Origin of the sequence: Streptomyces sp. YGL11-2, assembly GCF_050054615.1 — a bacterium.
GTDB lineage: Bacteria > Actinomycetota > Actinomycetes > Streptomycetales > Streptomycetaceae > Streptomyces.
On record NZ_JBNHIN010000014.1, the window covers coordinates 46,130 to 95,174 of the forward strand.

The 49,045-nt window shown below is 74.5% G+C and carries 51 protein-coding genes and 1 pseudogene; 27 read left to right on the top strand and 25 right to left on the bottom strand.

All coding sequences use genetic code 11. The features are described 5' to 3' along the window. Window positions 1-10 precede the first annotated feature (10 nt). The 9 genes from ACO1BR_RS17915 to ACO1BR_RS17955 all read right to left on the bottom strand — a co-directional run bounded on the left by ACO1BR_RS17915 (window position 11) and on the right by ACO1BR_RS17955 (window position 8,437). Entirely contained in the window at window positions 11-1,306 is a 1,296-nt protein-coding gene (locus ACO1BR_RS17915; RefSeq protein ID WP_426796061.1) for an MFS transporter, read from the bottom strand. Continuing rightward, window positions 1,303-2,454 (bottom strand): PLP-dependent cysteine synthase family protein, encoded by a 1,152-nt coding sequence (locus ACO1BR_RS17920; protein WP_426796062.1) that lies wholly within the window; start codon window positions 2,452-2,454, stop codon window positions 1,303-1,305. The genes ACO1BR_RS17915 and ACO1BR_RS17920 overlap by 4 nt, the downstream gene beginning before the upstream one ends. Before the next feature lie 87 nt (window positions 2,455-2,541). After that, window positions 2,542-2,973, bottom strand: coding sequence for a hypothetical protein (locus tag ACO1BR_RS17925; RefSeq protein WP_426796063.1), 432 nt, complete (start codon window positions 2,971-2,973; stop codon window positions 2,542-2,544). A gap of 78 nt (window positions 2,974-3,051) precedes the next feature. Continuing rightward, entirely contained in the window at window positions 3,052-3,543 is a 492-nt protein-coding gene (locus tag ACO1BR_RS17930; protein WP_426796064.1) for a hypothetical protein, read from the bottom strand. Between the two features lie 76 nt (window positions 3,544-3,619). Further along, window positions 3,620-4,177 carry an ATP-binding protein gene (locus ACO1BR_RS17935; RefSeq protein WP_426796065.1) on the bottom strand — a complete coding sequence of 186 codons (558 nt, stop codon included), beginning with the start codon at window positions 4,175-4,177 and terminating at the stop codon, window positions 3,620-3,622. A gap of 160 nt (window positions 4,178-4,337) precedes the next feature. Then, window positions 4,338-6,455: a xanthine dehydrogenase family protein molybdopterin-binding subunit gene (locus ACO1BR_RS17940; protein ID WP_426796066.1), complete on the bottom strand. Its 2,118-nt coding sequence runs from the start codon at window positions 6,453-6,455 to the stop codon at window positions 4,338-4,340. Window positions 6,456-6,498: 43 nt separating this feature from the next. Continuing rightward, window positions 6,499-7,485 carry an FAD binding domain-containing protein gene (locus ACO1BR_RS17945; protein WP_426796067.1) on the bottom strand — a complete coding sequence of 329 codons (987 nt, stop codon included), beginning with the start codon at window positions 7,483-7,485 and terminating at the stop codon, window positions 6,499-6,501. Then, window positions 7,482-8,030 (bottom strand): 2Fe-2S iron-sulfur cluster-binding protein, encoded by a 549-nt coding sequence (locus tag ACO1BR_RS17950; RefSeq protein ID WP_426796068.1) that lies wholly within the window; start codon window positions 8,028-8,030, stop codon window positions 7,482-7,484. Before ACO1BR_RS17950 ends, ACO1BR_RS17945 begins: the two co-directional genes overlap by 4 nt. A gap of 44 nt (window positions 8,031-8,074) precedes the next feature. Then, window positions 8,075-8,437: a hypothetical protein gene (locus ACO1BR_RS17955; protein WP_426796069.1), complete on the bottom strand. Its 363-nt coding sequence runs from the start codon at window positions 8,435-8,437 to the stop codon at window positions 8,075-8,077. A gap of 256 nt (window positions 8,438-8,693) precedes the next feature. Between ACO1BR_RS17955 and ACO1BR_RS17960 the strand changes: the two genes are divergently transcribed. Then, window positions 8,694-9,512, top strand: a complete 819-nt coding sequence (locus ACO1BR_RS17960) for a lipase family protein (RefSeq protein ID WP_426796070.1) — start codon at window positions 8,694-8,696, stop codon at window positions 9,510-9,512. A 125-nt stretch (window positions 9,513-9,637) separates the two neighbouring features. Here ACO1BR_RS17960 and ACO1BR_RS17965 read toward each other — a convergent pair whose 3' ends face one another. Then, window positions 9,638-10,252 (bottom strand): isochorismatase family protein, encoded by a 615-nt coding sequence (locus ACO1BR_RS17965; RefSeq protein ID WP_426796071.1) that lies wholly within the window; start codon window positions 10,250-10,252, stop codon window positions 9,638-9,640. 266 nt (window positions 10,253-10,518) lie between these two features. On the opposite strand from ACO1BR_RS17965, the gene ACO1BR_RS17970 reads away from it, so the two are divergent. Beyond that, window positions 10,519-11,715 carry a serine hydrolase domain-containing protein gene (locus ACO1BR_RS17970; protein WP_426796072.1) on the top strand — a complete coding sequence of 399 codons (1,197 nt, stop codon included), beginning with the start codon at window positions 10,519-10,521 and terminating at the stop codon, window positions 11,713-11,715. A gap of 124 nt (window positions 11,716-11,839) precedes the next feature. After that, on the top strand, window positions 11,840-12,091 hold the full coding sequence (locus ACO1BR_RS17975; protein WP_236574033.1) for a hypothetical protein: 252 nt from the start codon (window positions 11,840-11,842) through the stop codon (window positions 12,089-12,091). Between the two features lie 36 nt (window positions 12,092-12,127). On the opposite strand, the gene ACO1BR_RS17980 is transcribed toward ACO1BR_RS17975, so the two are convergent. Beyond that, a complete protein-coding gene (locus tag ACO1BR_RS17980; RefSeq protein WP_426796073.1) occupies window positions 12,128-13,564 on the bottom strand; it encodes a hypothetical protein in 1,437 nt (478 codons plus the stop codon). Window positions 13,565-13,725: 161 nt separating this feature from the next. On the opposite strand from ACO1BR_RS17980, the gene ACO1BR_RS17985 reads away from it, so the two are divergent. Beyond that, window positions 13,726-15,021 (top strand): molybdopterin-dependent oxidoreductase, encoded by a 1,296-nt coding sequence (locus ACO1BR_RS17985; RefSeq protein WP_426796074.1) that lies wholly within the window; start codon window positions 13,726-13,728, stop codon window positions 15,019-15,021. 11 nt (window positions 15,022-15,032) lie between these two features. Next, a complete protein-coding gene (locus ACO1BR_RS17990; RefSeq protein WP_426796167.1) occupies window positions 15,033-15,608 on the top strand; it encodes a hypothetical protein in 576 nt (191 codons plus the stop codon). Here the strand turns inward: ACO1BR_RS17990 and ACO1BR_RS17995 are convergent. From ACO1BR_RS17995 to ACO1BR_RS18010, 4 genes are read right to left on the bottom strand one after another with little or no spacing between them, the layout of a single operon-like run. Further along, window positions 15,533-16,261: a class I SAM-dependent methyltransferase gene (locus ACO1BR_RS17995; RefSeq protein ID WP_426796075.1), complete on the bottom strand. Its 729-nt coding sequence runs from the start codon at window positions 16,259-16,261 to the stop codon at window positions 15,533-15,535. The genes ACO1BR_RS17990 and ACO1BR_RS17995 overlap by 76 nt on opposite strands. Then, on the bottom strand, window positions 16,258-16,920 hold the full coding sequence (locus tag ACO1BR_RS18000) for a TIGR04282 family arsenosugar biosynthesis glycosyltransferase (RefSeq protein ID WP_426796076.1): 663 nt from the start codon (window positions 16,918-16,920) through the stop codon (window positions 16,258-16,260). Before ACO1BR_RS18000 ends, ACO1BR_RS17995 begins: the two co-directional genes overlap by 4 nt. Then, window positions 16,917-17,621, bottom strand: coding sequence for a glycosyltransferase family 2 protein (locus tag ACO1BR_RS18005; RefSeq protein WP_426796077.1), 705 nt, complete (start codon window positions 17,619-17,621; stop codon window positions 16,917-16,919). Before ACO1BR_RS18005 ends, ACO1BR_RS18000 begins: the two co-directional genes overlap by 4 nt. Further along, a complete protein-coding gene (locus tag ACO1BR_RS18010; RefSeq protein ID WP_426796078.1) occupies window positions 17,618-18,676 on the bottom strand; it encodes an NAD-dependent epimerase/dehydratase family protein in 1,059 nt (352 codons plus the stop codon). Before ACO1BR_RS18010 ends, ACO1BR_RS18005 begins: the two co-directional genes overlap by 4 nt. A gap of 348 nt (window positions 18,677-19,024) precedes the next feature. Between ACO1BR_RS18010 and ACO1BR_RS18015 the strand changes: the two genes are divergently transcribed. Continuing rightward, on the top strand, window positions 19,025-20,047 hold the full coding sequence (locus ACO1BR_RS18015; RefSeq protein WP_426796168.1) for a PP2C family protein-serine/threonine phosphatase: 1,023 nt from the start codon (window positions 19,025-19,027) through the stop codon (window positions 20,045-20,047). A gap of 25 nt (window positions 20,048-20,072) precedes the next feature. Here ACO1BR_RS18015 and ACO1BR_RS18020 read toward each other — a convergent pair whose 3' ends face one another. From ACO1BR_RS18020 to ACO1BR_RS18050, 7 genes and pseudogenes are all read right to left on the bottom strand, one after another. Then, on the bottom strand, window positions 20,073-21,284 hold the full coding sequence (locus ACO1BR_RS18020) for a 4-hydroxybenzoate 3-monooxygenase (protein ID WP_426796079.1): 1,212 nt from the start codon (window positions 21,282-21,284) through the stop codon (window positions 20,073-20,075). Then, on the bottom strand, window positions 21,284-22,108 hold the full coding sequence (locus ACO1BR_RS18025) for an alpha/beta fold hydrolase (RefSeq protein WP_426796080.1): 825 nt from the start codon (window positions 22,106-22,108) through the stop codon (window positions 21,284-21,286). The genes ACO1BR_RS18020 and ACO1BR_RS18025 overlap by 1 nt, the downstream gene beginning before the upstream one ends. Then, window positions 22,105-23,541 (bottom strand): 3-carboxy-cis,cis-muconate cycloisomerase, encoded by a 1,437-nt coding sequence (pcaB, locus tag ACO1BR_RS18030; protein WP_426796169.1) that lies wholly within the window; start codon window positions 23,539-23,541, stop codon window positions 22,105-22,107. The genes ACO1BR_RS18025 and pcaB overlap by 4 nt, the downstream gene beginning before the upstream one ends. A gap of 58 nt (window positions 23,542-23,599) precedes the next feature. Then, window positions 23,600-24,247, bottom strand: coding sequence for a protocatechuate 3,4-dioxygenase subunit alpha (pcaG, locus tag ACO1BR_RS18035; RefSeq protein ID WP_426796081.1), 648 nt, complete (start codon window positions 24,245-24,247; stop codon window positions 23,600-23,602). Further along, window positions 24,247-25,080 (bottom strand): protocatechuate 3,4-dioxygenase subunit beta, encoded by an 834-nt coding sequence (pcaH, locus tag ACO1BR_RS18040; RefSeq protein ID WP_426796082.1) that lies wholly within the window; start codon window positions 25,078-25,080, stop codon window positions 24,247-24,249. Before pcaH ends, pcaG begins: the two co-directional genes overlap by 1 nt. A 93-nt stretch (window positions 25,081-25,173) precedes the next feature. Beyond that, window positions 25,174-25,956 carry a CoA-transferase subunit beta gene (locus tag ACO1BR_RS18045; RefSeq protein WP_426796170.1) on the bottom strand — a complete coding sequence of 261 codons (783 nt, stop codon included), beginning with the start codon at window positions 25,954-25,956 and terminating at the stop codon, window positions 25,174-25,176. Window positions 25,957-26,097: 141 nt separating this feature from the next. Beyond that, window positions 26,098-26,898 (bottom strand): annotated as a pseudogene (locus ACO1BR_RS18050) (CoA transferase subunit A); the annotation flags it as partial. 176 nt (window positions 26,899-27,074) lie between these two features. Here ACO1BR_RS18050 and ACO1BR_RS18055 point away from each other — a divergent pair. After that, window positions 27,075-28,754 carry an IclR family transcriptional regulator domain-containing protein gene (locus tag ACO1BR_RS18055; protein WP_426796083.1) on the top strand — a complete coding sequence of 560 codons (1,680 nt, stop codon included), beginning with the start codon at window positions 27,075-27,077 and terminating at the stop codon, window positions 28,752-28,754. Window positions 28,755-28,761: 7 nt separating this feature from the next. Here ACO1BR_RS18055 and ACO1BR_RS18060 read toward each other — a convergent pair whose 3' ends face one another. After that, window positions 28,762-29,751 (bottom strand): YihY/virulence factor BrkB family protein, encoded by a 990-nt coding sequence (locus tag ACO1BR_RS18060; protein ID WP_426796084.1) that lies wholly within the window; start codon window positions 29,749-29,751, stop codon window positions 28,762-28,764. 18 nt (window positions 29,752-29,769) lie between these two features. Here ACO1BR_RS18060 and ACO1BR_RS18065 point away from each other — a divergent pair, with 18 nt between their 5' ends. After that, window positions 29,770-31,413 (top strand): acyl-CoA dehydrogenase family protein, encoded by a 1,644-nt coding sequence (locus tag ACO1BR_RS18065; protein ID WP_426796085.1) that lies wholly within the window; start codon window positions 29,770-29,772, stop codon window positions 31,411-31,413. Between the two features lie 217 nt (window positions 31,414-31,630). On the opposite strand, the gene ACO1BR_RS18070 is transcribed toward ACO1BR_RS18065, so the two are convergent. After that, window positions 31,631-32,047, bottom strand: a complete 417-nt coding sequence (locus tag ACO1BR_RS18070; protein ID WP_159507496.1) for a hypothetical protein — start codon at window positions 32,045-32,047, stop codon at window positions 31,631-31,633. Window positions 32,048-32,338: 291 nt separating this feature from the next. Between ACO1BR_RS18070 and ACO1BR_RS18075 the strand changes: the two genes are divergently transcribed. From ACO1BR_RS18075 to ACO1BR_RS18140, 14 genes are all read left to right on the top strand, one after another. Beyond that, window positions 32,339-33,730, top strand: coding sequence for a GAF domain-containing protein (locus ACO1BR_RS18075; RefSeq protein WP_426796086.1), 1,392 nt, complete (start codon window positions 32,339-32,341; stop codon window positions 33,728-33,730). 106 nt (window positions 33,731-33,836) lie between these two features. Beyond that, on the top strand, window positions 33,837-34,427 hold the full coding sequence (locus tag ACO1BR_RS18080) for a GNAT family N-acetyltransferase (protein ID WP_426796087.1): 591 nt from the start codon (window positions 33,837-33,839) through the stop codon (window positions 34,425-34,427). A 92-nt stretch (window positions 34,428-34,519) separates the two neighbouring features. After that, on the top strand, window positions 34,520-34,603 hold the full coding sequence (locus ACO1BR_RS18085) for a putative leader peptide (RefSeq protein WP_350257049.1): 84 nt from the start codon (window positions 34,520-34,522) through the stop codon (window positions 34,601-34,603). Between the two features lie 219 nt (window positions 34,604-34,822). Then, a complete protein-coding gene (locus ACO1BR_RS18090) occupies window positions 34,823-36,517 on the top strand; it encodes a nitrite/sulfite reductase (protein ID WP_426796088.1) in 1,695 nt (564 codons plus the stop codon). Window positions 36,518-36,548: 31 nt separating this feature from the next. Beyond that, window positions 36,549-36,755 carry a hypothetical protein gene (locus ACO1BR_RS18095; protein WP_426796089.1) on the top strand — a complete coding sequence of 69 codons (207 nt, stop codon included), beginning with the start codon at window positions 36,549-36,551 and terminating at the stop codon, window positions 36,753-36,755. Then, the gene (locus ACO1BR_RS18100; RefSeq protein WP_426796090.1) at window positions 36,752-37,441 is read left to right on the top strand and encodes a phosphoadenylyl-sulfate reductase; all 690 of its coding nucleotides are present in this window, start codon (window positions 36,752-36,754) and stop codon (window positions 37,439-37,441) included. The genes ACO1BR_RS18095 and ACO1BR_RS18100 overlap by 4 nt, the downstream gene beginning before the upstream one ends. Before the next feature lie 23 nt (window positions 37,442-37,464). Further along, complete coding sequence (cysC, locus tag ACO1BR_RS18105; protein ID WP_426796091.1) at window positions 37,465-37,998, top strand: adenylyl-sulfate kinase; 534 nt, start codon at window positions 37,465-37,467, stop codon at window positions 37,996-37,998. Then, window positions 37,995-38,939 (top strand): sulfate adenylyltransferase subunit CysD, encoded by a 945-nt coding sequence (gene cysD, locus ACO1BR_RS18110; protein ID WP_426796092.1) that lies wholly within the window; start codon window positions 37,995-37,997, stop codon window positions 38,937-38,939. The genes cysC and cysD overlap by 4 nt, the downstream gene beginning before the upstream one ends. Then, window positions 38,939-40,300, top strand: coding sequence for a sulfate adenylyltransferase subunit 1 (locus tag ACO1BR_RS18115; RefSeq protein ID WP_426796093.1), 1,362 nt, complete (start codon window positions 38,939-38,941; stop codon window positions 40,298-40,300). The genes cysD and ACO1BR_RS18115 overlap by 1 nt, the downstream gene beginning before the upstream one ends. Before the next feature lie 214 nt (window positions 40,301-40,514). Beyond that, window positions 40,515-41,624: an aliphatic sulfonate ABC transporter substrate-binding protein gene (locus tag ACO1BR_RS18120; protein WP_426796094.1), complete on the top strand. Its 1,110-nt coding sequence runs from the start codon at window positions 40,515-40,517 to the stop codon at window positions 41,622-41,624. A 40-nt stretch (window positions 41,625-41,664) separates the two neighbouring features. Further along, window positions 41,665-42,465 (top strand): ABC transporter ATP-binding protein, encoded by an 801-nt coding sequence (locus ACO1BR_RS18125; protein WP_426796095.1) that lies wholly within the window; start codon window positions 41,665-41,667, stop codon window positions 42,463-42,465. Then, a complete protein-coding gene (locus ACO1BR_RS18130) occupies window positions 42,452-43,546 on the top strand; it encodes an ABC transporter permease (protein ID WP_426796096.1) in 1,095 nt (364 codons plus the stop codon). The genes ACO1BR_RS18125 and ACO1BR_RS18130 overlap by 14 nt, the downstream gene beginning before the upstream one ends. Before the next feature lie 4 nt (window positions 43,547-43,550). Beyond that, window positions 43,551-44,321, top strand: coding sequence for a sirohydrochlorin chelatase (locus ACO1BR_RS18135; RefSeq protein ID WP_426796097.1), 771 nt, complete (start codon window positions 43,551-43,553; stop codon window positions 44,319-44,321). Window positions 44,322-44,493: 172 nt separating this feature from the next. Beyond that, entirely contained in the window at window positions 44,494-44,628 is a 135-nt protein-coding gene (locus ACO1BR_RS18140; RefSeq protein ID WP_426796180.1) for a hypothetical protein, read from the top strand. 206 nt (window positions 44,629-44,834) lie between these two features. Here the strand turns inward: ACO1BR_RS18140 and ACO1BR_RS18145 are convergent, their stop codons facing one another. Continuing rightward, the gene (locus ACO1BR_RS18145; RefSeq protein ID WP_426796098.1) at window positions 44,835-45,218 is read right to left on the bottom strand and encodes a signal peptidase I; all 384 of its coding nucleotides are present in this window, start codon (window positions 45,216-45,218) and stop codon (window positions 44,835-44,837) included. 169 nt (window positions 45,219-45,387) lie between these two features. Between ACO1BR_RS18145 and ACO1BR_RS18150 the strand changes: the two genes are divergently transcribed. The 5 genes from ACO1BR_RS18150 to ACO1BR_RS18170 all read left to right on the top strand — a co-directional run. Then, a complete protein-coding gene (locus ACO1BR_RS18150) occupies window positions 45,388-46,080 on the top strand; it encodes a response regulator (protein ID WP_426796099.1) in 693 nt (230 codons plus the stop codon). Next, complete coding sequence (locus ACO1BR_RS18155; RefSeq protein ID WP_426796100.1) at window positions 46,080-47,261, top strand: sensor histidine kinase; 1,182 nt, start codon at window positions 46,080-46,082, stop codon at window positions 47,259-47,261. The genes ACO1BR_RS18150 and ACO1BR_RS18155 overlap by 1 nt, the downstream gene beginning before the upstream one ends. Window positions 47,262-47,446: 185 nt before the next feature. Beyond that, window positions 47,447-47,716 (top strand): hypothetical protein, encoded by a 270-nt coding sequence (locus ACO1BR_RS18160; RefSeq protein ID WP_426796101.1) that lies wholly within the window; start codon window positions 47,447-47,449, stop codon window positions 47,714-47,716. 71 nt (window positions 47,717-47,787) lie between these two features. Then, window positions 47,788-48,396: a stage II sporulation protein M gene (locus tag ACO1BR_RS18165; RefSeq protein ID WP_426796102.1), complete on the top strand. Its 609-nt coding sequence runs from the start codon at window positions 47,788-47,790 to the stop codon at window positions 48,394-48,396. Between the two features lie 209 nt (window positions 48,397-48,605). Continuing rightward, window positions 48,606-49,045: hypothetical protein (locus ACO1BR_RS18170; protein WP_426796103.1), on the top strand; the 440-nt coding region annotated here is incomplete at its 3' end.

Below are 49,045 nucleotides of genomic sequence, written 5' to 3' on the forward strand. Positions count from 1 at the left end.
CGCGGCTCCCTCAGCCCAACGCCACCTCCGGTCCGCCGGCCGGGGCGAGCCGGCCGGTGCGGTGCAGCGCCCGGAGCGCGGCGGCGCAGACCAGGCCCAGCAGCAGGAGGGCCGCCCAGGGCAGGGCGGGCAGTCCGGCGGCGCGGGCTGTGTCCAGCGCGGCGCCGGTGAGCAGGTTGCCGAGGGTGATGCCGATACCGCAGACGGTGTTGTAGAGCCCGTAGTGGGTGGCGACCAGGCGGTCGCCACAGAGCCGGACGATAGTGTCCATCTCGAAGGGGTAGGCGGTCATCGTGCCGACGGCGAGCAGCAGCGCGGTCAGTGCCGGCGGCAGCGCGGCGAGGAGCCAGCGGGCCGGGCCGCCGGCCGGCACCGGCAGCGCGGTGGCCGCCAGCAGCGGGAGGAACGCCAGGCCCATGATCACCAGGCCGGTGGCGAGCGCGTGCCCGGGCGCCATCCGATCCTTGCACCAGGCGGTCACCCGGGTCTGGCCGAGGATCGTGCTCAGCCCCGAGACGGCGAACAGCAGCGCCACCGCCGCCGTTCCGGAACGCCCCTCGCCGCCCAGGCGCTTCACCTCCAGCGGCAGCGCCAGGTAGACCTGGAAGGACAGCACGTACGACCCGATCATGGCGCCGGAGAACAGCAGGAACGGCCGGTTGGCGAGCACCGCGCGCCACTGGGCGAGCAGCCCCGACCGGTCCGCCGCGGCGCCGGACCGGCCGGCGGTGCCGCCGCGGGCCGGCAGGGCGCGCAGCTGGACGAGGCTGAGCAGCGCGAAGATCCCGGCCGCCACGAGGCAGGTGAGTCGGAAGCCGACCCCGGTCAGCACCATCCCGACGACGGGGCCGAGCAGGATGCCGGCCTGGTAGAAGACGTTGAACAGTGCGAACGCCTCCAGCCGGCGCTCTCCCGCCTCGGCCGCGAGATACGCCCGGACCGCCGGGTTGAACAGCGCCCCGGCCAGGCCGGTGGCCGCGGACGCCGCCAGCAGGGCGGGCAGCGCGTCCACCAGCCCGAGCGCGGCGAAGCCCGCCGTGCGCAGCAGACAGCCGGCCACGATCAGCGGTTTGCAGCCGAACCGGTCGGCGAGCGCGCCGCCGACCAGGAACATCCCCTGCTGGCTGAAGTTGCGGACGCCGAGCACCAGCCCGACCAGCCAGCCGGCCAGGCCCAACGTCCCGGACAGATGCGCGGCCAGGTACGGCATCAGCATGTAGAAGCCGAGGTTGATGGTGAACTGATTGACCATCAGCAACTGCACGCTGCGCTCGTAGGAGCGGACCTGTGCGAGGGTGCCTTTCACCGGGACGCCACCTCCGCCGGGCCCAGCGGGTCGGCGACCCGCTCGCAGCGGCTCCAGCGGGTGACCTCCCGCTCCGCCGTGTGGCGCAGGGTTTCCGGGGCGTCGGGCGGCGGGGCGCCGAGCAGACCGTGGGCGGCGCAGTACGCGTCGTCGTACACGGTGCTCAGATAGCGCTGCGGTCCGTCCGGGAAGACCGCCGCGATACGGGCGCCGGGCGAAAGGGTGCGGCTGAGCCAGCCGGCGACCAGCGCGACCGCGCCGACGCTCCAGCCGCCGGTGGCGTAGTGCGAGGCCGCCAACTGCCGGCAGGTCCAGACCGCTTCGGCGGGGGCGACCCAGTGCACCTCGCTGAACTGCTCGTAGGCGACGTTGCGCGGGTAGATGCTCGACCCCAGTCCGCGCATCAGGCGGGGGCGGGCGGGCTGGCCGAAGATGGTCGAGCCGACGGTGTCGACGCCGACCAGCCGCAGCTCCGGGTAGAGCTGGCGCAGCACCCGGGACACGCCGGCGGAGTGGCCGCCGGTGCCGACGCTGCACACCAGGACGTCGATGTGCACCAGCTGGGCGGCGAGTTCGAGGGCCAGCGGCAGGTAGGCGGTGGTGTTGTCGGGGTTGTGGTACTGGTCCGGGCACCACGATCCCGGGTGCCGGCCGAGGAGTTCGGCGACCCGGTCGCGGCGGGCCTGCTGCCAGCCGCCGTCGGGATGGGGCTCGGGGACCGGGTCGACGTCGGCGCCGTAGGCGGTCAGCAGCCGGGTCATGGCCGGTTCCAGCCCGGGGTCGGTGACCAGGGTGACGGGGTGCCCGTACACCATCCCGGCGAGCGCCAGGCCCAGGCCCAGGGTGCCGCTGGTGGACTCCACGATCCGGGCGCCGGGCCGCACATCGCCCCGGGCGCGGGCGCGTTCGACCATGTGGAGCGCGGGGCGGTCCTTGATGCCGCCCGGGTTGCTGCCCTCCAGCTTCGCCCAGAAGCCGCGGTCCGGCGGGGTGAGCGGCGCGGAGATGTGCAGTACGGGCGTGTTGCCGACGAGCCCGGACACCGCGGACGCCGGGGGCGGGGCGAGCGGAGCCGCAGGGCCGGGGGTGCCGGGTCCGGCCGCGGGGACGGGGAGGGGACGGGTGGGAAGTGCGGGTGGAGACTGCATGATTCGCTCTCGTTCGGTGTTCCGGGTACGGACGGTGGGGCGCGTCCGGCGGCCGCCCGGCGGTGGCACGGCGCGCCGCGGCGGCTCCTATATCCGGCACCGGCAGAGGGCGGCGAGGGTCGGCCGGCCGCCGCGGGGCGGCCCGTGGCGCGCGGCGCGGCCGGACGCGGCCGGACGGCGGGCGGCGGCGGAGCGCACGGCGGTCCCGAGGACGCCGGGCGCGGCGCCCGGCGCGGCGGCGGCGGTCCGCCCGGCCGCGGCGGAGCGGGCCGGGGGGATGCGTCCGGCCGCGTCGGGCGGGCAGTCGGTGTCGTCGGAGCGCCCGCCCTCCACCGCGGCGCCGGCGAGGGCCGCCGCGGTCACCGGACCCGCGGTGCGGTGGTGGTGCGGGGTGTGGGCCGCGCAGGGCACGGCGGCCAGCAGCAGCCCGCCGAGCAGCAGGGGCAGGGCCAGCCGCCGGAGGACGGTGCGGGCGGCGGTGGCACGAAACGGGAAGCGGAGGGGGGTGCGTCGGGGCACAGGGTCTCCGTACACAGGGCGTGCGGAAGCAGCAGGAGGTCGTGCGGAACCGGAAGTTGGCCGGAACCGGCCGGGAATCTAGACCTGCTGAACGACGGAGCCCGTGGTGCCGGACGGCGGTGGCAGGGCGAACGCGTCGGCGGGTGTGCCGTACCGGGCCGGGACGGGGGCGCGGCAGGGCGGACCGGCGATCGACGCGGCGCGCGGCGGCGCCAGCTCGGCGCCCTGCTGCACCTGGCCCGCCAGGCACACCGGGTGCGCGGGATGCCCGGCGGGAGCCGGGTGGTCCGTGTGGTGGGCGGGGCCCGCGGGCGCGGCGTGCGCGGGATGCACCGTGTCCGCGGCGCGCCGCACATGCGCGCCGTACACGGCCTCAACGGGCTGCTGCGCTACGGCGGTTGTCCGGGCGGCGGCCGGTACGGCGCTGTCGAGGTGCCCCTCGGCGCCCTCCGCCCGCGCGCCGTGCGCGAGCAGCACCGCGAGCAGCAGCACGGCCGCCCACAGGGCCCGGAACGACACCGCGCGATCGCGGTGCCGTACGGCGCTCAGGGGCGGCGGGGCCGTTGCCATGCCGCGATCGTAGCGGCGGCGCCCGCGCGGCCGGCGGGACACGGCGGGAACACGCCGCGATCCCACCGGCCGCGCGTCAGACCAGCGACGCCTCGGACGCGGCGGGTTCGGACGGCGGCGCGACGGGGTGCACGGGGGCGGGCTCCGCGGCGGGGCCGGGTGCCGCGACCGGCGCGGGCTCCGGGGCGGGGGCGGGCTCCACCACGTCCGGGACGCTGCGCAGCGGCACCTGCGGGGTCACCGGCGCGGTGCGGGCGGCCTCGACCCGGCGGGTGAACCAGATGACCTTGCCGGTCGGTGTGCCGCAGGTGCCCCAGCTGTCGCTCAGCGCGGCCACTTTGGCGAGTCCGCCGCCGGCGGCGCTGCTCAGTCTCGGCAGCCGGGGGCCGTCGTCGGCGACCGAGGCGGTCAGGTGGCGGCCGGTCCAGCGGAGTTCGACCACGCACCGGGTGTCCGCGCCGATATGGCGGTGGACGTTGGTGAGGAGTTCCGCCACTCCCCTGCACACGGGCGGGATGTGCAGTTCGAGATTCCAGTACCGCAGATGCGCGGCGATGATCCGTCGGATCTGCGGTACGCGCTCCGCCGCGGCGTGCAGTTCGACCGTGTAGTGCCGGCCGCCGGGAAGTGTCATGTTGTGGCTCCTCACCGCGAGGCTCACCACCTTCACCTCGTTGGACCAAACGAACCCCGAACAAGAAGAGTGAGCATTCGTCACGTATGGGTCATACGCCATCGTGGCCCCGGGGTTTCGGGCCCGCAACAGGTGGTGGTCCGTTCGGGTCCCGGCCCGTTCAGGGCAGGTGGGGCAGGAGTCGGTCGGGGGTCAGCGGCAGGTCGCGCAGCCGGGCGCCGGTGGCGTGCCACACGGCGTTCCCGATGGCTGCCGCGGTGCCGACGATGCCGATCTCGCCGATGCCCTTGCTGCCCATGGGGTTGAGGTGCGGGTCCTCCTCGTCGAGCCAGTACGCCTCGACGGCCGGGACGTCGGCGTGCGCCGGGACGTGGTACGAGGCCAGGTCGCAGGCGGTGAAGTCGCCGAAGGCCGGGTCCAGGGAGCTGCCTTCCGTCAGGGCCATGCCCAGGCCCATGGTCATGCCGCCGATGAACTGGGAGCGCGCCGTGAGGGGGTTGAGGATACGGCCCGCCGCGTACTGGCCGAGCAGCCGGCGCACCCGGATCTCGCCGGTGCGGAGGTCGGCCCCGACCTCGGCGAAGACGGCGCCGAAGGCGTGCCGGGAGTACTCGGACCGCTCGGCGGTCTCCAGGTGGGTGTCCTCGGTGACCGTGATCCCCTCGGCGGGCAGCGGCCCTTCCTGGTCGCGCAGCCGGGCCAGCAGCGCCGTGCACGCCTTGTGGACCGCCCACCCCCAGGAGGCGGTGCCCGCGGAGCCGCCGGCGAGCATGGCGGGCGGCAGGTCGCTGCTGCCGATGTCGACCCGGACGCGGTCCTCGGGGGCGCCGAGCGCGGCGGCGGCGATCTGGGCGAGGACGGTGCGGGCGCCGGTGCCGATGTCGGTGGCGTTGACCCGGACGCGGTAGCCGCCGTCGGCGGCGGCGTGCGCCTCGGCCTGGGTGGCGCCGATGTAGACGGGGTAGGTGGCCGCGGCGACGCCGGTGCCCAGCAGGAGGTCGCCGTGGCGGCGGACGGCGGGGCGCGGGTCGCGGGGGTGCCAGCCGAAGCGCTCCGCGCCCTCGCGGAGGCAGTCGGCGAGATGGCGGCTGCTGAAGGGGCGACCGGTGTCCGGCTCGGTGCCGGGTTCGTTGCGCAGGCGCAGTTCGACGGGGTCGGTCTCCAGGAGGACGGCGAGTTCGTCGACGGCGGACTCCAGGGCGTACATCCCCGGGGCTTCGCCGGGGGCGCGCATCCAGGAGGGGGTGGGGACGTCGAGGGCGGCCACGCGGTGTGCGGTGCGGCTGTTCGGCGAGGTGTACATGATGCGCGCCGGGACCGCGGCCTGTTCCACGAACTCGGCGACCGTGGAGGTGTGGGTGACGCTCTCGTGGGCGAGGGCGGTGATCACGCCGTCGCGGCCGGCGCCGATGCGCACCCGCTGGATGGTGGGCGCGCGGTGGCCGACGACGGCGGGCAACTGGCGGCGCGGCAGAGCCAGTTTGACCGGGCGGCCGGTGTGCCGGGCGGCCATCGCGGCGAGCACGACCGGGGGGCGGGGTGTCCCCTTGGAGCCGAAGCCGCCGCCGACGTGCTCCGAGATCACGGTGATCTCGTCGGTCCCGAGCTTGAACAGGGCGGCCAGGTCCTCGCGCACCCTGGTGGCGCCCTGGCTGGAGTCGTGGACGGTGAGGTGGCCGTTGCTCCACCGGGCGGTGGCGGCGTGCGGTTCCATGGGGTGGTTGTGCAGCGGCGGCACGGTGTAGGTCGCGTCGACGGTCACCGGCGCGGCGGCGAACGCCGCGTCGAAGTCGCCGTGTTCCCGGACCGCCGGGAAGTCGCCGTTGACCCGCTCCGGGACGTACAGCCCCGGGTGGTCCGCGGTCAGCCGCACGTCGTGCCCGTCCGTGGCGTACGTGACGTGGACGGCGTCGGCGGCGGCCCGGGCGGCTTCCAGGGTGTCGGCGACGGCGAGCGCGATGTACCAGCCGCGGTGCGGGACCCGGTCCTCCTGGAGGAGCGCCAGGGTGGGGTCACCGGTGGACGCCAGGCGGGGCGCGTTCTCGTGGGTCAGCACGGCGATCACCCCGGGCAGCGCCAGCGCCCCGCCGATGTCCAGCTCGGTGATCCGGCCGCGGGCGACGGTGGCCGGAACGGGCCAGGCGTAGGCGCAGGCGGGCGGGGTGTGCTCGGCGGCGTACCGGGCGGTGCCGGTGACCTTGTCCCGGCCTTCGCGGCGGACGAGCGGTGCACCCAGCGGGTACGCGGGTGGGCCCGGGGGGAACACGTCGTGGGTCATGGCGCGCGTCCTTGCGGTCGGGGGACGGGGTCCGGGGGCGGGGTCAGCCGCGGGCGGCGAGGTCGGCCAGCACCCCGACGGCCAGGGCGCGGGCGAGGGGGACCTTGAAGCCGTTGTCGCGGAGCGGTTCGGCGGCGGCGAGTTCGGCGTCCGCGGCCCGGGCGAAGGTCCGCTCGGTGGCGGGTGCGCCGTGCAGCACCTCCTCGGCGGCGCGGGCGCGCCAGGGCCGGTGCGCCAGCCCGCCGAAGGCGAGCGCGGCGTGCTCGACGACGCCGTCGCGGACGGCGAGTACGGCCCCGACGGAGGCCAGCGCGAAGGCGAACGAGGCGCGGTCGCGGGCCTTGCGGTAGCGCGAGTGGGCGCCGGGGCGGTGCGGCGGCAGCTCGACGGCGGTGACCAGTTCGCCGAGCCGGATCACCGTGTCGCGTTCGGGGCTGTCGCCGGGCAGCCGGTGGAAGTCGGTGGCCGGGACGGTGCGTTCGCCCTCGGGGCCGTGCAGCCGGACGGTGGCGTCCAGAGCGGCCAGTGCGACGGCCATGTCGGACGGCTGGGTGGCGACGCAGTGCGCGGAGTGGCCGAGTACGGCGAGGTCGCGGTGGGCGCCGTCGCGGGCCGGGCAGCCGCTCCCGGGCTCCCGTTTGTTGCAGGGCTTCGAGGTGTCCTGGAAGTACGGGCAGCGGGTGCGCTGGAGCAGGTTGCCGCCGGTGGTCGCGGTGTTCCGCAGTTGCCCCGAGGCCCCGGCCAGCACCGCCTGCGACAGCACGGGATAGCGCTCGCGTACGGGGCGGGCGGCGGCGAGGTCGGCGTTGCGGACCATCGCGCCGATCCGCAGTCCGCCGTCCGGCAGTTCCTCGATCCGGTCCAGCGGCAGCCGGCTGACGTCGATGAGCACCCGCGGGGCCTCCACCCCCAGCTTCATCAGGTCGACGAGATTGGTGCCGCCCCCGAGGAACTGGGCGCCGGGCTGCCCGGCGGCGGCCCGTACCGCCTCGTCGACGCTGTCCACGCGCAGGTATCCGAACGGCTTCATGCCCGGGCCGCCCCCGCTCCGGCGACCCCGGCCACCGCCCCGACGGCGTCGACGATGCGGGGATAGGCGCCGCACCGGCAGAGGTTGCCGCTCATCCGCTCGCGGATCTCGTCGGCGGTGAGCGCGACCGGCGCCCCGGACGCGGCGGTGTCCGGGGTGACATGGGAGGGGAAGCCGTCCGCGGCCTCGGTGAGCACGCCGACGGCCGAGCAGATCTGACCGGGGGTGCAGTAGCCGCACTGGAGGGCGTCGTACGCGACGAACGCTTCCTGGAGGGGGTGCAGCCGCTCCCCCTCCGCCAGTCCCTCGATGGTGGTCAGCCGCCGCCCGTCGTGCGCCACGGCCAGCAGCAGGCAGCTGTTGGCGCGCCGTCCGTCGACCAGCACCGTGCAGGCGCCGCACTGCCCGTGGTCGCAGCCCTTCTTGGCGCCGGTGAGCCCGAGGTGCTCGCGGAGCACGTCCAGGACGGTGGTGCGGTGGTCCAGGGTCAGGGTGTGCGGGGTCCCGTTGACGGTGAGGGTCAGTTCGGAGCGCCGGCCGTTCACGGGGTGCGGTCCGCCGGCGTCCTGCGGGCGAGAGCCGCCCGCCACTAGTTCGCCCCTCTTCCCACGGTCTGCGGCAGGGTCTCCAGCCGCAGCTCGACCTCCTTCTCCTGGTCGCCGGCGGCCGTGCCCAGAACGCGTACCACGAACGCGGTCCTGAGGGCGTTGCACAGCTGGTCGACGGCCCAGTAGCCGCCCTGGAGGCTGACGACGACGGGGCCCTTCAGCCGCCGGGGCCCGGCCTCGGCCCGGCGCTCGCTCACGTCGAAGGTCGAGGTCCACACCGTCGCGCCCGGCCCGGCCAGCTCCGCGGGCACGTCGTCCGCGGCCCGGTCGCAGGCGAAGGAGGTGCGCAGCGCGCTGAAGACGGCGTGCGCGTCCTCCGCGGTGCAGCCTTCGAGCTCCACCACGACCTCGGCCGATACATGTTCCGCGTGTGACGCCTGTTCCGCGCTGTTCACTGTGGGACCTTCCTGTGGGAGCCGGGGGCTTCCAGGCTCGCCCCGCACCGCGGCGTGTGCGACCCGAGGCTCGAACGAGTGGTTTAAACGGGCGCATCCACTCGCCGCGACACGACAACGTTACGGTGTGTAGTCAGAGCGAGCTGTGTGTAGTCGCCCTGCTGTCCCTGCCGTCGTCCGTCGTCGCATCCACTGGGAGCCTCCGTTGACCAGCACCCTCGTCGACCAGCACGCCACCGGCTACAGCATCCGCCAGGCGCTCTGCATGGCGCGCGCCGCCGACCTCGCGTACCAGGACGAGGCAGCCGTCGCGGCCACCGCCGCCCAGTGGGGCCTCGACCGGGTGCGCCACCACCACGCCGCGTTCCGCCCGCCGTTCCCGCTGCCGGACGTCCAGGCGTACACCCTCACCGGGCAGCACATGATCATCACGACCTTCCGGGGCGCCGAGCCCGCCGCGCTGCGGGACTGGCTGGCCGGCTCCGGGACCCCTCCGTGGCCCGGCCCCGGCGGCCGGGGCACCGCCCACCCCGGCTTCGCCGAGGCGCTGGACGCGGTCTGGCCGCAGATCCTCACCGCGCTCAAGGAGTTCCGCGACAACGACCAGACGCTGTGGTTCACCGGCCACGGCCTGGGCGGCGCCCTGGCGATGCTGGCCGCCGCCCGGCTGCACTTCGAGGACCCCCGGCTGCCCGCCGACGGCGTCTACACCTTCGGCCAGCCCCGCGCCTGCGACCCGGTGCTGGCCCAGGAGGTCAACTCCGCCTTCGCGCACCGGATGTACCGTTTCGCCAACCACGACGACATCGTGCCGCAGCTGCCGCCGGAGCCGGTTTTCCGCCATGTCTCCGCGCTGCGCTACATCGACGCCCGGGGCGGCGTGCACAACACCATGCCGCTGACCGGCGGCCTGCTCGGCCACACCCAGCGCCTCACCGCCGAGCTGCTCGCCCCGGCGTCGCCCGGCATCCGGGACCACGCCATGGCCGCGTACATCGACGCCCTGGAGAAAAACCTGCCGTAAGGGAGGGCACGGGGGGGGGGGCGGGGTGGGGGTGGGGCGGGAGGGGGAGGGGGAGGCCCCCGGAGGAGAGCGGCGGAAGTTCCCGGCGAGGCGGGACCGGAGCAGCCGCGGCGGTCACGCGGCGGTCACCTCACCCGAGCGCCCGCGGCTTCCCGCTCCGCCGTCAACTCCCCGGCCACGAAGGGCACATCGGCCGCGCGGGCCACGATCTCGACCTCGTCCCCGAGGGCCCATTCGGCGGCCCGGGAGGACATCGCCGCCGGGACCGCCTCGCTGATGCCGGGGGCGGCGGGGATGTCGTAGGTGGCGTGCGCGTCGTGCGGCAGGACGACGCGGTAGCCGCGCCGCAGCGCCGTCCGGGCGGTGGCGCTGACGCACATCTCGGAGAGCACACCACAGAGCGCCAGCTCCCGGACCCCGGCGCCGGTGAGGAGTTCGCCGAGCCGGGTGTCCTCGAAGCCGTCGTCGTCCGTCTTGCGGACCACCGCCTCGCGGGGGCCGGGCTCGACGGGCAGGTGGAGTTCCCAACCGGGGGTGTGCGGCTCGTCGGCGGTGCCGGGTGTGCCGTCGTTCTGCAGGTGCACCACGAGCGCGCCGGCCGCGCGGGCCCGGGCCAGCAGATCGCGGGTGCGGTCGAGTACCCGGGCCGCGTCCGGCACCGCCTCGCCGCCGGAGACGAAGGCGGACTGGACGTCGACGACGAGAAGGGCCTGGACGGGGCGGATCGGGGCTGTGGTCATGGGGGCCATCCTGCCGGGTGCCCGCGGTCCGAACGTACCGGTTTCGGCGGTCCGCGGCGCTGCGCCGGCCGGGCCGGCCTTCCGCCCTCCGGGTGGCCACGGTTGCCAGAGGCATCGATCCGGGCGGATCATCCGTAGGTACGCGCCTACGTACGCGCGGACCGCGGCGGCGCACGGACGGACCCCGCGGGGCGCGCCACCGGCCGGCGCCCGCACCCCCCGCCCTACGACCTCCACCGCACCGCGACGACGTGAGGAGAGCGACCGTGGAAGCAGCCACCGTCAGCGGCCACTGCGCAGCCGGCTTCGAGGGCGTACGCACCGCGTTCGATCGGAACTTCCGCGAGCACGGCGAGATCGGGGCGGCGGTCGCGGTGACGCTGGACGGCGAGGCGGTGGTGGACCTCTGGGGCGGCCACACCAGCGGGGACCGGAGTCGAGCCTGGGAGCGGGACACCCTCGTCAACGTCTATTCGACGTCGAAGGGGATGACCGCGCTGTGCGCCCATCTCCTCGCGGACCGGGGCGAGTTGGACTTGGACGCACCGGTCGTCCGCTACTGGCCGGAGTTCGGGCAGGCCGGGAAGGAGGACATACCCGTGCGCTGGCTGCTCAGCCACCGCGCCGGGCTGATCGCGCCCCGGGAGCCACTGTCCCCGGGGCGCGCCTACGACTGGGAGTACGTGTGCGACGCGCTGGCGGCGACGGCGCCCTGGTGGGAGCCGGGGACCGCGCAGGGCTATCACGCGGTGACGTTCGGGTATCTGGTGGGCGAGGTCGTGCGGCGGATCACCGGGCAGTCGCTGGGCGCGTTCCTGCGCAGTGAGATCACCGGGCCGCTCGGTGCACGGGTGTTCATCGGCACTCCCGCCGAGGAGCACGCGACGTGCGCGGACATGGTCGGGCGGCTGGACGCGGCGCTGCTCACCGAGCTGTTCCCGGACCTGCCGAAGCCGCCGCTCGGCGGGCTGGGCGACCATCCGCTGGCGCCGCTGGCACTGGCGCTGCTGTCCATCCCCACCGGCGACGTCAACAGCGCCGCCTACCGCGCCGCCGAGATCCCGTCCGGCAACGGCCATGCCGCGGCCCACGGCCTGGCCGCGGTCTACGGTGCGCTGGCGGGCGGCGGGCTGGTCTCCCCCGCCACCCTGGAGGAGATGCGCCGGCCGCAGAGCCGGCCGGGCGAGCCGGATCTGACGCTGGGCGCGCTGGTCCCGGAGGGCACCCCGGGGGTCAGCTGGGGGCTGGGCTACATGGTCAACAGCGAGGGCCGGGTGGGCCCGAGCCGGCGGGCGTTCGGGCACGGCGGCGCGGGCGGGTCGTACGCCTTCGCGGACCCGGAGAACGGGCTGTCGTACGGGTACGCCATGAACCGGTACGGGGGCGGCACGGCGGGCGGTGACCCGCGCAACCGGGGGCTGGTCACGGCGGTGTACGAGGCGCTGGCGCGGGTGCGCGGCTGAGGGGCCGCGGGCGCGGACGGCCGGCCGCGATCGCCGCGGTGCGGCGCAATAATGGAAGGTGCGGCAAGGATCCGGTCCGGCCCCGCCGCGGGTGCGTCGGGCCCGGAGAGAGGGCGTGGTGACCATGGAAAGGGACACCGAGACCGTTCACGAGGCGTATGCCTTCGTCTGCCTGCACTGCGGGCACGGCTGGGAAGAGGAGTACGAGATCCGGCACACCACCGATCTCGCCGGCCGGCGGCGCGCCGACTACTTCACGCACGGCAGGCGGGTGCCCTCCCCGCTGACCCGCGCCGACTGCCCGGACTGCAATCGCGGCCCGATCCGGATCCTGCGCCCCGGCCGGGTCAACTCGGCCCGGACCTACCTCGCGTAGCGCCGCGGCGGCGCCGGCAGCGTCGCCGATGCCCTCTCACCATCCGGTGAAGAGAAGGTGGTTGATCAGGAGGGCGAGGACGGCCTGGGCGGCCAGCCAGGGGCGCTGCCGGGGCGCCGGGAGCAGTGCGCCGGCCGCCAGCAGCCAGGGGGCGAAGGGCAGCCAGATGCGTTCGGTCTCCGCCTTGCTCATACCGGAGAGGTCGGCGACGAGCAGGGCCAGCAGGACCGCCGCGACGAGCAGGACGAGCCGGTCGGCGGGGCCGGCGGCGCGGCCGGGTGCCCGGAGGCGGTGGACCGCGGCGGGTGCGGCCGCGAGGGTGCGGCGAAGCGCGGCCACCGTCGCCAGGCCGGTCATCAGCACGGTGCAGGCGAGGTTGCCCCAGACCCAGTAGGCGTACGGGCGGACCGCCGCGGCGCCTTGGTAGTAGCGCTCGACCACCAGCCGGTAGCCCTCCCACCAGTTGAATCCGGCGAGGGTGAAGCCGGCCGCGACGACGGCCGCCCCGGCCAGGGCGTAGGGCAGCGGGCGAGCGGTGGGGCGGGGGGTGGTGAGCAGCAGGACCGCGGCCAGGGGCAGTGCGAAGAGGGTGAGGCCGTAGGAGAGGTAACAGGTGAGGCCGAAGAGGAGGCCGGCGCCCAGGGCCGCCGCGCGGGGGGCGCGGGTGCGGCGGGTGGCGGCGAGCGCGAGCAGGGCGAGGGACCAGGCGGCGACGGCGGCGAAGTAGCCGTCCGCGGAGACGCCGACCCAGATGGCGGCGGGCGCCAGGACGAGGAACGGGGCGGCGCGGCGGGCGGTGGCCTCGTCGGTCAGGGCGCGCAGCGCGACCAGGACCGCGGCGACGGTGGAGGTGCCGACGGTGATGCACCAAGCGCCGGCCCAGCCGCCGCCGCCCAGGCCGATGCGGTCCAGGCCGACGAACGTGAGGATGGCGGCGGGCGGGTGGCCGGCGATGTGCGCGGGCCAGGAGTCCGGTCCGTGGTGGAGGAGGATGTGGCTGGTGAAGCCGCGCAGTGCCGGGCCGAGGTCGTCGAAGCGGTGAATCACCGTCAGGTACTCGTACTCGGTGGTGAGGCGGCCCGCGACGCCGGCCTGCCAGCCGTCGATCAGGGCCAGTGACCAGGTCCAGGCCATCGAGGCGGCCCAGGCGGCGGGCAGCAGCAGCCGCCAGCGGAGCAGGGCCGCCAGCGGCGGCCCGTAGGCGATCACGGCGGCGGCGACGGCGAGAGCGGCCGGGGTGCCGGGGCCGAGGTGCGGGGACCAGTCGGCGTACAGCGGGGGCCAGTCGACGCGCAGGTCGCCGGTGGCGTGCTGGATGGCGGAGCCGAGGGCGACGGCGGCGCCGACGAGGAGGGCGCCGGCCGCGGCGGCGAGCAGGTCGGCGCGGCGGCCGGCGCGTTCGCCGGGGGCCGGGTCGGGGGTGCTCGCGGGCGGCGGACCGGGGGCCGGGGCGGGGGTGGCGTCGGAGGTCACACCGGCACGCTAGGCCGTGGGCGGGCGGTAGGGCCGTTCGGCGGGAGCGGTGTCACCGATCCGTCAGATTTCGCCGGACGTCAGGGTTTCGTCATGCGTCGCGGCGGCTTCGGGGGGTGCGGACCGGCTTACCGTCGGACCGACTCACCTGGAGGACGCCCATGGGTGCCGACCGTTCCCGCCCCTTCTCTCGCCTTGCCCGGTTCTCTCGCTCCACTCCCCCGCCGCTCCCGACGTCCCCGTCGTTCTGGCGCAGTCCGCTGCGCGGCCCCCGGCTGACGGCGCTGCTCGGTGTGGTGCTGCTGGCCGGCATCACGCTGATGTTCGTGACCGGGCTGCTGTCGTACGCCGCGTACAACCCGGATCTGGCCGGCGGTGTCAACGACAAGACGCCGGACAAGGGGCTGCTGGGCTTCTATCTCTTCAGCTGGCCGACGGGGCCGCACTGGCTGTACCGGCTCACCCAGGGCGTGCACGTCACCCTCGGCGTGGTGCTGGTGCCGGTGCTGCTGGCGAAGCTGTGGTCGGTGATCCCGAAGCTGTTCACGATGCCGCCGGCCCGGTCGGTGGGCCATGCGCTGGAGCGGGTCTCGCTGCTGCTCCTGGTGGGCGGGGCGCTGTTCGAGTTCGTGACCGGGCTCCTCAACGTCCAGCTGGACTATGTGTTTCCGGGGTCGTTCTATCCGCTGCACTTCTACGGGGCGTGGGTGTTCATCGGGGCGTTCGCGGTCCATGTGGCGCTGCGGATGCCGCGGACCGTGCGGGCGCTGCGGGAGCGTACGGATCCTTCGGCGGCGGACGACGACACCGGGCTGGTGGCGCTCCGCCCGGCACCGCCGACGGTGTCGCGGCGCGGTGCGCTGGGGCTGGTGGGCGCCGGGTCGCTGCTGCTGTTCCTGACGACGGCCGGGCAGAGCCTGGGCGGCCGGTGGCGGCGTACCGCGCTGCTGGCGCCGCACGGTGGCGCCGATCCGGGGAGCGGCCCGAGCGGCTTCCAGATCAACAAGTCGGCGGCGGGGGTGGGCATCCGAGCCCGGGACATCGGCGACGGCTGGCGGCTGACGGTCGAGGGCGGCGGGCGGCAGGTGCGGTTGAGCCGGGACGAGCTGCTGCGGATGCCGCAGTACGAGGCGGCGCTGCCGATCGCCTGTGTGGAGGGCTGGTCGACGGAGGACCTGCGGTGGAGCGGGGTGCGGCTGCGGGATCTGGCCGCGCTGGTGGGAGGGGACGGGCCGCCGCCGGGGGTGCTGGTGGAGTCGCTTCAGTTGTCCGGCGCGTTCCGGCGGGCGGCGCTGCGGGACAACCAGGTGCGCGATCCGCGGTCGCTGCTGGCGCTGCGGGTGGGCGGGGCGGATCTGTCGCCGGACCACGGGTATCCGGCGCGGATCATCGTGCCGGCGGCGCCGGGGGTGCTGAACACCAAGTGGGTGTCGCGGCTGACGTTCGGGGAGGTCTGACGGTGCGGCGGATCGATGGTGCGGTGGAGCGGGTGCGGGCGGTTGCGGGGGTGTGGCGGCGCCGGGCGGGCCGCTGGTACGGCGAGGGGGCGCTGCAACTGCTGTTGCTGCTCGCCTCGTTCGCGCTGACCGGCTACGCGGGGGTGCGGCTGCTGTCCGATGCGCGGTGGCCGCTGGTGGTGGTGTGGTTCGCGGGGGCGGCGCTGCTGCACGATCTCGTGCTGGTGCCGCTGTACTCGGTGGCCGACCGGGCGGTGGCGCGGCTGACCGCGGGCGGTGCGCGGGACCGGGCGTGGACCGGGTTCGTCCGGGTCCCGGCGGCGCTGTCCGGGCTGCTGCTCCTGGTGTGGTGGCCGCTGATCTCCACCGCGCCCGGCAGCCCCGCCGCGGTGCACTACACGCTGACGACGGGGCTGCCGGCCGAGGTGTTCCTGGCCCGCTGGCTGCTGATCAGCGCGGGGCTGTTCGCGCTGGCCGCGCTGTGGCTGCTGGTCCGTACGCTGCGGACGGCTCAGCCGCGGCTGCGGGGGCGGGTCGCGCGGCTGCGGCGCAGGGCGACGAAGCAGCGTTCGACGCCGGGGAGTTGAGCCCCGCCGGGCACGGTCCACTGCCCGGCGGGGGCCCACAGCTCCGGTGCCGCGTGCCGCTGCAGGGCGCGGGTGCCGACCCGGGCCCAGGGGAAGGGCTCGTCGGTGTGCGCGGGGTGTGCGGTGTGGCCGCCGGCGACCTGGACCCGGACGCGTTCGTCGATGTCCGCGGGGCTGGTCTCGACGATCAGCAGGCCGTGCGGGGCGAGCAGTTCGGCGGTGCGGGTGAGCAGGGCGCGCACATCGCCGCCGATGCCGATGTTGCCGTCGAGGAGCAGCGCGGTGCCCCATCTCCCCTCGTCGGGCAGGGAGTCGAAGACGGAGCGGCGCAGTGCGGTGCCGCCGGCCGCGGTGGTGCGGGCGACGGCCGCGGCGCTGACGTCGATGCCGAGGGCCCGGTGCCCGCGGTCGGCGAGCGCGGCCACCAGGCGTCCGGGGCCGCAGCCGATGTCCAGGACGGAGCCTTCGCAGCGGCGCAGCGCGGAGAGGTCGGCGGTGTCCGCGCCGGCGCACCAGCGTTCCACCTCCAGCGGCAGCAGCCAGCCGTCGGCGCGGCGGAGGTAGAGCGGACCGCGGCCGGTGCGCAGCGCGTCGGCGTAGGGGCCGGCGCCCCAGTCGGGGCCGGTGTCGCGGGCAGCGGTGGGGGTGCTCATCGGCCGACTGCCGTGGTCAGCCGGGCGAGGGTGGCGGCGAACCGGCCGCCGGGCGCGGCGGCGGCGACCGCCGCCGCGTCGGCCGCGGTGTCGACGTCGCGCAGCACGGGCAGGTCGCGGACCCGGAGTCCGGCGGCGGTGAGCCGGGCGCGCTGGACGGCGCCGGTGGTGGCGGTGGACATCGGGACGCCGCGCAGCAGCCGGGGGTCGGGGGCGGCCAGTCCGAGCGCCCAGAACCCGCCGTCCGCGGCGGCGCCGAACCAGGCGTCGCAGTGCCGCCAGGCGTCGGGCGCGAGGGCGGGGGCGAGCAGCGCGGGGGTGACCTGGGGGGTGTCCATGCCTAGGAGCAGGGCCGGTCCGGTGGTGGCGGCGAAGGCCGCGGCCAGCCGTTCGTCGAGGCCGCCGGCGCATTGCGGGCGGACGTCGAAACCGGCCGGCAGCCAGCTGCCGGGGCGTCCGTCGAGGACGAGGACGCGGCGGCGGGCGGGCATGGCGCGGACGGCCCGGAGGGTGTCGCGGAGCGCCGCTTCGGCCAGTTCGGCGGCCTGGTCGGGGGTGTAGGGCGGGGTGAGGCGGGTCTTGACGCGGCCGGGGCGGGGTTCCTTGGCGATGACGAGGATCGTCGTCGGAGCCGGGGCGGGCGCGGGAGCGGCGGTCATCGGGGGCTCCCTGCCCCGGGCGCGGCCGGCGGCTGCCGCAGCACGGTGCGCATGTCGCGGACCGCGTGCCAGGTGCCGCGCCAGGTTCCGGTCACCTTGGAGCGGCCGGTGCGCGGCCGGTAGGGGACGTCGCGTTCGGTGACGCGCCAGCCGGCGTCGGCGGCCCGGACGACCATCTGGAGGGGGTAGCCGCTGCGGCGGTCGGTGAGGCCGAGGTCGAGCAGCGGGGTGCGCCGGGCGGCGCGCAGCGGGCCGAGGTCGTGCAGCCGCAGTCCGGTGCGGCGGTGCAGCATGCGGGCCAGCGCGAGGTTGCCGAACCGGGCGTGCGCGGGCCAGGCGCCGCGGCCTTCGGGGCGTCGCCGGCCCAGCACCAGGTCGCTGTCGCCGTCGTGTACGGCGCGCACGAACGGGACGAGCAGCCGGGGGTCGAGGGAGCCGTCGCAGTCGCAGAAGCAGACGATGTCGGCGTCGGCGGCCAGCAGTCCGGCGTGGCAGGCGGCGCCGAAGCCGCGGCGCGGTTCGCGTACGACGGTGGCGCCGAGGCGGCGGGCGAGCGCGGCCGAGCCGTCGGTGGAGCCGTTGTCGACGACGATGGCCCGCCAGCCGTCGGGGATGCGGGCCAGGACCCAGGGCAGCGCGGCGGCCTCGTCGAGACAGGGCAGTACGACATCGACGGGGGCGGGCGCGGGGTGCGCGGTCATCGCATCTCCTCACGGGCGAACTCGGCCATGCCGTCGGCGAATCCGGTCGCGGCGCGCCAGCCGAGGTCGGCGGCGATCCGCCCGGAGGAGGCGGTGATGTGCCGGACGTCGCCGAGCCGGTACTCCCCGGTGACCACCGGCGGCTTGCCACCGTGGGCGGTGGCCAGGGTGCGGGCCATCTCGCCGACGGTGTGCGGCTCCCCGCTGCCGGTGTTGTACGCGGTCAGGGTGCCCGCCGGCCGGTCCGGCAGGGCGGCCAGCGCCACCGCGTTGGCGGCGGCGACGTCCCGGACGTGGACGAAGTCGCGCCGCTGACCGCCGTCTTCGTAGACGGTGGGGGCCTCGCCGCGGGCCAGTGCCGAGCGGAAGAACGAGGCGACGCCGGCGTAGGGGGTGTCGCGCGGCATGCCGGGCCCGTAGACGTTGTGGTAGCGCAGGGCGACCGCCCGGCCGCCGGTGGCGCGGGCCCAGGAGGCGGCCAGGTGCTCCTGGGCGAGTTTGGTCGCGGCGTAGACGTTGCGCGGGTCGGTGGGCGCGTCCTCGTCGACGAGTCCGGGCCGCAGTTCCGCGCCGCAGCGCGGGCAGCACGGCTCGAAGCGGCCGGCGGCCAGTGCGGCCTCGGCGCGCGGTCCGGGGCGCACCGTCCCGTGGGCGAGGCAGTCGTAGCGGCCCTCCCCGTAGACGACCATCGAGCCGGCGAGCACCAGGCCGGGTACGCCGGCGGCGGCCATCGCGGCGAGCAGGACGGCGGTGCCGAGGTCGTTGCAGCCGACGTAGTCGGGGGCGTCCGCGAAGTCCTTGCCGAGGCCGACCATCGCGGCCTGGTGGCAGACCGCGTGCACTCCGCGCAGCGCTGCGTCGACGGCGGCGCGGTCGCGGACGTCGGCGACGATGCGGGGCACCGCGGCCCGGGTCGCGGGCGGTTTGCGGGGCGGCCCGGGGTGGGCGGTGGGCAGCAGTGCGTCGAACACGACGGGCTCGTGGCCGCCGGCCACCAGCGTTTCGACGATCTGCGATCCGATGAATCCGGCGCCGCCGGTGACCAGTACACGCATGCCGGTCACGGTAGGCGCGGCGGGGCCGTCGGGCCCGCTCCGCGGCGGCCGTGTCACCGGTCCGTAAGATCCGCCGGCCGGTCGGGGCCGGCGCCCGGCCGCTGCGATTCGGTAACGGCGGTACAGGCCCCGTGATCCGGTCCGGCAAATGTTGCATATGCTCAGGTCGGGGGCCCGGGGGTTGGTTTCGGACAGTCGAACGGACCGGCTGCCGGCTGCCCCGCGACCGATCGCCTCTCGCGTGCCGTCCCCACCGGTGTGTGAGCCGTCAGAACGCCGGAGTGGACCTTGGCCGTGGAGAAGGGGGAGCAGCGCACCGGCTCCCGTGCGCTGTCCGCGCTCCCGTACATGGTCATGGCCGCGGTCAGCGCCGTGGATCTCATCGCCGGGCCGGGCGTCGGCTTCCTGCCGCTGGTGTCGCTGGGGCCCGCGTTCGCGGGGCTGGTCGGCGGCTGGCGGCGGACCGCGCTGGTCGGGCTGACCGCGTCCGTGCTCTGCGTCGGACTGGGCGTGCACAGCGGGCTGTTCGAGAGCCGGCGCGGGCTGACCGCGCTGCTGTCGGTGGCCGGGGTGACCGCCGCCGGGGTGGTAGCCGCGGTCATGCGGCAGCGCCGGGAGGCGGAGCTGGCCAGCGTGCGGTCGATCGCCGAGGTCGCCCAGCGGGTGCTGCTGCGGCCGGTGCCGCGCGGTGCGGGCCCGCTGCGGATCGCGGTCTCGTACACCTCGGCGGTGGCCGAGGCCCGGATCGGCGGCGATCTGTACGAGGTGGTGACCTCGCCGGCCGGTGTGCGGATCATCGTCGGGGACGTCCAGGGCAAGGGCCTGGAGGCGGTGGAGTCCGCGGCGGTGGTGCTCGGCGCGTTCCGGGAGGCGGCGCACGACGAGCCGGATCTGCCGGCGGTCGGCGCCCGGGTCGAGCGCGCGCTGAACCGCCATCTGTCCGGTGAGCGCTTCGTCACCGCGGTCCTCGCGGAGATCGGCGACGGCCCGGACGCGACCCTGCTGAACTTCGGCCACCCCTCGCCCCTGGTGGTCCGCCCCGACGGCGAGGTCGGCTACGCGGCCCCGCCGGAACGCGCGCTGCCGCTCGGCCTGATGGACCACGGCCCGGACGCGCCGCTGCCGTACCGGGTCCCGTTCGCCCCCGGCGACCAGCTGCTCTTCTACACCGACGGGGTCAGCGAGGCCCGGGACGGCGCCGGCTGGTTCTACCCCCTCGTCGAGCGCGCCGCACTGCTGAAGGACCCCGACCCGGAGGCCGCGCTGCGGGCGGTCCGCGAGGATGTCGTCGACCACGCGGAGGGGCCGCTCCACGACGACGCGGCGATGCTCCTGGTGCGGTACCGCAGGGGCCACCTGGAGGCGCCGTAGCCACCGTCGTACCTGCCGCTCACGGTCAGGGCAGCGGCAGTCCCGTGTAGTTCTCGGCGAGTTCCGCGGCGGCGTGCCGGGAGCCGGCGATGCGGTCGAGCTGGGCGAGCTGGAGCCGGGTGTCGAACGGGCTCTGGCCGGGGCCGGTGTGCAGGGTCGTCGTCATGAAGTACGAGAAGTGCTCGGCGCGCCAGACGCGGCGCAGACAGGTGTCGGAGTAGGCGTCCAGGAGGTCCGTCGCGCCGGTGCCGTAGAACCGGGTGAGGGCGCGCGCCAGGACGGTGACGTCGGCGACGGCGAGGTTGAGGCCCTTGGCTCCGGTGGGCGGCACGATGTGCGCCGCGTCGCCCGCGAGCAGGACCCGGCCCCAGCGCATCGGTTCGGTGACCGAGCTGCGCATCGGCAGGACGGCCTTGGCGGTGAGCGGGCCGCGGGCCGGCTTCCAGGCGGTGTCGTCGACGGCGGCGCGGGCCTCCAGTTCGTCCCAGACGCGGGCGTCGGGCCAGTGGGCGGGGTCGGTGCCGTTGGGGACCTGGAGGTAGAGCCGGCTGACGGTCGGGGTGCGCATGCTGAACAGCGCGAAGCCGCGGGGCGAGTGGGCGTAGATCAGCTCGTCGGAGGACGGCGGGGCGTCGGCGAGCACGCCCAGCCAGGAGTACGGGTAGCCGCGCTCGTAGGTACGGCACTCGGTGTCCGGGATCGCCTGCCGGGCCACGCCGTGGAAGCCGTCGCAGCCGACGACGTAGTCGCAGCCGAGGGTGTGCTCGCGGCCGTCGTGGCGGTAGCGGATCTCCGGCCGTGCGGTGTCGGCGCCGGTGACGGCGAGCGCCCGCGCGCCGAACAGCAGTGGTGCGCCGTCGGCGAGTTGAAGCTCTATCAGGTCCTTGACGATCTCCGTCTGGGCGTAGACGGTCACCCGCCGTCCGCCGGTCAGCGCCGGGAAGTCGAGCCGGTGCGACCGCCGGTCGTAGCGCAGCTCGATGCCGTCGTGGGCCATCCCCTCGCGGTCCAGCCGCTCCCCCGCGCCGCAGCCGCGCAGTACGTCGACGGTGCCCTGTTCGAGGATGCCGGCGCGCTGCCGCGCCTCGACGTATCCGCGGTCGCGGCTCTCCAGGACGACGCAGCCGATCCGGGCCCGGTGCAGCAGCCGGGCGAGCAGCAGTCCGGCCGGGCCGCCGCCGATGATGCCGACCGCGGTGCGGGACGGCGGCGGGGTGGGCTGGTGGGTGCGGGGCATCAGTGGTCCGTTCCGGGGGCGGGGTGGGCGCAGCCGAGGTGGCCGAGGAGCGCTGTGAGGACCGCGGCCGGGCGCTCAGCGGTGGCGAGGTGGGCGGCGCCGGGGAGTTCGACGAGGGTGGCGGCGGAGATGCCGTCGGTGAGTTCGCGGGCGTGGGCGGGCGGGGTGGCCGGGTCGGCGCGGCCGGCGACGACGAGGGTGGGGGCGGTGATCCGGGGCAGGTCGGCGCGGAGGTCGTGGCGGGCGAGGGCGTCGCAGCAGGCGGCGTATCCGTCGGGTGACACGCCGCGGCGCAGCGTGTCGAGCAGGGCGGTGGCCTGGGGCGAGGCGGCGAAGGCGAGGGTGAACCAGCGTCCGGCGGCGGTCTCGGCGACCGGGCCGAGGCCCTTCGCCCGTACCAGTGCGGCCCGTTCGTACCAGCCGGCCGGCTCGCCGAACCGCGCGGAGGAGCAGATCAGCGCGAGCGAGGCGATCCGCTCGGGGTGGTGGACGGCGAGCCAGGCGCCCACCGCGCCGCCGAGCGAGACGCCCGCGTAGGCGAAGCGGTCGAGGCCCCGGGCGTCCGCGAGGTCGAGGACGAGGCGGGCCAGTTCGGCGACGGTGGTCGTACCGGCGGCGGCGAGGACGCCGGCGGGGGTGCCGCCGTGGCCGGGGAGGTCCCAAGGCAGCACGCGGAACCGACGTGCCAGGGCGGGGAGTTGAGGGTCCCAGAGGGCGAGGGTGGTGCCCAGGGAGGGGCCGAGGAGGAGAGGCGGGGCGCCTTCGGGGCCGTCGGCGGTGTGGTGCAGGGCGGTGCGGTGGCCGCCGGGCGGTACGGACGTCATACGGGCTCCTGCGGCGCATGGGGGAAGGGCTGGGGGGCGCGCCGGAGGGCGCGGTCGACGAGCGCGCCCGCGGATCCCAAGTACCCGCTGGGATCAATGAGTTCGCGCAGGCGGGGCCCGGTGAGGGCGGCGGCGCCGGCCGGGATCGCCGGGTCCGTGGCCAGGGCCGCGCGCAGCGCGTCGTCCAGCGGGACGCCCTCGTCCGCCGCGCGGCGGGCCGCCGCGTCCAGGGTGCGGCGGGCCGCGGCGCGGCCGGTCAGGGCGGCGAGGGCGGCGACGAGGCGTTCGGAGACGACCAGCCCGCCGGTCGCGTCGAGGTTCTCCCGCATCCGGGACGGGCGGACCCGCAGTCCCGCGGTCAGGTCGGCCGCGTCCCGGGCCGCACCGCCCACCAGGCGCAGCGCCTCGCGCAGCGGCTGCCACTCGGCGTGCCAGGCGCCGGCCGGCCGCTCGTCCTCGGCGGCCAGCGACCCGTACAGCACCGCGGCGAGCGCCGGCACCTGCCGGGCGGCGCCCGCGATCAGCGTGGCGCGCACCGGGTTGGCCTTGTGCGGCATCGCGGAGGAACCGCCACCACTGCCCTCGGCCAGCTCGCCGGTCTCCGTACGGGAGAGGACCAGGACGTCGGCCGCCAGCTTGCCGAGCGCACCCGCGGCGCAGGCGAGCGCGCCGGCGACGTCGGCGACGGGGGTGCGCAGGGTGTGCCAGGGCAGGGCGGGTGCGGCGAGCCCGGTCTCGGCGGCGTAGCGGGCGAGGAGCCGGACGCCGAGGTCGTCGGCGCTCGGCGCGCCGCCCGCTGGGGCGTAGGCGTGGAAGGCGGCCAACGTCCCTGCGGCGCCGCCCAGTTGGGCGGGCAGCGCGGCGCGTACCGCGGCGAGCCGGTCCCGGGCGTCGAGGACCAGGCTGCGCCAGCCCGCCGCCTTGAGGCCGAAGGTGGTCGGCACCGCGTGCTGGGTGAGGGTGCGGCCGGCCATCGGCGTGTCGCGGTGGGCGGCGGCGGTGCGGTGCAGCGTGTCGGCGGTGCGGTCGAGGTCGGCCAGCACGGTGTCCAGGGCGCAGGCGCAGACCAGCATCGTGGCGGTGTCCAGGATGTCCTGGCTGGTGGCGCCGCGGTGGACGTGGCCGGCGGCTTCCGGGTCGCGGGCGGCGACGGCGGCGGTCAGGTCCGCGACGAGCGGCACCACCGGGTTGCCGGCGGCGCGGGCGCGCCCGGCGAGCGCCCGCGGGTCGTGGCGGTGGCGCTCGGCGGCGACCGCGGTGACGGTCGCCGCCGCGGTCGCCGGAGCGAGCCCGAGGGCCGCCTGGGCGCGGGTCAGCGCGGCCTCGGCGTCGAGCAGGGCGCGCAGGTAGGCGGCGTCGCCGGTGGCCTCCGCGACGGCGGAGCCGGCCCAGGAGGGGGCGAGCAGGCCGTGATCCGCCGCACCGGGGGAAATTGATGCACCGTCAGGACTGGTGGCCCCCGGGCACGGCCCGCCCACCGCCTCGGGCGCCTCATCGGAAGGCAAGGAACACCGTCTCCTCGTACGTGCCGTCCGCCGGCTGCTGCAGCTGGATGTCGAACCGGTAGCGGTACGGGACTGTGCCGTCGGGGCGGGCGAGGAGGGTGCGCGCCCGCTCCCGGGGCAGCCCGGACAGCAGGGGGTCGGCGGCGTGCGCCGCGGTGTGCTCGGGGAAGTAGACGCGGGTGAACAGGTGGTGCAGCAGCCCGCGGGCGAAGACGCAGACGGCCAGGTAGGGCGCGGCGTCCGGGCGCCCGGCGGGGGCGGTGGCGGGCAGGGTGCGCAGCGCATAGCGCCCGTCGGCGTCGGTGGGGACGCGGCCGAAGCCGGTGAAGTCCACGCCGTTGCGGCCGACGGCCGCGCCGGTGGCCGGGTCCCGGCGCAGCGAGCCGGGGGCGCCGGTCAGGCTGCCGTCGGGGCCGGCCTGCCAGAACTCCAGCAGCGCGTCCGGCACCGGCGCACCGTCCCCGTCGCGCACCAGGCCGTGCAGGGTGACCGTGTCGGGGTGGCCGCTGGGCGCGATCCGCTCACCGTCGGGGAAAGGGAGGGCGTGGCCGTAGAAGGGGCCGATGGTCTGGGAGGGGGTCGGGGCCAGCGGCGTGGCGGGCGGCTCCTCGGGGCCTTCGGGGCGGGTGGGCATCAGCGGCCTTCCTCGGTCCAGGTGGCGGACGGGCCGTCCAGGACGACGTCAAAGCGGTAGCCCAGGGAGTGTTCGGGGCGGGAGAGTTGGTGGTCGTAGACGGCCACCAGGCGGGCGCGGGCGGCGGCGTCGGCGACCGAGGCCAGGATCGGGTCGTACGGGAGGAGCGGATCGCCCGGGAAGTACATCTGGGTGACCAGCCGCTGGGTGAAGGCCGTGCCGAAGAACGAGAAGTGGATGTGCGCGGGGCGCCAGGCATTGTCGTGGTTGCGCCACGGATAGGCGGCGGGCTTCACGGTGGTGAAGGTGTACCGCCCGTCGTCGTCGGTCAGGCAGCGGCCAACTCCGGTGAAGTTCGGGTCGAGCGGGGCCGCGTGCTGGTCACGCTGATGGGAGTACCGGCCGGAGGCGTTGGCCTGCCAGATCTCGACGAGTTGGCCGCGCACGGGGCGGCCGGTGCGGTCCAGGACGCGGCCGGTGACGGTGATGCGTTCGCCCAGCGGCTCTCCGGTGTGCTGCCGGGTGAGGTCGGCGTCGAGTGCGGTGACGTCCGTGACTCCGAAGGCGGGGCCGCTCAGCTCCACGGCTTCCGGGTCGGCCAGGGCGTCGATCGCGACCAGCGGCTGCCGGGGGTGGCGGGGGGTGCTGCTGCGGTAGGGCGGATAGTCCCGGGCGGGGTGCCCGGGGGCCGGGCCGCCGGCTGCGCGGTCCGCGTCGGCAGCGTCGGCAGCGGTCCGCAGGACGGCGATCTCACGGCTGATGTCGGCCTGGGTGGCGGGTGGTGGGGCGGTCGGGGAGACGGGGGCGGCGCCGGGCGGGGCGGGGTGCTTCATGGGTGCCTTCTCCGTGCGGGGGTGCCTCTCCATGCGGGGGTGCCTCTCCATGCGGGGGTGCGGATCGGGATACGGGCGGCGGCTACCTCTGGCTCATCGGGCGTCCTTCCCGGAGCGCGGGGCGGTGGCGGCGGCCGGGGGCCCGCCCGGCCCGGACGCCGCCTTCAGGGCGCGCAGGGCGGCGAGTTCGGCGGCGGTGGGCGGGTCGGTCACGCCGAGGTCGGGGGCTTCCCTGAGGGGCCAGCCGGTGGCCGCCCGGACCTGATCCACCGTCACCCCCGGGTGCAGCGCGGTGAGGACGAGTTCCGCGGTGTCCGGGTCGGGGCGCAGCACACCGAGGTCGGTGATCAACGCGGTCGGCCCGGCGCCGGGCAGGCCGAGCGCCGCGCGGTCCCCGGGGCCGCTGCCGTGCCCGAGGGTGGTGACGAAGTCCAGCGCGCCGACGAGGTTCCGGCGGCGGTGCCGCACGACCAGCAGCACCTGCCCGCAGTTGGCGGCGATCTCGGGGGCGCCGCCGGCCCCCGGGAGCCGGCCCTCGGGCCGGTCCGGGCCGCGGTCGACGACGGTGGTGTTGACGTTGCCGAACCGGTCGACCTGCGCGGCGCCGAGGAAGCCGACGTCGATCCGGCCGCCCTGGAGCCAGTAGTTGAACATCTCCGGCACGGACACCACCGCGTCCGCGGTGTCGGCCAGTTCGCCGTCCCCGATGGACAGCGGCAGCCGCTCCGGCCGGGACCCGATGGTGCCGGACTCGTAGACCAGCACCAGATCCGGATTGACGGTCCTGCGGGCGAGGTTGGCGGCCGTACTGGGCAGCCCGATCCCGACGAAGCAGGTGCCGGCCCCGGCGAGTGCCCGCGCGGCGTTGACCTCCATCAGCTCGTCGGGCGTCCAGGCGGGACCGGGCGCCGCGGCCGGATGGGGGGCCGCGGCGACCCGCGGTGTCCCCCGCGCCGCCCGCCCGCGCCCGGACGCCCCGGCTCCCACGGCCGCTCCGCTGCCGGCGTCCCGGCCGACTCCCCGCACGCACTCCTCCAGCCATCGGCCGAACGCCTCCCGGTCCCGCGCGACGGCGTCCCAGTCGCGGTAGAAGGCGTTGTCGCGGACCGAGTACCCGGCCGCGTACGAGGGGTGGGCGCCCCCGGGGACGACCGCTACCGCGTCGATGACCCAGGTGGGCAGCACGACCCCGCCGGGACGCGGCTCCAGGGTGTCGGCGATTTCCTCGACGGTCACCAGGACGCGCCGGGCGGCCAGCACCGCTTCCTTCTGCACGCCGGTCAGCCCCCACAGCTGGACGTTGCCCGCCGGGTCGGCCCGCTGGGCGTGGATGACCGTGACGTCCGGGTTGAGGGCGGCGACGGCGGCCAGCCGCTCGCCGGTGAACGGGCAGGTGACGGTGGCGACGGTGGATGTGCGGCCCGGGATGTCGCTGCCCCGGTAGCCCCGCAGCACCGCGAAGGGGAGCCGCGCGGCGCCCGCCGCATAGCGGTTGGCCATCCCGGCGTGGCTGTGCTCGTCCAGTTCCAGCGGAGCGGGCCAGCCGTTCTCGACGGCGTCCCGGAAGCGGTGCAGCGAGCCGACGCCGGGGTTGCCGCCCCAGGAGAAGACCAGTTTGCTGGCCGCGCCGGCGCCGATCAGCTGGTCGTAGACGATGTCCGGGGTCATCCGGGCGAGCGTGAGGCCGGTGATGCCCTGGCGGATGATCTCGTGCGCCGCGGCGAACGGGATGAGGTGGGTGAACCCCTCCAGCGCCACCGTGTCGCCGTCGTGGATCAGTTCCGCGACGGCGTCGCGCAGGGAACGGATGTCTGCCATGTCCTCGCCCTCGGGTCGTCCGTCCTGCCGGGCCCTGCCCGGGAGTTCGCCCAGTGAACTAAAGTTCATCCAGCAGCCGTCCCGAGTCTGACCCCCGCCCCCGGCCGTGTCAACGGTGCCCGCCGGCCCGCCCGGTACGGTTCCGACGAGATCGCCGCACCGTGGAGAGCGAGTCCATGTCCCACCCCGCCGCCACCGCCCCCTCAGCGCCGCCGCCGGAAGCGGTGGGTCCGCTGGTGCGCAGCCTGGCCGTGCTGCGCGAGCTGACGGCCGGCGGCGGGCGGGCGACGGCCGGCGACCTGGTGCGGGTCACCGGTCTGGCCCGCTCCACCGTGGACCGCGTGCTGAGCACCCTCGCCCGGATCGGATACGTACGCGTCGAGGGCCGCGACGCCGTGCTGGCGCCCCGGCTGCTGGAGCTGGGCAACGCCTACCTCGCCGCCACCGAACTCCCCGACCTGCTCGGTCCGTTGGCCGACCGGCTCGCCGACGCGCTCGACGAATCGGTCTCGCTGGCCGTACCGGACGGCGACGGGGTGCGCTTCGTCCATCAGGCGACCCGCCACCGCGCCATGTCCCTGGCCTTCCGCATCGGCGATCTGCTGCCCGCCGAACGCGTCGCGCCCGGCGCGCTGTTCGCGGACGCCTGGGACGCCGGCGACTGGCGGCGCTGGCGGGCGCGCCGGGCCGCCGACCCCACGGACGCGGGCTTCCCCGCCGTGCCGCCCCGGCGGCCCGGCAGCTCCACCGCCGCCGCGTTCGCGGCGCGGGTGGCCACTGCCCGCGCCGCCGGCTGGTCGCTGGACGACCAGCTCATCGAACCCGGCCTGGTCGCGGTGGCGCTGCCGGTCCGCGACCCCTCCGGGCGGCCGGTCTGCGCGCTGAGCGTGGTCAGCCACACCAGCCGCCGCACCGCCGCCGAGCTGCCGGCCGCCGTCCTGCCGCGCCTGCGCGCCACGGTCGCCGCCATGGAGCGCACGCTGGCGGCCCCCCGTACGCCCACGGCCCCCGCACCGCCGCCGCCCGCCCCCTGGATGCGCGTCTCCAAGCAGGAACTGGGCCCGGAATTCGTCGAGTCCCTCGCCCGCGGCCTGGCCACCCTCACCGCGTTCGGCGCCGGCCGCGGCGCCCTCCCCCTCACCGCCGTCGCCGAGGCCACCGGGCTGCCCCGGGCGACCGCCCGCCGCGCCCTGATCACGCTCGAACACCTCGGCTACCTCGCGAGCGACGGCAGGCTCTTCCGCCCCACCCCGAAGGTGCTGGACCTGGGCTTCGCCCCGCTCTCCGCGCTCACCCTGCCGGCCATCGCCCAACCCCACCTGGCCACCCTGGTGGAGCGCGTCCACGACTCCGCGTCGATGGCGATCCTGGTCAGCGGCGACGCCGTCCCGGACACCGTCCAGTACGTGGCCCGGGTCCCCACCGTCCGCATCATGAGCGTCAACATCACCGTGGGGACCCGCTTCCCCGCCTACGCCACCTCCATGGGCCGGGTGCTGCTCGCCGACCTGCCGCCCGCCGAGCGGGCCGCCCGGCTCGCCCGCACGCACCTCGCGCCGCTCACCCGGCACACGGTCACCGACCGGGCCCGCCTGCTGGCCGTCCTCGACGGGGTCCGCGCCGACGGCCACGCCCTGGTCGACGAGGAGCTGGAGGACGGCCTGCGCTCCCTCGCGGTCCCGGTCCGGGACCGCACCGGCCGCGCCGTCGCCGCGGTCAACGTCTCCACCCACGCCGGCCGCGGCACCCCGGACGGGACCCGCGAGGCCGTCCTCCCCGCCCTGCGCGCATGCGCCGCGGCCATCGAGGCCGACCTCCGCGTCGCGGGGCGCTATGCGCGGATCCCGGCGATGTGAGGCCGCGTCAGGTGCCGGCCGGTCCGCCCTCCGGGCCCGCCCCCTTCCGCGCCCGGGCGTTCTGCGCGCGGGCCGCCGCCGTGCCGGCCGACGGCCACACCCGGTCCAGGGCGGCGTTCATCGCGGCCCCGACCAGGACCGCGAAGGCGGACACCCCGATCCACAGGAGCACCGCGACCGGCGCCGCCAACGAGCCGTAGATGGTGGGCCCTTCGACCGCCGCGGTCAGGTAGAGGCGCAGCAGGAAGCTGCCCAGCAGCCACATCGCGAGGGCGACGACGGCGCCGGGGATGTCCTCCCGCCAGGGCGAACGGACCGGTACGGAGACGTGGTAGAGGGTGGTGAGGAAGGCGATGGAGAGGATCAGCACGACCGGCCAGTACAGGGCGCGGATGATGTCCTCGCCGTCCGGGAGCCAGCCGGCGACGGCGTCCGGGCCGGCGACCATCAGGGGCAGCGCGACCATACCGGCCGCCAGCGCGGCCAGGTAGAGGACGAAGGACAGCAGCCGGGTGCGGACGATGCCGCGGCGGCCGTCGAGGCCGTACATGATCGTGATGGTGTCGACGAAGACGTTGACCGCGCGGGAGCCGGACCACAGGGCGATGGCGAAGCCGAGGGAGATGACGTCGGGGCGGCGGCCGGTGAACACGTCGTTCAGCAGCGGGCGGGCGATCTCGTCGACGCCCCGGCTGGAGAGGACGGTGCCGGAGGCGTGCAGGATGTGCGCCCGGACGCCGTCGATGGTGGCGTGGCCGATCCAGGGCTCCGTGTAGCCGAGGACGCCGACGAGTCCGAGGATCAGCGGCGGCAGCGAGAGCAGGCACCAGAACGCGGCCTCGGCGGCGAGCCCGGTGACCCGGTACTCCATGCAGCTGGCGACGATGTCCTTGAGGAGCAGCCAGGCCAGCCGGCGCTTGGAGACGTTGCGGTAGAGGGCCCTGGCCCGGGTGAGACGGCCCGCGGGCCGCTCGGGTGGTTCGTTCGCCGGCTGCACGTCCTTACCGTATCTGCCATGGCAGCAACCACTCATATCGTGACGAACCAGCCCCCGCCACTGACCGGGTACGACGTCTTCGGGTCCGACCCGGCACTCACCGAGGGCATCGCCCGGTACGTCGCCGCGGAGCGCCTCGGCGAGGTGCGGGAGGAACTGGGCCGGCTGGGGCGGGCGGCCGGCTCCGCGCAGGTGCAGCGCTGGGGCGCGCAGGCCAACGCGCACCCGCCGGTGCTGCGCACCCACGACCGCTACGGACACCGCATCGACGAGGTGGAGTTCCACCCCGCCTGGCACCGGCTGCTCGGCCATGCCATCACCGCCGGCCTCACCGGTGCCTGGTCGCGCCCGGACGGGCACGTCCGGCGGACCGCCGGCTTCCTCGTGTGGTCGCAGGCCGAGGCAGGCCACGGCTGCCCGCTGTCGATGACCCATGCGGCGGTGCCGGCGCTGCGCGCCGAGCCGGAGTTGGCGGCGGTCTGGGAGCCGCTGCTGACCTCGCGGGTGTACGACCCGGAGCTGCGGCCGGCCGCCGCGAAGGCGGGTGCGCTGGCCGGGATGGCGATGACGGAGAAGCAGGGCGGCAGTGACGTCCGCGCCACCACCACGCGCGCCGAGCCGCTGGCGGCGGCCGGGGAGTACGTCCTGACGGGGCACAAGTGGTTCTGCTCCGCGCCGATGTCGGACGTGTTCCTGGTGCTGGCGCAGGCACCCGGTGGGCTGACGTGCTTTCTGCTGCCGCGGGTGCTGCCGGACGGCGGCCGCAACCCGTTCCTGCTCCAGCGGCTCAAGGACAAGCTCGGCAACCGCTCGAACGCCTCGGCCGAGGTGGAGTTCGACGGGCGCACCTGGGCGCGCCGGGTCGGCGAGGAGGGGCGCGGGGTGGCGACGATCATCGGGATGGTCGCGGCGACCCGGCTGGACTGCGTCAGCGGGGCGGCGGCGGTGATGCGGCAGGCGGTGGCGCAGGCGGTGCACCACGCCGCGTACCGGGAGGCGTTCGGCGGGCGGCTGGTCGACAAGCCGCTGATGCGCAACGTGCTGGCCGATCTGGCGCTGGAGTCGGAGGCGGCGACGACGCTCGCGCTGCGACTGGCGGCGGCGTACGACGGGGGCACCGCGCAGGACCGGGCATTTCTGCGGCTGGCGGTGCCGGCGGCCAAGTACTGGGTGACCAAGCGGTGCACGCCGGTGGTCGCGGAGGCGCTGGAGTGCCTGGGTGGCAACGGCTACGTCGAGGAGTCGGGGCTGCCCCGGCTGCTGCGCGAGGCGCCGCTGAACTCCCTGTGGGAGGGCTCGGGCAACGTCCAGGCGCTCGACGTGCTGCGGGCGCTGCGGCGCGAACCGGAGGCGCTCGACGCGTACTTGACGGAGATCGGCACGGCCCGCGGCGCGGACCACCGGCTCGACCGGGCGATCAGGGGGCTGCTGACCGAACTCGCCGACCTGGAGGGCATCGAGGCGCGCGCCCGGCGGCTGGCGGAGCGGCTGGCACTGGTGCTCCAGGGTTCGCTGCTGGTGCGGTACGCGCCGCCGGAGGTCGCGGACGCGTTCTGCGCCGGCCGGCTGGGCGGCGACGCGGGCGCGGCGTTCGGCACGCTGCCGCACACGCTCGGCCTGGCGGCGGTGGTGGAGCGGGCACGGCCGGCGGTGGCGGGGTAGTGGCGGGGGAGCGCCCGGCCGGCGGCGCGCGGAGCGGGCTGCGGCCCTGGCTTTCCGGGGCCACCGGCCGCACCCGCCGGCGGGTCGGCGCGGCGGCGGTTCCCCGCCGGCCGCCGGAGCCGTCAGCAGTCGGCCCCGGCGGGACGGGGACGGGGGTCACCGCCGCCGCGCCGGTGTCAGGGAGCGGTGCCGCGCCGACTCGGCGCCGTTCCCGGTCTCAGGGCCACCGCGACGGGTCCGGTTCGGTGCGCCCGCGCAGCGCCGCGTCGATGGCCACGATGATCTCGGCGTCCGGCACGTCCGGCCGGAAGCCGACCAGCACACCGCGGGCCTCGTAGTAACGGATCACGCGCAGCGCGTCGCCGGTGCCGTCCTGCCCCGTCTCCCGCAGGTGGACGACGAGGTCGGCGGTGGCCGGTGCGGGCAGCGGACCGCCGAAGCGCGCCACCCGGTCGAGGAGTTGCGGCGCGCCGTCGATCACATAGCCGCCGGCGGGCAGCGGCTGACGCCTGATCAGCACGTCGACCGCGGTCAGCCGCGGGACCCGGTAGTGCTCGGCGAGCCGGGCGGCCCGCGCGATACGGCCCCCCGCACTGGCGCCGATCACCACGACACGCGGGGCGGCAGCCACCATGGCGAGCCCCCTCCCACACCGTGCCGGCGACGCGGTGCGGCCGATGGCGTCCTCGGCGGGCAGCCGGCGGGTTCTCCGACGGGTGACCGGCGAATCCTCCGGCGGCGGGTCGCCCCCGCCCTGAGGGCGTGGGAGAGGGTCGCCATCGGCCGCGGTCACCAGGTTCCCCGCTGGGCGTCATAGGCCACAACGGTTGCACCCCGTTGCAGCGGATCTTCACAATGCCCCTTCTCCGGACGGCCGGTGACGGCACGATGGGCACACCGGGTGACAGGCACAGCGGGGAGCGGCGTGAGCGACAGACCCATCGACAGCACCGGTGCGCGGACGGCCGAGCGGTCGCACGACAGACCGGTCGAGAGCGCCGTCCGGTCGGCCCAGGACATCCGGGAGACGGCCCGGCGGCTCGCCACGGTCCACGAGGCTGCGCTCGCCGGCGAGCTGCCGTCGGACGCGGCGCGCGACGCGCCCCGTGCGGTCATCGGCGAGTCCTGGCGCCGGGTGCTCGGCTCGGGCGTGGACCCGGACCGGGTGCGCGCCCAGCAGCCGCTGTCCGTGGCGGAGTTGGAGCACCGGCGGCAGCACTCGCAGCTGGCGTCGATACTGCCGGTGCTCAGCGGCGGGCTGCTGCCGACCGCGGACGCCGCGCAGCAGATCATGGTGGTCACCGACGCCGAGGGCCGGCTGCTGTGGCGGGAGGGCAGTGCGCCGATCCGGCGGATGGCCGACCGGCTGGGCTTCGACAAAGGCGCCGACTGGACGGAGGGGGTCGTCGGCACGAACGCCATCGGCACTGCGCTGGTGGCCCGCAGCCCGGTGCTGGTGCACTCCGCCGAGCACTTCCTGCGCAGCCACCACAGCTGGACCTGCGCCGCGGCGCCGCTGCACGACCCGCGCGACGGGCGGCTGCTGGGCACCGTCGACATCAGCGGCCCGGCCCACTCCTTCCATCCCACGACGCTCTCGCTGGTCTCCGCGGTCGCCCGGCTCGCGGAGGGCGAGCTGCGCACCCGCCACCACGCGTCGCTGGAGCGGCTGCGGTCGAGCGCGGCACCGGTGCTGGCGCGGATCGGCGGACGGGCGCTGGCCGTCGACCCCAACGGCTGGACGGCGGCGGTGACCGGGATGACGCCGCCGGACCGGGTGGCGCTGCCGAAGACGCCGGTGGCCGGGCCGCTGTGGCTGCCGCGGTACGGGATGTGCACCCTGGAGCCGCTGCCCGGCGGCTGGCTGATCCGGCTCGGCCGGCCGGAGCCGACGCCGCGGCCGCACCGGGTGGTGCTGGACGTCGGCGGGCGCGACGGCCCGGCGGTCACCGTCGCGGGACCGGCCGGCAGCTGGTCGCACGCGCTGTCCCCGCGCCATGCCGAGCTGCTGTTCCTGCTCGCCGCGCACCCGCGCGGACGCAGCGCCGCCGAGCTGGCCCGGGACCTGTTCGGCGACGGGGGCCGTACGGTGACGGTGCGCGCCGAGCTGTCCCGGCTGCGCCGTCATCTGGCGGGGGTGCTGGCCCACCGGCCGTACCGCTTCGCGGACGGGGTGGAGGTGGAGCTGCGGCTGCCGCCCCGGCCCCTGGAGCTGCTGCCGCACTCCACGGCGCCCGCGGTACTGGCGGCCCGCCGGGGCGGCGGCTTCGCGGCGGACGGCGCCCGCGTCCCACCACATGGACGCGGTGTTCCGTGATGTGGCGACGGCCCGGGACGGGTCCGGGCGGCCCGGCGCGGCGGGGCCGCGGGCCGGCTGCGCCGCGGGGCGCGACCCGCCGCCGGCGGTGTGATGTGCTGGCCCCATGAGCCACCGCGTCACCACCTGGCACCTCGAACAGACCTCGCCGGCCGATCTCGCACCCGCCGCGGAGCCGCCCGCCGACCAGGGTGTGCGAATAGTCCGCTCCGAGGTACCGTCGCCGGAATTCAGCCGCTTCCTCTATACGGCGGTCGGCGGCGACATCCTGTGGACCGACCGGCTGGCGTGGCCGTACGCCCGGTGGGCCGAGCACCTCGCACGGCCGGGCGCGGAGACCTGGGTGGCGTACGAGCGCGGTACGCCCGCCGGCTTCATCGAGCTGGACCCGCAGCCGGAGGGGGCGGTGGAGATCGCCTACTTCGGGCTGCTGCCGGCGTTCCGGGGCCGGCGGATCGGCGGGCATCTGCTCGCCCACGGGACGGCGCGCGCCTGGGACCTGGCCGAACGGTGGCCGCAGCGGCCGGAGACGAAGCGGGTGTGGCTGCACACCTGCAGCGACGACGGGCCGCACGCGCGGGCCAATTACGAGCGGCGCGGTTTCCGGGTGTACGCGACGGAGGTGACCGAGGAGCCCGAGGTCGCGATGCCGGGCCCCTGGCCGGATGCCGGACCGCTGTCGCCCGCCGGAAAGTGACCGAGACCACACCATCTCGCGATTCGGGACACCTGTGTCCATATCTTGGATAACGGTGGACTGGCCGGAGAACGGCGTGCCACGCTTCCGTCATGTCCAGAGCTGGAATTGCCTTGGTGAGTCGGCGGCACGTCGACCTCGGCCGCATGTCCAGCGCCATTTGTCGGGCAGGCTGACGCTGCACGATCAGGGGCCCTGACCCCTCCGTATCCGGACAGCACTCGGCACCACCGCTCCACGCCGTCCCCATCGTCGCGGACGCGCGCACCCGCCCGACCAGCAGCTCACCGCCGACGCGTGCCCACGCGCCGCACTTCGGTGTGTCCGCACAGGTCGCCGGGGGGTACGCCGCACCCGTCCGCCCCCCTTTGAGCCGCCCAGAAGGACGTACACCCATGGCCGCCAACCCGGATCTCCCCTCCGCCACGACCCGCCGCAAGGCCGGACGCCACCGCGGCGAGGGCCAGTGGGCCGTTGGTCACTTCACGCCACTCAACGGCAACGAGCAGTTCAAGAAGGACGATGACGGTCTCAATGTGCGGACACGCATTGAGACGATCTACGCCAAGTCCGGCTTCGACTCGATCGACCCCAACGACCTGCGGGGCCGGATGCGCTGGTGGGGCCTCTACACCCAGCGCAAGCCCGGGATCGACGGCGGCAAGACCGCGATCCTGGAGCCGGAGGAGCTGGACGACAAGTACTTCATGCTGCGGGTGCGCATCGACGGCGGCCGGCTCACCGTGCCGCAGCTGCGCGCCATCGGCGAGGTCTCCGAGCAGTACGCGCGCGGCACCGCGGACATCACCGACCGGCAGAACATCCAGCTGCACTGGGTCCGCATCGAGGACGTGCCCGCCATCTGGGAGAAGCTGGAGTCCGTGGGGCTGTCCACGACCGAGGCGTGCGGCGACTGCCCGCGCGTGATCATCGGCTCCCCGGTCGCCGGGATCGCCGCGGACGAGATCATCGACGGCACCCCCGCCGTGGACGAGATCCACGAGCGGTACATCGGCAGCAAGGAATTCTCCAACCTGCCGCGCAAGTTCAAGACCGCGATCTCCGGCTCGCCCGTCCAGGACGTGGTCCACGAGATCAACGACGTGGCCTTCGTGGGCGTGGTGCACCCCGAGCACGGACCGGGCTTCGACCTGTGGGTCGGCGGCGGGCTGTCCACCAACCCCAAGCTCGCGCAGCGGCTGGGCACCTGGGTGCCGCTGGACGAGGTCGCCGACGTCTGGGCCGGCGTGGTGGGGATCTTCCGCGACTACGGCTACCGGCGGCTGCGCACCCGCGCCCGCCTGAAGTTCCTGATGGCCGACTGGGGCCCGGAGAAGTTCCGCCGGGTGCTGGAGGACGAGTACCTGCAGCGCAAGCTGATCGACGGCCCGGCGCCCGAGGAGCCCGCGCAGAAGTGGCGGGACCACATCGGCGTGCACCGGCAGCAGGACGGCCGCTTCTACGTGGGCTTCGCACCGCGCGTCGGCCGGGTGGACGGCACCACCCTGACCAAGATCGCCAAACTGGCCGCGGCGCACGGCTCCGACCGGCTGCGTACCACCGTCGAGCAGAAGATGATCATCCTCGATGTGACCGAGGACCAGGTCGACCCGCTGGTCGCCGGACTGGAGGCGCTGGACTTCCAGGTCAGGCCCTCGCCGTTCCGCCGCGGCACGATGGCCTGCACCGGCATCGAGTTCTGCAAGCTGGCCATCGTGGAGACCAAGGGCCGCGGCGCGTCCCTGATCGACGAACTGGAGCGCCGCCTCCCGGAGTTCGACGAGCCGCTGACCATCAACCTCAACGGCTGCCCGAACGCCTGCGCCCGCATCCAGGTCGCGGACATCGGCCTCAAGGGCCAGCTGGTGCTGGACGGCGACGGCAACCAGGTCGAGGGCTACCAGGTGCACCTGGGCGGCGCGCTGGGCCTGGAGCCCGGCTTCGGCCGCAAGGTCCGCGGCCTGAAGGTGACCGCCGACGAACTGCCGGACTACATCGAGCGGTTGCTGCGCACCTTCCAGGAACAGCGCGCCGAGGGCGAGCGGTTCGCCACCTGGGCGGCGCGTGCCGAAGAGGGTGCGCTGAAGTGAGCGAACGCGCCGAGACCCAGCGGGAGACATCGTGAGCGAGCGTGCCGCCCCGTTCCACTGCCCGTACTGCGGCGACGAGGACCTGCGGCCTTCGGAAGGCAAAGGGACCTCCCGCGGAGAGGGCGCAGCCTGGGAATGCCGGTCCTGCAGCCGGGCGTTCCGGCTGAAGTTCCTGGGCCTGCTGGCCCCCGGAGCCACCGGCTCCGCCCCTGCCGCTTCCGACGGAGGTAGCCCGTGACCACCGCAACCGACCTTCAGCGGCTCGCCGAAGAGGCGGGCCGCGACCTGGAGGACGCGCCCGCCCTGGAGATCCTCCGGTGGGCCGCCGAGACCTTCGGGCCGCGCTTCTGCGTCACCTCCTCGATGGAGGACGCCGTCGTCGCGCACCTGGCCTCGCGTGCCTTTCCCGGCGTGGACGTGGTGTTCCTGGACACCGGCTACCACTTCCCGGAGACCATCGGCACCCGGGACGCGGTGGCGGCGGTGATGGACGTCAACGTCATCACCCTGACGCCCCGTCAGACCGTGGCCGAGCAGGACGCCGAGCACGGGCCGAAGCTGCACGACCGCGACCCCGACCTGTGCTGCGCGCTGCGCAAGGTCAAGCCCCTGGAAGAGGGCCTGACCGGCTACGACGCCTGGGCGACCGGGCTGCGCCGGGACGAGTCGCCGACCCGGGCGAACACCCCGGTCGTCGGCTGGGACGCCCGGCGGCGGAAGGTGAAGGTCTCCCCGATCGCCCGCTGGACGCAGGCGGACGTGGACGCGTACGTCGCCGAGCACGGTGTGCTCACCAACCCGCTGCTGACGGACGGCTACGCCTCCGTCGGCTGCGCCCCCTGCACCCGGCGGGTGCTGGCGGGCGAGGACGCGCGGGCCGGGCGCTGGGCCGGCAGCAACAAGACCGAGTGCGGACTGCACTGATGGCGGAGTTTTTGGAGACACAGATGACGGGCGCCACGATCTGGCTGACCGGTCTGCCGAGCGCGGGCAAGACGACCATCGCGCGCGAGCTGGCCGGCCGGCTGCGCGGCGAGGGCCACCGCGTCGAGGTGCTCGACGGCGACGAGATCCGCGAGTTCCTCTCCGCGGGCCTCGGATTCACCCGCGAGGACCGGCACACCAACGTCCAGCGCATCGGCTTCGTCGCCGAACTACTGGCCAGCAACGGCGTCAAGGCCCTGGTGCCGGTGATCGCGCCGTACGCGGACAGCCGCGAGGCCGTGCGCAAGCGACACCAGAACAAGGGGACCGCGTACCTGGAGGTGCATGTGGCCACCCCGGTCGAGGTCTGCTCCGAGCGCGATGTGAAGGGGCTCTACGCCAAGCAGGCGGCCGGTGAGATCTCCGGCCTGACCGGCGTCGACGACCCGTACGAGGCTCCCGAGTCACCCGACCTGCGGATCGCGTCGCACACCCAGACCGTGCAGGAGTCCGCGGCGGCGCTGCACACGCTGCTCACCGAGAGGGGACTGGCATGACCACGGTGGCTTCCGTGACCGCGGACGCCGAGGGCGCCGACAACCCGTTCGCGCTGTCGCACCTCGACGCCCTGGAGTCCGAGGCGGTCCACATCTTCCGCGAGGTGGCGGGCGAGTTCGAGCGGCCGGTGATCCTCTTCTCCGGCGGCAAGGACTCCATCCTCATGCTGCACCTGGCGCTGAAGGCGTTCGCGCCGGCACCGGTGCCGTTCTCGCTGCTGCACGTCGACACCGGGCACAACTTCCCCGAGGTCATCGACTACCGGGACCGCACCGTCGAGCGCCACGGCCTGCGGCTGCACGTCGCCTCCGTACAGGACTTCATCGACCGCGGTGAACTCCGCGAGCGCCCGGACGGCACCCGCAACCCGCTGCAGACCGTGCCCCTGCTGGACGCCATCGAGAAGAACCGCTTCGACGCGGTCTTCGGCGGCGGCCGCCGGGACGAGGAGAAGGCGCGCGCCAAGGAGCGGGTCTTCTCGCTGCGCGACGAGTTCGGCGGCTGGGACCCGCGCCGGCAGCGCCCCGAGCTGTGGCAGCTCTACAACGGCCGCCACTCGCCCGGCGAGCACGTCCGGGTCTTCCCGCTGTCCAACTGGACCGAGCTGGACGTCTGGCAGTACATCGCCCGCGAGAAGATCGAACTGCCCGCCATCTACTACGCCCACGAGCGCGAGGTCTTCGCCCGCGCCGGCATGTGGCTGGCGCCCGGTGACTGGGGCGGCCCCAAGGACGGCGAGCGCCTGGAGCTGCGGCAGGTGCGATACCGCACCGTCGGCGACATGTCCTGCACCGGTGCCGTCGACTCCGACGCCGACACCATCGAAGCGGTCATCGCGGAGATCGCCGCCTCGCGCCTCACCGAGAGAGGCGCGACCCGAGCCGACGACAAGCTGTCGGAGGCCGCCATGGAGGACCGCAAGCGCGAGGGGTACTTCTAATGAGCACGACCAACGCCGTTGACGCGGACCGGACCGTGGACGCCGGTGCCACCTCGCTGCTGCGCTTCGCCACCGCCGGCTCCGTGGACGACGGCAAGTCGACCCTGGTCGGCCGGCTGCTGCACGACTCCAAGTCGGTGCTCGCCGACCAGTTGGAGGCCGTCGAGCACGCCTCCCGCAACCGCGGGCAGGAGACGCCCGACCTGGCGCTGCTGACCGACGGCCTGCGCGCCGAGCGCGAGCAGGGCATCACCATCGACGTCGCCTACCGCTACTTCGCCACCCCCCGCCGGCGGTTCATCCTCGCCGACACCCCCGGGCACGTGCAGTACACCCGCAACATGGTGACCGGCGCCTCGACCGCCGAACTGGCCGTCGTGCTGGTCGACGCCCGCAACGGCGTGGTCGAGCAGACCCGCCGGCACGCCGCGGTCGCCGCCCTGCTGCGGGTCCCGCACGTCGTCCTGGCCGTCAACAAGATGGACCTCGCCGGCTACGAAGAGCGCGTCTTCGCCGCCATCGCCGAGGAGTTCACCACCTACGCGGCGTCGCTGGGCGTCCCGGAGATCACCGCCATCCCGATCTCCGCGCTGGCCGGCGACAACGTCGTGACGCCGTCGGCAAACATGGACTGGTACGGCGGCCCCACCGTGCTGGAGCACCTGGAGACCGTGCCGGTCGGCGCCGACCCCTCGGACGACCCGGCCCGCTTCCCGGTCCAGTACGTCATCCGCCCGCAGACCGCCGAGCACCCCGACTACCGCGGCTACGCGGGCCAGATCGCCTCCGGTGTGCTGCGCGTCGGCGACGCCGTCACCGTGCTGCCCTCCGGCCGGACGAGCACCGTCGAGGGCATCGACGCGCTCGGCCACGCCGTGGACACCGCCTGGGCGCCGCAGTCGGTGACCGTCCGGCTGGCCGACGACCTGGACATCTCGCGCGGCGACCTGATCGCCCCGACCGCGGCGGCCCCGTCGGTCTCGCAGGACGTCGAGGCCACCGTCTGCCATGTCGCCGACCGGCCGCTGACCGTCGGCCAGCGGGTGCTGCTCAAGCACACCACCCGCACGGTCAAGGCGATCGTCAAGGAGATCCCGTCCCGGCTGACGCTGGACGATCTCTCCCAGCACCCGGCGCCCGACGAACTCGCCGCCAACGACATCGGGCGGATCGTGGTGCGCACCGCCGAACCGCTGGCGCTGGACGCCTACGCCAACTCCCGGCGCACCGGCTCCTTCCTGCTGATCGACCCGGCGGACGGTACGACGCTGGCCGCCGGCATGGCCGGCACCGCCTTCGCGGAGACGGGCGCGCCGTCCGCACCGGCCGCCGCGGCGGACGACGAGGGGTGGGACTTCTGACCATGCTCCAGGACATGTTCTCGACCTTCGCGAAGGAAGGCGGCCGCGTAGGCAGCGGCGCCCTCGGAAGCGGACAGGGCGGAGTCGGCCGATGTGCGTGCTGACGATGCTCCACTCCGCATCCCCCACACCTCCCTTCCGAAGATCCATCGTCTCGCCGGGCGCGCCTTAGAGGGGCGCACACCGCCCCGGCCCTCCGAGAGGAACGCCTCCCGTGTCTGCCGTTCGACGCCGCCTGCTGGCGGCCACCGCCACCGTCCCGCTCCTCGTAGGCGCGCTGGGCGCCTGCGGCTACGGCTCCCAGGCCCCGAAGGACACCGCCGCCACCATCGCCCCCAAGGGCCCCAAGGTGGACGGACTGGACCAGGTCAAGATCGGCTTCTTCGGCAACACCACCCACGCCACCCCGCTGATCGGCCTCCAGACGGGCCAGTTCCAAAAGGCGCTGGGCGGCACGGCGATCAAGTCCGCGGTCTTCAACGCGGGCCCGGCCGAGATCGAGGCGCTCAACTCCGGCGCCATCGACATCGGCTGGATCGGCCCCTCCCCCGCGATCAACGGCTACGTCAAGTCGCACGGCAAGAGCCTGAAGATCATCGCCGGTTCGGCCTCCGGCGGTGTCTCGCTGATCGTCAACCCCAAGAAGATCAAGAGCCTGGACGATCTCAAGGGCAAGACGATCGCCACCCCGCAGCTGGGCAACACCCAGGACGTCGCGCTGCTCAACTTCCTCGCCCAGAAGGGCTACAAGGTCGACGCCACCAGCGGCAAGGGCGACGTCACCGTCCAGCGCATCGACAACAAGGTGACCCCGACCGCCTTCACCCAGGGCACCATCGACGCCGCCTGGGTCCCCGAGCCCACCGCGTCCAAACTCGTCGCCGCGGGCGGCAAGTCGCTGCTCGACGAGAAGAAGCTGTGGAAGGACGGCAAGTTCGTCATCACCAACGTGATCGTCTCGCAGAAGTTCCTCAAGGAGCACCCCAAGGCCGTCGAGGCGGTGCTGCGCGGCTCGGTGGCGACCAACACCTGGATCCGGTCGCACCCCACCGAGGCGGTCAAGGCACTCAACGCCAAGCTCGCCGACCCGCAGATCTCCGGCAAGGCGCTGCCCACCGACGTCATCGACCCGGCGTTCCAGAACGTCGACGTCACCGACGACCCGCTGGCCGCCACCCTCCAGGAAGAGGCGGACCACGCCGTCCAGGCGGGCCTGCTGAAGAAGCCCGACCTCAAGGGCATCTACGACCTCACCCTGCTGAACAAGGTGCTCAAGGCCGAGGGGAAGCCGCCGGTCGACGACGCCGGCCTCGGCAGCAACTGACCCCCACCCCGGCACCGCAGTCCCCCAGGAGGTGACACCGATGACGACCAGCACGCTCACCAAGCCCGCCGCGGCGGACACCGGATCCACCGGTCCGTACGCCGCTCGCATCCACCACGTCTCGAAGTCGTTCGGCCGCCCCGGCGCGCAGCAGCACGTACTGGACGACATCAACATCGACGTCGCCCCCGGCGAATTCGTCTGCCTCCTGGGGGCCTCGGGCTGCGGCAAGTCCACCCTCCTCGGTCTCGTGGCGGGTCTGGACCAGCCGTCCGCCGGCAGCATCGAGACGCCCGGCGGCCGGCCCGCGCTGATGTTCCAGGAACACGCGCTGTTCCCCTGGCTCACCGCGGGCCGCAACATCGAACTCGCGCTGCGACTGCGCGGGGTACCGCGCGCCGAACGGCGCACCGAGGCCGAACGACTGCTGGAACTCGTCCGCCTCAAGGGCGCGTACGGCAAGCGCGTCCACGAGCTGTCGGGCGGCATGCGCCAACGCGTCGCGATGGCCCGGGCCCTCGCCCAGGACAGCCAACTGCTCCTGATGGACGAGCCGTTCGCCGCACTCGACGCCATCACCCGCGACGTGCTGCACGACGAACTGACCCGGATCTGGCAGGAGACGAACCTGTCGGTCCTCTTCGTCACCCACAACGTCCGCGAGGCCGTACGACTCGCCGAGCGGGTCGTGCTGCTGTCCTCCCGCCCCGGCCGCGTCGCCCGCGAGTGGCAGGTGGACATCCCCCAGCCCCGCCGCATCGAGGACTCCGCCGTCGCCGACCTTTCCATCGAGATCACCGAACAGCTCCGTGGGGAGATCCGCCGCCATGGCCAGCACTGAGACCACCAGCCAGTCCGCCCCCGGGGCACCCGGCGAGGACCCCGCCGACCCATCGGCCGACGCGGCCACCGACCACGCCACCGACCACGCCACGGACGGCGCCACGGACGGCGCCACCGGCGCGCCGGCCGCTCCCGCCGCGGACGCACCGGCCACGGCCCCCGCCGGGCCACCGGCCGACACATCCGCCACCGGCGCACCCCACACCAAAACCGGATCCGCCGCCGGCGACCTCGCCGGTCTGGAGGCCGGGCTCGACGCCCTGGACTCCGCGGTCGTCTCACGGCAGCCATGGCTGCGCACCGCCGTCTCCAAGGCGTTCCCTCCCCTCGTCGCCGTGGCGATCGTGCTCGCGCTGTGGCAACTCGCCTACCACTTCCAGCTCAAGCCGCACTACCTCCTCCCAAGCCCGCTCGACGTCTACCGCTCACTGCAACAGAAGTGGCTCGAAGGCACCCTCCTCAGCTTCGTGTGGACCAGCGTCTCCCGCGGCGCCCTCGGCTTCGTCGCCTCGGTCGCCATCGGTACGCTGCTCGGGCTGATCGTCGCCCGGGTCAAGCCCGTACGCGCCGCGATCGGGCCGATCCTGAGCGGACTGCAGTCCCTCCCGTCGGTGGCCTGGGTCCCCGCGGCGATCATCTGGTTCGGACTGAGCGACGCCACCATCTACGCGGTCGTGCTGCTCGGCGCCGTCCCCTCCATCGCCAACGGCCTGGTCTCCGGCGTCGACCAGATCCCCCCTCTCTACCTGCGGGCCGGCCGCACCATCGGCGCGACGGGCCTCACCGGCGTCCGCCATGTGCTGCTCCCGGCCGCGCTGCCCGGCTACCTCGCCGGCCTGAAGCAGGGCTGGGCGTTCTCCTGGCGCTCCCTGATGGCCGCCGAACTCATCGTCAACGCACCCGACCTGGGCACCGGTCTGGGCCAACTCCTGGAACAGGGCCGCGAACTCCAGGACATGTCCTGGGTGCTGGCCGCGATCCTGCTGATCCTCATCGTCGGCATCGGCATCGAACTGCTCATCTTCGCCCCGATCGAGCGCCGGGTGCTGCGCAGCCGCGGACTCCTCGTGAAGAGCTGACACCATGAACCAGCGTCCCACTCTCCTCGTCATCGCCCACGGCAGCCGCGACCCGCGGCACGCGGCGACCGTCACCGCGCTCCGCGCGCGGGTCCGGAAGCTGCGCCCGGGACTGCGCGTCGAGGTCGGCTACCTCGACTTCAACGCGCCCCGGGTGCCCCGGGTGCTGGAGCGCCTCTCGGCCGAGGGAGTACGGAACGTGGTGGCGCTGCCGCTCCTCCTCACCCGCGCCTTTCACGCGAAGTCCGACATCCCCGCGGTGCTGCGGGAGGCCGCCGCACGACTGCCCCAACTCACCGTCCACCAGGCCGATGTGCTCGGCCCCTCCCTCCTCCTGACCGGCGCCCTGGAGCGCCGGCTGGAGGAAGCCGGGCTGCGGCCCGGTGACCACCGCTCGACCGGGATCGTCCTGGCCTCTGCGGGCTCCTCAGACCCGGAGGCGATCGCAGTGATCGCTCAAACCGCGCGGGAGTGGCAGCGCACCGCCCAATGGTGCGCCGTGCGACCTGCGTTCGCCTCCGCCTCCCTTCCCCGTACGGCCGACGCCGTACGAGCCCTGCGAGCCGAAGGCGCCCAGCGAGTCGCCGTCGCCCCCTACGTCATCGCCCCCGGCTTCCTCCCGGACCGCATCGCCGCCGGCGCCCGCGAAGCCCGCGCCGACATCCTCGCCCCGGTCCTCGGCCCCGCCCCCGAACTGGCCCGGCTCCTCCTACGCCGCTACGACCAAGCCGTCCGCGCGGGCACCCGCGGGGACCTGACGGCGCTCGCGGCCTGACCTGCCCGACCGGCACGGCCGCCGTGGCCCGGCCCGTCCGGACCGTGGTCGCGACGCTGCTGCGGCTGCTGCATCTCAAGCACCGCTACCAGCTCAGCTACGAAACGCTGTGCCGGGAGGTCGCCGACTCGTCAGCCCCTGCGGCCGACACCGAGGTCTGCCCAGCAGCATCATGCGCCAACTGCCACTGGCGTCCTTCCTGGCCCGGGAAGGCGTCCGCCTCGATCAGGGCTACGTCCTCAATGTGTACGGCCAAGACGGAACCCGTCTGCACAACCTTGACACCACTCCCGAGCACAACCCTTGATACCTCAGCGCGTGACCAGAGCCCTGCTGGCTGTTGTCTCTTCCGGCGCCTTCCTGTTCACTGCCGGCCCGGTTGCACACGACGATGAGCCCACCGCCGCGCCAACCGACGAACCCACTCCGGCGGCAAGTCCGACCAACCCCGTGATCGCCGAATGCAAGGGGCCCCAGATCAACTTTGCCGAAGTCAAGGACTGGGGCGGGCCCTTAGGCGGCCCGCCCCCCTTCCCGAGGTACTGCGTATCCGGGGACGGACGGCCACCGCACGGTCAGCACCACCGATTCCTCCTCCGCGACCCAGGAATGGTCCACGCCCTGGCCCCATACGACGTAGTCGCCCTGGCGCGCCAGCAGAACGCTGCGGCCGGGAAGTTCGACGCGGAAGCGGCCGCTGATGAGGACCAGGAGGGCTGTGCGCTGCTCGCCACGCACCCACTGCGCCCGTGTGTCGCCCCGCGGGTGAGTGCCCCACTTGATCTCTATGGCATCACTGTGGCGAGGATCGCCCGCGTCCTTGAAGTGTCCGAGCAGCCAGCCCCGGTCCAGAGCCGCATCCCTGCCGGCGTTGCCCACGTACACGCTGTCGTTCATGTGCCCGGACGCTAACACCCTCCCGCCCGGCCACTGACAGCGCGACCAGCACTTTCGCAACGCGCCCGGATGAGACACCCAGGAGCGCACCGGGCCACTTCGCCGACCGGAACGAACTAAAGGAATGCTTAGTATATTTACCCACCAAGCGATCCGAGGGGGATAGTTCGTGATTCGCGTCATGGTTGTCGACGACGAACCGCTGCTGCGGACGGGGATGCAGCACATCTTGCGAGCGGAGCCGGACATCGAGGTGCCGGTCACTTGCGAGGGGTGGGAGGCGGTGGCCGCCGCCGAGCAGCATCGCCCTGATGTGGTTCTGCTCGACATCCGGATGCCGCGAGTCGACGGGCTGTCCGTGCTTGCCGGCCTGCGGGGGCAGGTCGATCCCCCTGTGGTGGCCATGCTGACGACGTTCTCCGCAGGTGAGGACATCGCGGCCGCTCTGCGGGGCGGAGCGGCGGGTTTTCTTCTCAAGGACACCGCGCCGCAGGAGCTGACCCATGCCGTTCGACTGCTGGCGGCGGGCGGAACCGTGTTGTCGCCGACGGCCGCCGATACGGTTCGGCACGGTTTCCTCAGCTCGGTGGCGAGGGCGCCGCAGAAGGCAGGACACCGCGATGCAGGCGGCGGGGAGGCCGCAGGCGGGCTGACCGAGCGCGAGCGGGATGTGCTCGCACTGCTCGCTGAGGGCCTGTCCAATGCGGAGATCGGGAGGCGACTGCTGATCAGTTCCTCGACGGCCAAGGATCACGTCAGCGCGATTCTGACGAAGCTCGGGCTCGTCAACCGCATTCAGGCAGCGGTGTACGCCCATCGGCACGCGGTGATACCGGGCAGTCCAGCCCCCGTCAGTGTGTGATGAAGCGTTCACGTCTCGCGGCCGATGCCGGGACGGTGGCACTGGCCGCCGTGGAGATCCCCGCGGTGTGGAGCCTGATCGGACCAGTGGAGCTGGTGCTGTACATCGTCACCGCCCTGCTGCTCGTGGTGTGGCGCTACTGGCCGGTACCGGTGCTGCTGCTGACCTTGCCTGCCGCCATGACGGGGCTGCTGCTGGCACCGATGATCGCGATGTGCCATGTCGCCTTCGGAGTGCGCCGCCGGGCCGTGATCGGGGCCTGTGCGGGACTGCTGTTCGCGGTGGCTCTGGTGCCGTGGCGTCCGATGCAGACCGAGGTGTGGTCCTACGAGGACGGGCTGCGCGCCGTGATCTCGTCGGCGCTGCTGGCGCTGGGGCCCACAGCGGTCGGGGCGCTAGCCCGTATGCGACGCGAACTGGCCGAACATATCGATGAGTTGATGCGCAGCCGGGAGCGGGAACGGAAGCTGCTCGCCCGTTCGGCGGTGGCGGAGGAGCGGGCACGTCTCGCCCGGGAAATGCACGATGTGGTCGCCCACAACATCAGCCTGATCGCCGTGCAGGCGGGGGCCCTGCGGAGCACGGCACAGACAGACGCGTCGCGAGAGACGGCTTCGACGATCGGGGAGCTGAGCCGCCGCACCCTCCATGAGCTGCGGGCGATGGTGAGTGTGCTGCGAAGCGGGGAGGCTCCCGGTCGCGCGGGCACCCATGAAGGAACGGTTGAAATGGCGGTGGATGGGCCTGGGTTGGCGGAGCTGCCCGCACTGCTGCGGGTGAGCGGGGATCACGTACGGTACGAGGCCGCGGTGCCTGCACGTCGTTGGCCGAAGCGGGTGGAGCAGGCCGCGTACCGCATCGTTCAGGAGGCGGTGACCAACGCGCGTAAGCACGCGACGGGGGCCTGTGTCACGGTGGCGTTGCGAGAGAGCGCCGGGAGTGAGGCACTGCTCGTCGAGGTGCGAAACGGTCCCCGGAGCGCGGTGGGGACGGGCGCCGCCGCGTACGGCGAGGAGAGCCGGCCGCTGCCTTCGTCCGGGTTCGGGCTGATAGGGCTGCGGGAACGGGCCGAAGCCCTCGGAGGGTGGCTGGAGGCGAGGCCGACGGCCGACGGCGGCTTCTCGGTGCGGGCGGCTCTGCCGGCGCCGACCGGAGGGACCCCGCCGGTCGGCGGGGTCTGAGAACAGACGGTCGGCGGATGTACGGGGGCGTCCCGGCTTGGCAGCATTTCAGGGGTTCGGCCCGAACCACGCCGGTCCCGCCTTGAGGAAAGCAAGGCGGGACCGACACCCATGGCCATGGGTTTTCCAGCATAAACACGTCCCCTGACCGCAGGACCGGCACACCCGGTCCTGGGAGGTATGTCATGAAGAAGTCCTTCAGTCGCGCGGCGGTTGCCGGCGCGAGCATCGCCGTCGCCGGCAGCGCCCTGCTGTTCCTGGGCGTCGCCGCCCCCGCCGTCCTCACCGCGTTCTTCGGTTTCACATCGGCGCAGGCCACCGGCGCGGCGACCGCGATCATGGCTGGTATGGACGTCGCCACCGCGCTGTCCATCTTCGGTGGCGCCACCGCCGTCGGCGGCCTCGGCCTCACCCTGCTGCGCAAGGCCGTCGGCAAGCAGGCCATCGTCAAGTAACGCCGATTCCGGGGCCGCTGCGTCGCGTAACCGCCGCGCGGGGGCCCCGGTCGTACTCGCCGGGAAGCTCCATGGCAGCCCTTGAAATCCCCGAACAACACGCCGCACACCGGACCTCGGACGGATCCCCACTCTGGCTCCGGTTCCTGGGCGGGTGCGCACGTCTGCTGCGTCGCCAGCGGACCGCGGTCCTCCTCGGCAATCTGCTGTGGCTGGGGCCCATCGCGGTCGGCTTCGCCCTGGGCGACCGGCTCGACCTCGGCGTCGAGCAGCGCGCCGCACACGCCGGAGGTCACCTGTGGTGGTCGATCCTCAGCACGAACGCGGGTGTCGCGCTGCTGGCCTTCGCCGGTGTCCTTACGTTTGGCCTGGCCACGATCGCCTTCAGCCTGGTGTCCGGGCTCCTGACCGGGCTGGGGCTCGGCCAGGCCACGGCGCTCGCCGGGTGGGGCGACCTGGCCCGGCACGTCCTGCCGCACGCATGGCTGGAACTCCCCTCCATCGGTATAGCCGTTGGCGCGGGCCTGGTACCGCTGATCGCAGTCACCAGCTGGCTGGTCGGCAGGAAAAAGGCTCGACCGAAGCTCCAGCACGTGCTCAGCGACTCCTTCGGACTCCTGGGGATGTCGCTCTTTCTGCTCCTCATCGCCGCGACGATCGAGACCTGGGTGAGTACCTGATGCACACGTCCCCGTGGGAAACGTCCTCAACAGTCTCCGCGAACGCGTCCTCCTCCGGAATGACAGCTTCGGCTTTTCCGGCCGAGGCTGCCCCATCGACCGCATCACCGGCGTCCTCCGCGCATCCTTCCGACCCCGCCACCCCCGAGACTCCACGGGGCGTCACGCTCGCCCGGTGGGCGCAGCTCGGCGGACTGATGGCTTGCGTCGTGCTGTTGCCCGTTCTGATGTGGCAGTTCTGGGATCTCTACCGCTCCGAAGCAGTGAGCAAGCTGCCCGGGGGAACAGCGGGACAGCTGGACGTGGCCGCCTGGGCGGCCTGGGCGACGAGTTCGCTCTTCAACGGCGTTGCCTACCTCGTGCTGGTCCTGGCGCTCGGGGCGCTGGGCGCCGCCTGCTGCCGCTGGGCAGGCGCCACGGTCGACTTCCGCGGTCTGCGGTGGGCTGTCGGTGCGGTGACCGCCGGCTATCTCGCCCTGCGGCTGGGGATGTTCGTACTGCTGTCGCTGGCCGGGGCGAGTGACCGTACGCTGCTCGACTGGCTCTCCGCCCCCGAGCCGAGCCTGCTGTTGCTCGTTGCCGTTACCGCCGTCGTACTGGGTCGCGCCGCGCCCGAGCTGAGGCCGCTGCGCAGGGGGGGGGGGGGGGA

What these genes read in the sequence shown, in the direction of transcription:
- ACO1BR_RS17920 (WP_426796062.1), bottom strand. Translation starts at nt 2,454, where the DNA reads ATGCAGTCTCCACCCGCACTTCCCACCCGTCCCCTCCCCGTCCCCGCG.
- ACO1BR_RS17930 (WP_426796064.1), bottom strand. Translation starts at nt 3,543, where the DNA reads ATGGCAACGGCCCCGCCGCCCCTGAGCGCCGTACGGCACCGCGATCGC.
- ACO1BR_RS17935 (WP_426796065.1), bottom strand. Translation starts at nt 4,177, where the DNA reads ATGACACTTCCCGGCGGCCGGCACTACACGGTCGAACTGCACGCCGCG.
- ACO1BR_RS17940 (WP_426796066.1), bottom strand. Translation starts at nt 6,455, where the DNA reads ATGACCCACGACGTGTTCCCCCCGGGCCCACCCGCGTACCCGCTGGGT.
- ACO1BR_RS17945 (WP_426796067.1), bottom strand. Translation starts at nt 7,485, where the DNA reads ATGAAGCCGTTCGGATACCTGCGCGTGGACAGCGTCGACGAGGCGGTA.
- ACO1BR_RS17965 (WP_426796071.1), bottom strand. Translation starts at nt 10,252, where the DNA reads ATGACCACAGCCCCGATCCGCCCCGTCCAGGCCCTTCTCGTCGTCGAC.
- ACO1BR_RS17975 (WP_236574033.1), top strand. Translation starts at nt 11,840, where the DNA reads ATGGAAAGGGACACCGAGACCGTTCACGAGGCGTATGCCTTCGTCTGC.
- ACO1BR_RS17985 (WP_426796074.1), top strand. Translation starts at nt 13,726, where the DNA reads ATGGGTGCCGACCGTTCCCGCCCCTTCTCTCGCCTTGCCCGGTTCTCT.
- ACO1BR_RS17995 (WP_426796075.1), bottom strand. Translation starts at nt 16,261, where the DNA reads ATGAGCACCCCCACCGCTGCCCGCGACACCGGCCCCGACTGGGGCGCC.
- ACO1BR_RS18000 (WP_426796076.1), bottom strand. Translation starts at nt 16,920, where the DNA reads ATGACCGCCGCTCCCGCGCCCGCCCCGGCTCCGACGACGATCCTCGTC.
- ACO1BR_RS18005 (WP_426796077.1), bottom strand. Translation starts at nt 17,621, where the DNA reads ATGACCGCGCACCCCGCGCCCGCCCCCGTCGATGTCGTACTGCCCTGT.
- ACO1BR_RS18010 (WP_426796078.1), bottom strand. Translation starts at nt 18,676, where the DNA reads ATGCGTGTACTGGTCACCGGCGGCGCCGGATTCATCGGATCGCAGATC.
- ACO1BR_RS18015 (WP_426796168.1), top strand. Translation starts at nt 19,025, where the DNA reads ATGGTCATGGCCGCGGTCAGCGCCGTGGATCTCATCGCCGGGCCGGGC.
- ACO1BR_RS18020 (WP_426796079.1), bottom strand. Translation starts at nt 21,284, where the DNA reads ATGCCCCGCACCCACCAGCCCACCCCGCCGCCGTCCCGCACCGCGGTC.
- ACO1BR_RS18025 (WP_426796080.1), bottom strand. Translation starts at nt 22,108, where the DNA reads ATGACGTCCGTACCGCCCGGCGGCCACCGCACCGCCCTGCACCACACC.
- pcaG (WP_426796081.1), bottom strand. Translation starts at nt 24,247, where the DNA reads ATGCCCACCCGCCCCGAAGGCCCCGAGGAGCCGCCCGCCACGCCGCTG.
- pcaH (WP_426796082.1), bottom strand. Translation starts at nt 25,080, where the DNA reads ATGAAGCACCCCGCCCCGCCCGGCGCCGCCCCCGTCTCCCCGACCGCC.
- ACO1BR_RS18045 (WP_426796170.1), bottom strand. Translation starts at nt 25,956, where the DNA reads ATGGAGGTCAACGCCGCGCGGGCACTCGCCGGGGCCGGCACCTGCTTC.
- ACO1BR_RS18055 (WP_426796083.1), top strand. Translation starts at nt 27,075, where the DNA reads ATGTCCCACCCCGCCGCCACCGCCCCCTCAGCGCCGCCGCCGGAAGCG.
- ACO1BR_RS18065 (WP_426796085.1), top strand. Translation starts at nt 29,770, where the DNA reads ATGGCAGCAACCACTCATATCGTGACGAACCAGCCCCCGCCACTGACC.
- ACO1BR_RS18070 (WP_159507496.1), bottom strand. Translation starts at nt 32,047, where the DNA reads ATGGTGGCTGCCGCCCCGCGTGTCGTGGTGATCGGCGCCAGTGCGGGG.
- ACO1BR_RS18080 (WP_426796087.1), top strand. Translation starts at nt 33,837, where the DNA reads ATGAGCCACCGCGTCACCACCTGGCACCTCGAACAGACCTCGCCGGCC.
- ACO1BR_RS18085 (WP_350257049.1), top strand. Translation starts at nt 34,520, where the DNA reads ATGTCCAGAGCTGGAATTGCCTTGGTGAGTCGGCGGCACGTCGACCTC.
- ACO1BR_RS18090 (WP_426796088.1), top strand. Translation starts at nt 34,823, where the DNA reads ATGGCCGCCAACCCGGATCTCCCCTCCGCCACGACCCGCCGCAAGGCC.
- cysC (WP_426796091.1), top strand. Translation starts at nt 37,465, where the DNA reads ATGACGGGCGCCACGATCTGGCTGACCGGTCTGCCGAGCGCGGGCAAG.
- cysD (WP_426796092.1), top strand. Translation starts at nt 37,995, where the DNA reads ATGACCACGGTGGCTTCCGTGACCGCGGACGCCGAGGGCGCCGACAAC.
- ACO1BR_RS18115 (WP_426796093.1), top strand. Translation starts at nt 38,939, where the DNA reads ATGAGCACGACCAACGCCGTTGACGCGGACCGGACCGTGGACGCCGGT.
- ACO1BR_RS18125 (WP_426796095.1), top strand. Translation starts at nt 41,665, where the DNA reads ATGACGACCAGCACGCTCACCAAGCCCGCCGCGGCGGACACCGGATCC.
- ACO1BR_RS18130 (WP_426796096.1), top strand. Translation starts at nt 42,452, where the DNA reads ATGGCCAGCACTGAGACCACCAGCCAGTCCGCCCCCGGGGCACCCGGC.
- ACO1BR_RS18135 (WP_426796097.1), top strand. Translation starts at nt 43,551, where the DNA reads ATGAACCAGCGTCCCACTCTCCTCGTCATCGCCCACGGCAGCCGCGAC.
- ACO1BR_RS18140 (WP_426796180.1), top strand. Translation starts at nt 44,494, where the DNA reads ATGCGCCAACTGCCACTGGCGTCCTTCCTGGCCCGGGAAGGCGTCCGC.
- ACO1BR_RS18145 (WP_426796098.1), bottom strand. Translation starts at nt 45,218, where the DNA reads ATGAACGACAGCGTGTACGTGGGCAACGCCGGCAGGGATGCGGCTCTG.
- ACO1BR_RS18155 (WP_426796100.1), top strand. Translation starts at nt 46,080, where the DNA reads ATGAAGCGTTCACGTCTCGCGGCCGATGCCGGGACGGTGGCACTGGCC.
- ACO1BR_RS18160 (WP_426796101.1), top strand. Translation starts at nt 47,447, where the DNA reads ATGAAGAAGTCCTTCAGTCGCGCGGCGGTTGCCGGCGCGAGCATCGCC.
- ACO1BR_RS18165 (WP_426796102.1), top strand. Translation starts at nt 47,788, where the DNA reads ATGGCAGCCCTTGAAATCCCCGAACAACACGCCGCACACCGGACCTCG.